Here is a 56,193-nt window from a genome sequence, read left to right as displayed (position 1 = left end):
GATGTCATCCCGCTGATGGCGGATGGAAAAATCCTTCCCTATCTGGACATCCCCTTCCAGCACGCCTCGCCGCAGGTGCTGAAGAACATGCGCCGTCCAGCCCATGGCGAAAAGACGCTGGAGCGCATTCGCGGCTGGCGCGAGGTGTGCCCGGATCTGGCGATACGCTCGACATTCATCGTCGGTTTCCCCGGCGAGACCGACGAGGATTTCGAGATGCTGCTCGACTGGCTGGACGAGGCCAGGATCGATCGCGCCGGCTGCTTTAAATACGAGCCGGTCCGCGGCGCCCGCTCCAACGATCTCGGCCTCGAACAGGTGCCGCAGGAGATCAAGGAAGCGCGCTGGCATCGCTTCATGCAGCGCCAGCAGAAGATCTCGGCGACGCAGCTGGCCAAGAAGGTCGGCAAGCGCCTGCCGGTGCTGATCGACGAGGCGCATGGCACGTCTGCCAAGGGCCGGACAAAATACGACGCGCCCGAGATCGACGGTTCGGTGCATATCCAGTCGCGCCGCCCGCTGCGCCAAGGCGACATCGTCACGGTCAAGATCTACCGCGCCGACGCCTACGACCTTTACGGCTCGGCGGTTTAGAAAATTACCAAAAAGGGCGCCTCCCGGCGCCCTCGGATTTTTGGCACAGCGCTCGGCGCGGTTTCGCAGTCGAGGCGTGCAGCCGCGAAATGAAAAAGGGCGCCGCGCGGCGCCCCTTCTCTTTTGCCTTTCCGATACTTACTGCGGCAACTTGTCGTCGACGCCCTTCACATAGAAATTCATGCCGAGCAGCGTGCCGTCGTCGGCGACTTCGCCGTCCTTGAGCCACGGCGTGCCGTCCTGCTTGGCGACCGGTCCGGTGAAGGGGTTCCAGCCATCTGCGATTTTCTTGGCGGTTGCCTCGGCCATCGCCTTCACATCGTCCGGCATGTTGGTGAAGGGCGCCAGCTTGACTGCGCCGTCCTTGATGCCGAGCCAGACATTGTCCGGCTTCCAGGTGCCGTCGAGCGCCGCCTGAACGCGGCTGATGTAGTACGGCGCCCATTCGTCCGTCAGCGAGGTGAGCTGCGCGTTCGGCGCGAACTTGATCATGTCGGAGGACTGGCCGAAGCCGTGCAGCTTGCGCTCTTCCGCCACCTGCAGTGCCGCAGTGGAATCCGTGTGCTGGACGATGATGTCGGCGCCCTGGTCGAACAGCGCCTTGGCCGCGTCGGCTTCCTTGCCCGGATCGAACCAGGAGTTCACCCAGACGATCTTGGCCTTGAAGTTCGGGTTGACCGACTGCGCGCCGAGCATGAAGGAGTTGATGCCCATCACCACTTCGGGGATCGGGAAAGAAACGATATAGCCGGCGACCCCTGCCTTCGATTCCTTGGCGGCGATCTGGCCGAGCACGTAGCGGCCTTCATAGAAGCGCGCATTGTAGATGCCGAGATTGTCAGCGGTCTTGTAGCCGGTGGCGTGCTCGAACATCACTTTGGGGAACTTCTTGGCGACCTTCACTTCCGGGTCCATGAAGCCGAAAGAGGTGCCGAAGATGATCTTGCAGCCTTCGCGCGCCAGACGCTCGAAAGCGCGGTCGGCATCGGGACCTTCCGAGACGTTCTCGAGATAGGCGGTTTCGACCTTGTCGCCGAGCGCCTTCTCCACCTCGACGCGGCCCTGGTCGTGCTGGTAGGAATAGCCGAAATCGCCGATCGGGCCGGTGTAGACCCAGCATGCCTTCAACTTGTCGGCGGCCTGCGCCGACGCCGCCAGTGACATGGCGGCGGTCGTGGTCATCAACGCGATAAGCAGTTTTTTCATTGTGTTACCTCTCTGAGTTTAGCCTTGGAGCTTCCCGTTTGTTTTTGTTGTCAACGATCCGGAACGAATGGCTGCCCCAAGGAAGCCGGCGTGTTCATCATCGTCAGACGCTTGTTGCGCGAGATTAGAACGAGAACCACCACGGTTGCCAGATAGGGCAGAGAAGAAAGCAGCTGCGAAGGCACCGGAATGCCAAATGCCTGTGCATGAAGCTGGCCGATCCACACCGCGCCGAAGATGTAGGCGCCGGCCAGCACGCGCCACGGACGCCAGGAGGCGAAGACGACCAGCGCCAGCGCGATCCAGCCGCGGCCCGCGCTCATGTTCTCTACCCATTGCGGCGTGTAGACCAGCGACAGGTGGCCGCCCGCAAGGCCGGCGCAGGCGCCGCCGAAGATGACCGCGAGATAGCGGTAGCGGATGACTTTGATGCCGAGCGCATGTGCCGATGTGTGGCTGTCTCCGATCGAGCGCAGGGTGAGGCCGGTGCGGGTCTTGAACAGGAACCACATGACGGCCGCCGTCAGCGCGATCGAGATGTAGAAGATTGGGTCCTGGCCGAACAACAGCCTGCCGACGACGGGAATGTCGGTGAGCACCGGAACGTAGAGGTTTGGCAGCCGCTCGCCCGGCTGGCCGACGAAGCTGGTCCCCATCATGCCGGACAGGCCGAGGCCAAGCAGCGTCAACGACAGGCCGGTCGCCACCTGGTTGGTGGCGAGCGACAGCGTCATCACCGCAAACAGCAGCGAGAACACGGCACCCATGGCGATTGCCGCCAACAGGCCGATCCAGGGCGATCCCGTGAGATAGCCGGCGCCGAAGCCGCCGACGGCGCCCATGATCATCATGCCTTCGACGCCGAGGTTGAGCACGCCGGAGCGCTCGACCACGAGTTCGCCGATTGCCGCTATTAAAAGCGGCGTTGCCGCCGTGGCGATGGTCAAAAGGATGTTGACGGCGATGTCCATCAGCGGGCTTCCTTCAACTTCGGCGCGGCTTCAAGCTTCGCCGCGCTTTTCGTCAGCGCCATGCCGACCAGGCGAATGCGGTAATGGATGAGCGTGTCGCAACCGAGCACGAAGAACAAAAGCATGCCCTGGAACACACGCGCCACCTTGTCGGAAATGCCGAGCGCGCTTTGCACCGCCTCGCCGCCGAGATAAGTCAGCGCCAGCACCAGGCCGGCGGCGACGATGCCGAGCGGATTGAGCCGGCCGAGGAACGCCACAATGATCGCTGTGAAGCCGTAGCCGGGCGAGATCACCGGTTGCAGCTGGCCGATGGCGCCGGAGACTTCCGAAATGCCGGCAAGCCCGGCCAGCGCGCCTGACAGCAGGAAGGCGAAGAAGACCATGCGGTTGAGGCCGAAGCCGGCGAAGCGCCCTGCCCTCGGGCTGGAGCCGAGCACGCGGACCTCAAAACCCTTGAGCAGGCGGCTCATCAGCACCCAGATCAGCACGGCTGCAACAAGCGCGAAGACAAAACCCCAATTGGCACGGCCGGCGTCCGGCATCAGTTCCGGCAGGACCGCCGAGTCGTTGAACTGGATCGTCTGCGGAAAACCATGGCCCTGCGGATCGCGCCAGGGGCCGCGCACCAGCCAGTCGAGGAAAAGCTGGGCGACGTAGACCAGCATCAGGCTGGTCAGGATTTCGTTGGTGCCGAAGCGCGTCTTTAGGAGAGCAGGGATTGCCGCATAGGCGGCGCCGCCGACCATGCCGAACAACAGCATCAGCGGCAGCACAAGCGGGCCTTCGAACCCGGGAAACAGCACCGGAATGGCCGAGCCGAAAATGCCGCCGAGGATGAACTGTCCCTCAGCGCCGATGTTCCAGATGTTGGCCTTGTAACAGACCGACAGGCCGACCGCGATCAGGATCAAAGGTGCGGCCTTGATCGCCAGTTCATGCAACTGCCAGACCTGGCTGATCGGCTCGATGAAATAGATCTCGAATGCGCTCAGCGGGTTGACGCCGAGCAACGCGAACAGAACCGCGCCGGCGATGATCGTCAGGGCGAAGGCGATGAAGGGCGACAGCGCGGAAAACAGCATCGAGCGCTGCGGGCGTTTGACGAGTTCGAGGCGCATCATGCCGTCTCCAGACCATGTTCGGCGTGGCCGGGCTCGGCGCCGCCCATCAACAGGCCGATCTTTTCGAAAGTTGCCTCGGCGATCGGCAGCGGTTTCGACAATTCGCCATTGTGCATGACCGCGATCGCGTCCGAAATCTCGAACAGCTCATCGAGGTCCTGGCTGATGACCAGAACCGCCGAGCCGCTGCGCGCCAGTTCGATCAGCGCCTGGCGGATGTGGGCGGCGGCACCGGCGTCGACGCCCCAGGTCGGCTGGTTGACGACCATGACGGCAGGGCTGCGGTCGAGTTCGCGGCCGACGATGAATTTCTGCAGATTGCCGCCCGACAGGGCCGCGGCTTCCGGATCGGGCGCGCTCTTGCGCACGTCCATCGCCACGATGATGCGCTGGGAGGCGGCATAGACCGCACCGCTTTTGACCGTGCCGCCGGCGCCGACAAAAACCTTGCCGTCGGTGGCGTGCCGCGACAGAAGCAGATTTTCCGAAAGCTTCATGCGTGGCGCCGCGCCATGGCCGAGGCGTTCTTCCGGCACGAAGGCAGCGCCCATCAGCCGCCGGCCTGTGATCGAGAGCGAGCCGGCATCCTTGCCGCGGATGCGCACGGATGCGGCGTCCTGCTGCAGCACCTCGCCGGAGACGGATTCGAAGAACTCGCCCTGGCCGTTGCCGGCGACACCGGCAATGCCGATCACCTCGCCGGCGCGCACAGTGAGGTTGATATTCTTCAGCGGGATCGAAAACGGGGTTGCCGGCTTGCGGCTGAGGGCGCGGATTTCGAGCAGCGGCTGCGCGGCCTCGATGCCTTCGGCCGGTGCGCGCACCACGGCCTTCACCTCGTTGCCGACCATCATGCGGGCCAGCGACGAAGCCGTTTCCTCGCGCGGGTTGCAATGGCCGACGACCTTGCCGTGACGCAGCACGGTGGCGCGGTCGCAGATGCGTTTGACCTCTTCCAGCCGGTGCGAAATGTAGAGGATGGATTTGCCCTCCGAGCGCAGGCGCTCAAGCGTTTCGAACAGCTTGTCGGCTTCCTGCGGCGTCAGCACCGAGGTCGGCTCGTCGAGGATGATGAGCTGCGGCGTCTGCAACAGGCAGCGGATGATCTCGATGCGCTGGCGTTCGCCGACCGAGAGATCGCCGACCAGCGAGTCCGGATCGAGCGGCAGGCCATAGCTGAAGGAAAGCGCCCTCGCCTTGGCCGCGATCGAGCTGATCGGTGAGCCGTCATCCAGAGACAGAGCGATATTCTCGGCCGCGGTCAGCGCCTCGAACAGCGAAAAGTGCTGAAACACCATGCCGATGCCGAGCTTCTTCGCCATGCCCGGACTGGTGATCCGCACCGCTTCGCCGTTCCAGAATATCTCGCCGGAATTGGGCTCCAGCGAACCGAACAGCATCTTGACCAGCGTCGACTTGCCGGCGCCGTTTTCGCCAAGCAGCGCGTGGATCTCGCCCTTGGCGATGTTGAGGTCGATATGATCGCACGCAGTCAGCGTGCCGAATATCTTGGTCAGGCCACGAACCTCAAGCAGGTTCGCTCCATCATGATCTGCACTCACAGTGCCTCCCATCCGGTTTCCGGATATGTTCTGTGTTCCCGCCAACATCGTATGCGCTGGCCGCTCTCGTGCGAAAGCAGCACCCACCTTGAAAGAGCTTCAAGAATTTCAGCGGAAACTCAAGGGGTAAAGATAGGCCCGTTTCGCACAACAAACCGACCGACCGGTTTTTCGTGCAAACAGTGCCTGGGCGCCGCGGCAAAGCACTGAAAGGAAGGCAAACCTCCGTCAGGGGATCAGTATTGTCGTACCCGTGGTCTTGCGCCCTTCGAGATCGGCTTGCGCCTTGCCGGCGTCCTTCAGCGCATAGCGCTGGTTGATCTTGATCTCGACCGCACCGCTCAACACCACATCGAACAATGCCGCGGCGGAGATTTCGAGGTCTTCACGCTTGGCGTTGTAGACGAACAGCGTCGGCCTGGTAGCGAACAGCGAGCCCTTCTGCGCCAGCAGCGACATCGAAAATGACGGGATCGGTCCAGAGGACTGACCGAAAGAGACGAACATGCCGAGCGGCTTCAGACAGTCGAGCGAGGCCGGGAATGTGTCGTTGCCGACCGAATCGTAGACGACGTCACATTTCTTGCCGCCGGTGATGGCGGCGACGCCGGCGACGAAATCCTGCTCCTTGTAGTTGATGACATGGTCGAAGCCATGCGCCTTGGCGAGCTCGATCTTGTCGGTTGAGCTTGCCGTGCCGATGACGGTGCCGCCGAGATGTTTTGCCCATTGTCCCAGGATCAGCCCGACGCCGCCGGCGGCGGCATGAAACAGGATGGTGTCGCCTGCCTTCACCTTGAAGGTCCGGCGCAACAGATACTCCGCCGTCATGCCTTTAAGCATCATGCCGGCGGCCTGTTCGTCGCTGATGCGGTCCGGTACCTTGACCACGCGGTCGGCGGCGACAATGCGCTGTTCGGCATAGGCACCGACATTGACGGCATAGGCGATGCGGTCGCCCGGCTTCAGCCAGTCGATGCCTGCGCCGACCTCGAGAACCACACCTGCCGCCTCGCCGCCCGGGATCAGCGGGAAGCCGCCGGGCGGCGGATAGAGGCCGATGCGGTGATAGACATCGATGAAATTGAGGCCGATCGCGGTGTGCCTGACCAGGATCTGCCCGGCGCCGGGTTGTCCCGGATCGGCGTCTTCATAGGTCAGGACTTCCGGACCGCCATGGGCGTGGATACGGATTGCTTTGGACATTTGTGGGCTTTCCTGCGGTCAGGCTTTCTTAGTGTCCGGCTTGGCGCCGAGTTTGGGGAAGAACTGCATGATACCGCCGATGCAGGCGAGGTAAAGTCCGGTGATGGTGATGCCGACCTTGGTAAAGACGCCGACCTGTTCGCCCAAAACGCCGATCTGGTCGTAGAAGGCGGCAAGGGCCGCCTGCGCCAGCGCCAGCGCACCGAAAGCACACCAGAGCAGCGTCATGCCAAGATTAATTGGCCGCAGCCGCACCACCCGCACGGGATGAATGAAGTTGATCGGCACGAAGGTGAGGATGCCGGCCGCCACGACGACGCCGAAGGACACCCACTGTCCCGGCTCGATGACGAACAGCGTGAACACGACCATGTTCCAGACCACCGGAAAGCCTTTGAAGAAGTTCTCCTTCGTCTTCATTCCGGTGTCGGCATAATAGATGGCGCTGGACACCACGATGATGGCCGCCGACAGGAAAGACAGCCCTTCGCCCATGAAGCCGCGCTGGTAGAGCGCGAAGGCGGGGATCAGCACATAGGTGACATAGTCGATGATGTTGTCGAGGAGTTCGCCCGACCAGGTCGGCAGGATCTCCTTGACCTCAAGCTTGCGCGCGATCGGCCCGTCTATGCCGTCGACGAACAGCGCCAGCCCCAGCCACCAGAACATCGCCGTCCAGCGTTGCTCGCTTGCCGCCACCAGAGACAGGAAGGCCAGGAACGAGCCAGACGCGGTCAACAGATGCACCGAGAATGCCCGCGCCTGCGGCCAGGTGACCTTTTTCTTCGGCCTGGGTATCCGGTCGGTGATCTTTTTGGCGGCATTCCTGGCGGTTGTGTTCTTGCTCACGGGCCCCGCCAATCCAGTTTGCAGATTTCGGCCGAGCGGCCGGCAAAGTTCCAGTTGTGGCCGAACGCCCGCATCTTGCTTTTGTCGGACCTGGCCACGATGATCTCCGGCGCGATCCAGTATTCCGAGTTGCCGATCACGGTATCCTTCTCGCGATCCTTGCCGGGAATCGGTGTGACCGCCCCGTCGATGATCTTCGGTATCTGGAAAATACGGGTCTTGTCACGCGTCTCGTAGGTGATCGGCACCTGCTCGACACCGAGGAACTTGCCGACAAGGATCGACAACAGCGAGGTTGTTCCGCCGGCCTTCCCGGTGAAGATCCTGGTCAGCGCTTTCACCGCGTAGACGGAGGCGCGCTTGTCGATGAACAGGCCTGCGGTCCAGTTGCCGCGGCTCATAAAGCCGGGGATTTCCATGACCAGACCGAGATTGAGGCCGGACAGGTCGACCTCGCCGAAATGGCCTGCGTCGATGCGGAAGCCCGCCCAGGTCTGACAATAACCCTCCGTCGGCGGATGGCTGCCAAGCGACAGCACGCAAGGACAAAAAACCGTGCAATTGCAGGAGAGTACGAGCTCTCCTTTCATTGCCCAGCCTTGCTCTGCCATGGAATTCTCCCCCGTCATGCCGAGACTACTAGCAGGGCGACTACCCAGACAAGCAGTATCGCACCGGCCACTCGGGTTGGAAGGCTGCCGGTGGTCTGTTTTTCGATCAAGGTGAACAGGCCGATCAGCGCCATCCAGAACACGTTCATCGCGCCGACGGCAAACATCACCAGCATCAGCGCCCAGCAGCAGCCGAGGCACCACAGGCCCTGCTTCAGCCCTAGCCGGAAGATGCCACCCGGCTCCGCGCTCCAGTTGGAAAACAGTGTCGAGAACGGGTTCCGGCATTTTGTCAGGCAGGCCTGCTTGAGGCTGCTGAACTGGTAGAGGCCGGCAACCAGCAGCGCGGCCGCCGCGGCAAGGCCGCTCACCGGATCGAGCAATCGAGCGGAGGACGTAAATGCGTGGACGAGCAACGTCAGCACCGCGAAGCCGATAGAGGCGACAAGCCATGTCGAGAGGTAGCCGGCAGCCAGGACCAGCGGATGGGCCACCGGCTCGCCCTTGATGCGGGCGGTGTCGGCGATTTCACAATAGGTACGGATCATCGGCGCCGCCGACGGCAGCATCGTCGCCACGGCCATCAAAAACCACATCACGATCAGCGCCAGAACCGGTGCGCCGCCGGCATCAAGTGGTGCGGGCGTCAGGCACATGCCGAAGAAGCGGTCGAGGACATCCGGCAGCGGCAGTTGCGGCAGATATCGCAGGACCACATCGCCTGGTACGCCGGGGAGCCGGGCTTCGGCGCCGCGGATCGCCATGGCGCCGAGAATGAACCAGGCGAGCAGAATGCCGCCGGCGATGGCGATGTTGACCGTCAGGCGGGGGCTGCGGGCCAGGCTTGCCGTGGCGCGGCCGGCGCGGTCGAGATGGCTGAAATCGTCCTGCTGGCCGGTCATGACAACCGAATGAGCCTAATCGCCGCGTTGATCAAGCCGCATGGTCTGACCTATATCCATGGGTAGACACCTGCATCGCAAACTGGAAGTCCAATTTGGATCATCGCGAGACAGCACGGATACTGGTAGCCGGCAGCGGCCCTGCCGGACTGATCGCGGCGCTCGGTTTCGCCGAGGCGGGCTTTCCGGTAACCCTGGTCGGACCCGAAGCAGGCGGGCCCGATGGCCGGACCACGGCGCTGATGAACCCTGCTCTCAAGGTTCTCGATCGGCTGGGCGTGCTGGCCGAACTTGCGCCGAAGGCCGCGCCGCTGAAGGTCATGCGCATCGTTGATGCGACCAGCCGGCTGATCCGCAGCCCGGTGGTGACTTTTCGCGCCATGGAGATCGGCGAGGAGCAGTTCGGGCTCAACCTGCCCAATAGTGCGCTGAACCCGACGCTGGCCAAGTCCGTCGCGGCCCATCCCGGCATCGAATGGCTGACGTCGATGGTCGAGAGTTGGCGTCTGGACGCCGATCAGGCGCATGCCGTCTTGACTGATGGTCGCGAAGTCTCGGCCGCGCTTGCGGTCGCTGCCGATGGGCGCCTGTCGCCGGCGCGCGAGGCGGCAGGCATAGTGGCCTCGGTGCGATCCTACCGCCAAGCGGCGCTGGTGCTGAATTTTGGCCATCGCAGCGAACACGGCTTCACCTCGACCGAGTTCCACACAGAGACCGGGCCGTTCACCCAGGTGCCGCTGCCCGGCAACCGCTCCAGCCTCGTCTGGGTGGTGAAACCGGAGGCGGCGAAGGACCTCGCCGCACTCGATGACGCGACGCTTTCCGAGCGTGTCGAGCAGCAGATGCAGTCGATGCTGGGCCGGGTGTCGGTCGAGCCCGGCCGACAAATTTACCCGCTTTCAGCGGCATCACCGGGGCGCTTCGCGCAAAACCGTGTGGCGCTGGTCGGCGAGGCTGCACATGTGTTCCCGCCGATCGGGGCCCAAGGTCTAAACCTCGGCATCAGGGACGTCGAGGATCTGATTGGAATCGCACGCGAAAATCGCGGCGACCCTGGCGCCGCAAGGGCTTTGGCCGTCTATGATTCCAGGCGCCGTCCCGACATTCTGGCGCGTTCGGGCGCGGTCAACCTGCTTAACATGTCGTTGCTGTCGGACATGTTGCCGGCGCAGATGGCACGCAGCGCCGGCCTCAATGTGCTCGGCAGTTTCGCGCCGCTGCGCGCCTTTTTCATGCGCGAAGGCTTGAGGCCGGGCAGCGGCTTTGCGGCGCTTACCGGCGGTTCAGGGAAACAGGTCCGGCGGTAAGATGCCGTGGCGGATCATGTAGAGCAGCCCGGTCACCGTCAGCACCGAGAGGCAGGTGGTGATCAGCACGCTGGCCGACGCGCGTTGCACCCAGACGCCATATTGCTGGGCGATGACGAAGACGTTGGTTGCGGTCGGTAATGCCGCCAAAAGCACGGCTGAAAAAACCCAGATTTCGGAAAAGTTCCCGATCCAGCTCAGCACGACGTAGCAGAGCGATGGATGCAGGATCAGCTTCAGCGCCGCGATCGACGCCAACTCATGCGGCACGCGGTTGAGGGGCCGGAGCGCAAGCGTCACGCCCATGGCAAACAGGGCGCAAGGGGCGGCCGCCCGAGACAGATATTCGAGCAGGCGATCGACCGGCTGCGGTGGGTGAAAGCCGAGATAGGCGGCGCCGACGCCAAGCGCGGTCGCGATGATGAACGGGTGCAGGACGATTTTCCTGACTACGCCGAGGATGAGCCGCCACGGCGATGTCTTGTCGTCGCCCGACAGCGCCATCATCATCGGCGCGATGGCGAAATGCATGATATTTTCGAAGCAGAAGATCAGCGCAACGGGGACCGCCGCTTGTTCGCCGAAGGCGAGCAGCGCCAGCCCCGGCCCCATATAGCCGATATTGCCGTAGGCCGCGGCCAGCGCCTTGATCGTCGACTGGGCGATCTCGCCGCGCGACGCCGTCACCGACCATACGAACATGATCGAGAAGATCGTGTAGGTGGAAAATACCGAGCCGAAGATGAAGCGCCATTCGGTCAACTGTTCGAACGGCGTGCGGGCCAGCAATTGGAAGAACAGGGCAGGAAGCGCGACATAGACGATGAAGGTGTTCATCCAGCCAAGCGCTTCCAGCGGCTGCCTGGTTATGCGCGCGACCAGAAAGCCGATGAAAATCAGCCCGAAGAACGGAATAACAAGACCGACAATGTCAGACATTTTTGCCCTGGCCCGAAACCCCGGGACCGGGCTAGCCCGTAGCTTCATCGGGCGTCAAGCGCTTCGGCATTGAACTGACACGCCATCTGCGCCAAATAAAGCCTGATCCCAGACCTAAGTCGGGCTCGATTTTTGGCCACGGTGTGTGTAAATTCAAAGTCTTAGAGCGCTCTTCGCACATTCGAGGGGACGCCGGGCGCTCTAGAGGCTTAGTGGTGAGTATGATGAAAACGGCCAAATTTTCGATCGGACAGGTGGTTCGTCATCGGCTGTTTCCGTTCCGCGGCATCATTTTCGATGTCGATCCGCAATTTGCCAACACCGACGAATGGTACGAAGCCATCCCGGCCGACGTGCGGCCGCGCAAGGACCAGCCGTTCTACCATCTGCTCGCCGAGAATTCGGAAACCGAATACATCGCCTATGTCTCCGAGCAGAACCTGCTCGAGGATCAATCGGGCGAACCGGTCCGGCATCCACAGATCGGCGAGATGTTCGACAAGCGGCCCGACGGACGCTATGAGCCAAAACGCCAGTCGAGACACTGACATCACCTTGCATCGACGTGACGGCAACAAAAAAGCGGGGCATGACCCCTCTTTTTGTCGCTCCGGTATCTGTCCCGGCGATTAGTTGGCGGCTTTGGCCTTGGCCTGCTCGTCCTTGAGCTTCTTGGCGAAGTCCTGGTTGTTCTTGACGACGAAATCCTGAAGTTTTTTCTGCCGATCCTCGATGTCCGACTGCTGCAGCGGCGCGCCGTCAAAGGCGCCGCTGAAGCCGGTCAAGGCAACCTTGATTGGATTTGGCTGACTCTGGAAGTTGATCGAGGTCAGCGTGATCGCCTGTCCCTTCTTGAAGGACGCGACGAGCGCGTCGGTCAGCGGCACTTCGGCAACGCAACGGTCGGCGAAGCAAATGACATAATCCAGCTTCGTCGCCTTGCCGGCGTCTATTTGCAGGGCGATGCCGGGGGGCACCAGGCGACCTGGGGGAACCGTGACCTGGAAGACCTTGCGGTTTACCTTGCCCTTCAGCTCGATCAGGCTGACCCCGGTGACGAACTGGCCGTTGCCGGCAGTGATGATGTTCTGGACATTGCAGATGTCGACATCTTCCTGCTTGGTGCAGGCCTTGAACCAACCCTGCGGAATCTGTTGCTGTGCCGAAGCGGTGGGAAGTCCGGCGCCCAGAAAGCCGACCACGCCCGCGGCCAGGACCGAAAGGCGGTATGCGTTGCTGTTCAGGCTCGTCATGTCGTGCATTTCCTCTCAAATGATCCCGGGACCGGCTTCTTCGCGCCGTGTGGTCCTGCTACCTGTTGCCGAATTGAGGCAACAGAATGACTTCGGAGCGCGTGTTACACTGCATGAGCAGCCGAATCCAGCCCGCCGCCTGCAATTCTTGGCCTCGCAATTTGGGTCGTGCGATTTGGGTTGATGTATCTGGCCGGAGCGCCGCGGCGCCATGTTAGGGTGCACTCCGAATCATCAAGCCGCCCAGTAAGGAGACGGTCATGGGCCGCATTCTTGTTTGGCTGATCGCCGCAATTTCGTTCTTCGCCTTTGCACCCGGCGTGGCGATGTCGGAACCGAAACATGCCATCGCCATGCAGGGCGAGCCGGCGCTGCCAGCCGACTACCAGCATTTCGACTACGTCAATCCCGATGCGCCCAAGGGCGGCAACATCACTTACTGCGTCGTCGGCAGCTTCGACAATCTGAACCCGTTCATCCTGAAGAGCCTGCGCACCACGGCGCGCGGCATGCAGGACCTCATTTTCGGCAATCTCGTCTTCGAGCCGTTGATGATGCGCAACTACGACGAGGCCTTCAGCCTCTATGGCCTGCTCGCAGACACGGCCGATATGGATCCCGAGCGCAAGTGGATCGAGTTCCATCTCAACCCAAATGCAAAGTGGTCCGATGGCGAGCCGGTGACGCCGGATGACGTGCTTTTCACCTACGATGTCTTCACCGACAAGGGCCGCCCGCCCTACAGGGACCGCATGAGCCTGATCGCCAAGCTCGAAAAGACCGGCGATCACAGCGTGCGCTTCACCTTCAACGACAAGGCCAATCGCGAGACCCCCTTGATCATCGCGCTGACGCCGATCATCCCAAAGCACGCCTTCAACAAGGATACCTTCGACAAGACGACGTTGAAGCCGGTGATCGGCAGCGGTCCCTATACCATCGACAAGGTGCAGCCGGGACAGCGCATCGTCTTCAAGCGCAATCCAAATTACTGGGGCAAGGACATCCCTTCCAAGCGCGGCTTCGACAATTACGATCAGATCACCATCGAGTACTTCCTCAACGCCAACGCCAAGACGGAAGCGTTCAAGAAAGGCATCTGCGCCATTTACGATGAGGGCGATCCGGTCAAGCGCGAGCGCGATATCGATTTTCCCGCCTTCCATCGCGGCGAGGTGATCGCCGAGACCTTCGACACCGGCATACCGCCCGTGGTGACCGGGTTCCTGTTCAACACGCGGCTGGAGAAGTTTTCCAATCCGGAGGTGCGGCGCGCGCTCGGCATGCTCTACGACTTCGAATGGGCCAACAAGAACCTGTTCGGCGGCAAGTACACGCGCACGATGAGCTACTGGCAGAATTCCGAACTTTCCGCGCTCGGCCATCCCGCCAGCGACAGGGAAAAGGCGCTGCTGGCGCCCTACCCCGGCCGCGTGCCGGCCGATGTCATGGACGGCAGCTGGCGCCCGCCGGTGAATGACGGCACCGGCCAGGACCGCAAGGTACTGAAGCTGGCGTTCGACCTGCTGAAGAGCCAGGGCTACGCCGTTAGGGACGGCGTCCTGCTGGATCCCAAGGGAAACCCGTTCGGTTTCGAGATCCTGACGGCGTCGCAGGACGAGGAACGCTTTGCCGCCATCTATCAGCGCTCGCTGGAAAAGATCGGCATCGCGGTGACCATCCGCAGCCTCGAGGCCGACCAGATCCAGTCGCGCAAGCAGCGTTTCGACTTTGAGGTTCTTGTCGGGTCGAGCGGGTTCAGCAACTCGCTGTCTCCCGGTATGGAGCAGAACCTTCGCTGGGGTTCTTCAGAGGCCAAAAGAGAAGGTTCATTCAATCTGGCCGGCGTCGCCGATCCGGCGGTCGACGCGGCGATCGACGCGATGCTGAGAGCACGGACCAAGGAAGACTATGTCGCCGCCGTGCGCGTGCTCGACCGATTGCTGATCTCCGGCAATTACATGGTGCCGATGCAGTACAACGCGCAGCAATGGCTCGCTTACTGGAATTACCTGGACCATCCCAAAAAGACGCCCATATTCGGTTATCAATGGCCGACCTGGTGGCGCAAGCCGAACTGAGCGTGGCCGAGATCGGTCTCGCTGAAACGTTCGGCTGCAGGAGATCAAGATGAGCGATGACAATTCCATTACCGTCGACGTGGTTTCCGACGTCGTCTGCCCCTGGTGCTTCGTCGGCCAGAAGCGGCTGGATAAAGCGATTGCCGCTGCCGGCGACGTTGAGGTTCATGTGCGCTGGCGGCCGTTCCAGCTCGACCCGACCATCCCGCCCGAGGGCAAGGACCGGCGCGAATACATGCTGGCCAAATTCGGCAGCGACGAGCGCATCCGTCAGATGCATGCCCGCGTAGAGCCGCTCGGCGAAGCCGAAGGCATCGATTTCGCTTTCGACGCCATCAAGGTCGCCGCCAACACGCTGGACGCGCATCGTGTCATCCGCTGGGCCGGTGCCGCCGGTGAAGCCGTGCAGAACCGGCTCGTGCGCCGGCTGTTCCAACTGTATTTCGAGAAAGGCGGCAATATTGGCGACCACGCCGTGCTGATCGATGCCGCCCGCGAGGCCGGCATGGACGCTGCCGTGGTCGAAACGCTCCTGCCGACCGATGCCGACGTCGAGGAGGTGCGCACAGAAATCGCCACGGCATCGCGGATGGGGATCACTGGCGTGCCGTGCTTCCTGCTCGAAGGCAAATACGCCGTCATGGGCGCGCAGGACGCCGACACGCTGACTGATGCCATCCGCCAAGTCGCGGCCGCAAAGGCCAAGGGCGAGCTGGAAAAGGCCGGCTGACCGAAGTTATTTCACCGTCACCTTGGCTTTGCTGAGGAAGAAGCCATGCCCGTTGCTGCCCGTGCAGGTCAGTCCCTTGGTTGACGACTGGCAGGTAAACGGCCCTTTGCTCCAGCTGTTGCCATAGGCCAGCTTCGCGACATCGCTGCAGCAGCCCTGCTCTCCCGGATTCTTGATCAATGTCGCCGGGCCGTTCGGCCCAAGGATCACGGTGACGTAGCTGGGCTCGACGCGCGAACAGCTCAGTTCCGGACCGCCATCCTGTGGTTCGTAGGTGCTGGTGCCGCCCTTCGGCGTGTAGATGCAGCCGATGTTGCCGGACGGAGCATTGAACTCGATTTGCCCTTCGGCGCTTGCCGGAATGGTCTGGCTGACGGCATGCGCAAGAGGCAGCCAGGCAAAGAGCGTCACCATTGCGGGAACGGCTGCGCGTGCAAGCATTGGGGAGCTTCCTTGTTGGGGACCGGACATGCATCGGTGCCGACAGTGCCCGGCAAGGTTCATTCCAGTGCGCTTGATTGTCAAACGGTGTTGAGCTGCAGCTAAAAAGCGCGTGCCCCCTCATGAACAGTCGCTTTACAGGAGCGACGATCTTGCGTGCCCAACCGTGATGGCCGGTGAAATGATTCGGGCGACCTGGGGCGATCACGGACGGCAATTTTTCGGGCGATCCGGTTAGCGCGCGGTGGGAAAACCGGCCGACGGGCAGGCCTTTTGGTCACAAAGCCGTGTATGAGCCTTCCCTCAGGGAATATTTTCGCACATCTGAGCGTTCTCGCAACACATTGAAACAAAGGACAAATTCGGCCCAAAGACGGCGGTCTCGCAGCACCAACTGTTGCCTCATGGCAACGGGGGTGGGCTGCCTCACATTCGCCGGCATAAAATTCATAGAAAATGATCAATTGGTGTTACTATCCGTAACAAAACTAAAAAAGGTTTGGGCGGGATTGTGATTCGGGTCGACAGACCGCGACGTTCAATATCGGCACTTTGGAACCGCGACGCCCCCGCCGGGCCGTCGCCCCTGACGCCAGTATCATCGATGCGGACCTTCTGGGGACTGATGCGGGCCTACTGGTTCTCGGACCGGTGGAGAGAGGCCTGGGCTCTTACCGTCGTCCTCGCACTCATCATAGCCCTGTCGAGCAAGGCCGACGTCTGGTTTACCGTGTTGGCGGGCGAACTGGCAGCCTCAATCGCTTTTTTTCACGACGCCGCGAATACCACGCCCCTTGAATCGGTGCTTACCAATGCCGGCCTGCTTGTGCTGCTGGTCGTGTTCAAGGACATGGGAATCATAGGCGCCTGCAAATTTGTATCGGCGACATTGCATCGCAAATGGCGCGCCTGGTTGAACGCGCGTTTCAATGCGGCGCTGCTCGATACCAACCATACGCACTACCACGCTCAGAATGGCTCGCCAGATGTGGCTGCGCCCGACAACATCGATCAGCGCTTGCAGGAATCGATCAAAGACATGGCGGGCGGCGCCATCGGGCTTGCCCAAGGTGTCTTCGGCGTCTTCACCTCACTTTATTTTGTCGGCGGCGCTTTGCTGGCGAATTCCGTGGAGGTAAAAGGCCTGGATGCCCTCGGCAGCTATGGCAGCGCCGTCCTCGCTCTGCTGGCGGTTGCCATCTATGTGCCCGTCAATACCTGGATCGCGATCAAACTCGGCGGAATGCTGGAGTGGCTCAATGTCAGGATGCAGAAGGCCGAAGGCACCTATCGCAGCGAGCTGATCACCTTGTTGCGCCGCAGTTTCCATGTGTCGGCGTCGCAAGGCGAAGACGTGCAAAAGACGATACATGGACGGCTCTATCTGGATATCGATACCACCTGGTCGAAGCTCAACATCGTCAACACCCTCTATGCGGGATTCGAATCGGTCTATAATTTCGTCGGGGCCAAAGTTGTCGCCTACGGACCTGGTCTGGTGCCGTTCATCCACAACGGCGTCGACCTCAAGGGCTACATAACCGGTTCCGAGCAGGTCAACGCGCTGATCAGCAAATGTTCCTGGTTCATCCATGTCATGCCGAGTCTCGCCACCTTGCGGGCCAACAGCCAGCGCGTCATTGAATTGGCGCACGCCATTGAAAACGTCCAACAGCCGCAGGAATTCTACAGCCAGACCGGCCGTTCCGATTTCCACTATGCCAGCCAGAACCCGGTCTTCGGCCTGACCATCCAGAAGCTTGAACTGGCGCATCAGGGTGAAGACGCCACGCCGTTCCTGAGCGCAGCCAATCTGCGCTTTCGGCGCGGCGAGTGGGCATTCCTCAAGGGCGAATCCGGCTGCGGCAAGACTTCGCTGATCAAGGCGATCAACGGCTTGTGGCCTTATGGCCGCGGCACCATCGTCTTCCCTGACGGTGTGAGGAGCTTCTATGCCGCCCAGGAGGTCAAGCTGCAGCAGGTGTCGCTGAAGCAGCTGGTGTGCCTGCCCGGCTCCGAGGACGACTATGGCGATGCGCAGGTCGCGGCAGCCCTGCACAAGGCCGGCCTTGGCGATTTCATCGAACACATGGCCGATGAAAGCCGCGAGGGAAAGATCTGGGACCAGCTGCTGTCCGGCGGCCAGAAGCAGAAGCTGGTGGTGGCCCGCATCGTGCTGCAGCAACCGGGACTGCTGTTCCTCGACGAAGCGACCGGCGCGCTCGATCCGGATGGCAAGATCGCCTTCCACCAGGCCATCAAGGACAACTGTCCCGATGTCACGGTGATCAGCATCATGCATGAGGCGGTGGCGCCACGCTCGGCCTCGGGCGAGGAATTCTACCACAGCGTGGTCGCGATCGCCGACGGCGTCGCCACCAAGAGGCCGCTTGTTCCGAACCTTCCGCGCGAGCTCACCACCATCCTTACGCAGCCGCGGCCGGTCGAGGACAAATGGATGCGTTTTTCACGCCGGCTGAAGCAGAAATAGCAGCCACGCCGAAGCGCGTTCCGCCACTGGCGGCGGGGCACTCGCTCCCTCCCCCTTCAATAATCATCACAGTCTCGCGATTGGGCGGCTCCCGGCTGTTTTCCGCCACCCCCGCGATTGACTCGCCAAGATGCGCTCCTATGTTGCGCCCGCTCGCTGAATTCCAACTCGAACCCGCGAGCAGAAAGGTCACCGCGCCATGCCTGGCGACAGTAGTCGAACGCAACCGCCGTCCGCCTCGATGTGACCTCTAACGGCTCACGTCCCGCCGGACGGCAAGGAGTGAGCCATGAACGAATTTACCCCCGTCGTAGCAAGCGACGATGCCGTCGCTATCGCGCGTATCCTTGCCAATGATTACGTCGCCGATGTCGTCGAGGCCCTGAACCGGGAATCTCGCGATACCGCGATAGAACTGCTTTGCGAAATGCCGTTCGAGCGGCTGGTCGAGATCTTCGACCAGCCTGAACTCGACGGCGCCTCCGATCTGGCCGAGGCGCTGCCGCGCGCCAAAGCGTGCAAGCTCCTGACCGCCATGTCGGTCGACCGCGCCGCCGATATCCTGCGCGAACTGGACGAACCGGCGAGCTCCGAGCTGCTCGGCGGGTTGGTCCCGCCGCTGCGGGCAACGCTGCTTTCCATTCTCGGCTATCCCGAAGGCAGCGCCGCCTCGATCATGACGACCGAATTCGTCAGCGTGCCGTCGGACTGGTCCGTCGGGCGCACGCTCGACTACATCCGCAAGGTGGAGCGGACGCGGGAGACCGTCTACGCCATCTACATCGTCGATCCAGACACGCATGTGCTGGTGCGCTCGACCGGCCTGCGCCGGCTGATCACCGGCGAGCCGGACGATCCGATCCTGTCGGTGGCGCCGGATCGCGCCCCGGTGACGGTGACGCCGCTGACCGATCGCGAGACACTGGCGCAGACGATCTCCAAATATGACCTGCTCGCGGTTCCCGTCGTCGACGACGGCAAGATCCTCGGCATCGTCACCATCGACGACATCATCGACATCATGATCGAGGAGACGACCGAGGACGCGCACCGTTTCGGCGGCATGGAGGCGCTCGACGAGCCCTACATGAAGATGAGCTTTCTCGCGATGATCAAGAAGCGCGGCGGCTGGCTGTGCGCGCTGTTCATCTCGGAGATGCTGACCGCCAACGCCATGCAAAGCTATGAAGGCGAACTGGAGAAGGCGATCGTGCTCACTCTGTTCATTCCGCTGATCATGAGCTCGGGCGGCAATTCCGGTTCGCAGGCGACCTCGCTCGTCATTCGCGCGCTGGCGCTGCGCGAGATCGGCCTTCGTGACTGGTGGCGGGTGGCGTTGCGCGAATTGCCAACCGGCCTGGTACTCGGCGCCATGCTTGGCGTGGTCGGCATCTGCCGCATCGCGCTCTGGCAGTATATGGGCTTCTACGATTATGGGCCGCATTGGCCGCTGATCGCGGCGACCGTGGGGGCAGCCCTTGTCGGTATCGTCACCTTCGGCTCGCTGTCGGGGTCGATGCTGCCGTTCGCGCTGAAACGGATCGGCTTCGATCCGGCGAGCGCCTCGGCGCCGTTCGTCGCCACGCTGGTCGATGTCACCGGCCTGGTGATCTATTTCTCGGTGGCGCTGGTCATCCTGCGCGGCACTTTGTTGTAATAAGCTTCAGGCCTCCCATCGCGGTGGCACAGCGGCTGCCATGGGGGGTTCTTCAAGATCGAGCGCGCGGGCGTCAATCGACCCGCACGCCGTTCTTCACGCGGTAGGTGGGCTTGTACATGGTGACCAGTTCCTCCGCTGCCGTCGGGTGGACGGCCATGGTGCGGTCGAAATCATCCTTGGTGACGCCGGCCTTCAGCGGAATGCCGAGCAACTGCGCCATCTCGCCGGCGTCCGGCCCGAGGATGTGCGCGCCGAGCACTTTTCGCGTGGCGCCATCGACCACCAGCTTCGTCAGCATCCTTTCGTCGCGGCCCGACAGCGTGTGCCGCATCGGCCGGAATGTGGCGCGGTAGATTTCGATATCGGCGTAGCGCTTGACGGCATCGTCCTCGGACAGCCCGACGGTGCCGATCTCCGGCTGTGAGAAGACGGCGGTCGGAATGGTGTCGTGGTCGGGCGCGGTCGGATTGCCCTTGAATGCGGTCTCGATGAAACACATGGCCTCGTGGATCGCCACCGGCGTCAACTGCACGCGGTTGGTGACGTCGCCGATCGCCCAGATGTTGTCGATGTTGGTGCGGGAATATTCGTCGACAACGATGGCGCCGGTTATGCCGAGCTCGATACCGACGCCTTCCAGGCCCATATTCTCAGTGTTTGGGAGGCGGCCGATGGCGAGCATGACCTGGTCGATCGTCAGTACCTTGCCGCCGGTGACCAACGCATCCAGCCTGCCGTCCGGCCGTTTGCGGACCCATTCCGACACGGCGTGGCAGAGGATCTTGATCCCCTTCTTTTCCATGGTTTCGTGCAGCATGTGCCGCAGGTCCATGTCGAAGCGTGACAGTATCTCCTTGCCGCGATAGACCAGCGTGGTGTCGACGCCCAAGCCATGGAAGATATTGGCGAATTCGACGGCGATGTAGCCTCCGCCCTCGATCATGATCGCCTTCGGCAGTTGCTTGAGGTCGAAAACCTCATTGGAAAAGATGCAATGCTCGTGACCGGGCAGCGCCGGGTGCGGCGCCGGCCGGCCGCCGGTGGCGATCAGGATCTGGTCGGCGGTGACGGTGCGGTCATCGCCCAGGAGATGCACGACATGCGGGTCGACCAGCATGGCGCGCGAGTGGAACGTCTCGCCGCCGGCGCCTTTCACGTTCTTTTCGTAGATCGCTTCCAGACGGGCAATCTCGCGGTCCTTGTTGGCGACCAGCGTCGGCCAGTCGAAGCTCGCCTCCGGCACCGTCCAGCCATAGCCGGCGGCGTCGGCAAAATGCTCGGGAAATTGCGAGGCATAGACATAGAGTTTTTTCGGCACGCAGCCACGGATGACGCAGGTGCCGCCATAGCGGTATTCCTCCGCGATGCCGACACGCTTGCCGAGCGCTGCCGCCACGCGCGCCGCTCTCACCCCGCCGGAGCCGCCGCCGATCACGAAGAGATCGTAGTCGTAACCGCCCATGCTGCTGTTCCTTGCCTCAAGAAATGTTTGAGACAGGTAGGCCGCATGAAGCCAAAAGAAAAGCCCGGTTTCCACCGGGCTTTCTGGTCCAGCGGCAAGGATGCCGGTGGCGAAATCAGACGTCTTAGTTCTTCGGCGCTTCCGGCTGGTCACCGTCTGCGGGCGCATCGCCGTCGGCAGGTGCAGCGCCATCGGCAGGTGCAGCGCCATCGGCGGGGGCAGTTGCGTTATCCGGCGCAGGCGCGGCCGGAGCAGCGGCCTTCGCGGCGGCTGCCAGCGTTTCGCCGACCTGCTGGGCGAGATCGCGCGCCAGACCGTTCTGCCAGATGTCGGCGGCCTTGACCAGTTCGCGCGTCACGTTGGGGCCGTTGTCGAGAAGCTTCTTGCCGGCATCGGAATTGTAGAAGGCGGCGATGTCGGTGAGATCCTTCTCGGAGAACACCTTGGCATAGGCGAGCGCTGCTTCCTTCTCCAGATCGGCACGGCGCGAGGCCAGCGCCAGTGCCTTCTCGCTGACGGTCTTGCCGATCAGCTCCTGCATATCAGGGTTCTTCTGGATGAGCTGCTGCTCGAGCGAGGCCGCCGCTTGCGGCAGGATGTTGTCGAACGAGTCGGTCGCGTGGATTGCCGTGACCGCCGCCCGTGCCGCCTTCAGATGCGATTCCGTGATCTCCTGCGAGAACGCCGGGGAAGAGAAGGCGAAAACGGCCGAAGCCGCCAGAACGGCGCAAAGATTGCGAACCCGGTTATGCAACATCATGATCGGTAGAACTCCCTGGTTTTCGGGCGGCATGGACGGTTTGGATGCCGTCGCCGCCGGCGATGATGGCCGCTGACGCCAGCCCGATGAAAAGACCATGCTCGACCACACCAGGAATGGCATGGAGAGCATTCGAAAGCGCTCTTGTATCCGGAATGCGGCCAAAAGATGCATCGAGGATAAAATGGCCGCCGTCTGTAACAAAAGGCTGGCCCCCCGTCATCCTCAATGTAACCGGGCCGGAAAGGCCGAGACTTTTGGCCGTTGCCGCGACCGCGATTTCGGTGGCGCGCAGGCCAAATTGGTTGACTTCGATCGGCAAGGGAAACCGGCCAAGGGTGTCGACCATCTTCGAGCGATCGGCAATGACGATCATGCGCTGAGATGCCGCTGCGACGATCTTCTCGCGCAGCAGCGCGCCGCCGCCGCCCTTGATCAGCGTCAGCGCCGCGTCGATCTCGTCGGCGCCGTCGACGGTAAGGTCGAGCTCGGGCGTTTCCTCAAGCGTCGACAGCGGCACGCCAAGTTCGCGGCAAAGGGCTGCAGTGCGCTCCGACGTCGGCACGCCGATGACGGTCAAGCCCGTGGCGATCTTTTCGGCCAGCAGCCGCACGAATTCGTCGGCCGTGGTCCCGGTGCCGATGCCGAGCCGCATGCCGTCGCTGACATGGGCAAGGGCAGCCCGCGCGGCCTCGACTTTCAACTGCCTCGCATCCATGCTCGCCCCAGGGGTTTGGCTTGGTTCTGATTTTTCTGGATGCGCGCTCCTAGCACTTTTGCCCGCAGGGTCAAAGACTTTGGCTCGCACCGGCTTGCCTGAAAGAAGCGCAGCCGCTATCGCCTGCCTGCAATGCATCAGCCACAGGACAGGCCATGACCCAACCGATCATCGTGTTCGACCTCGACGGGACGCTGATCGACACGGCGCCGGACCTGCTCGACAGCCTCAACCACAGCCTTGCCGCCAGCGAGCTTGCCGCTGTCGACGAGGCCGGCTTCCGGCGTTTTGTCGGCCAGGGCGGACGGGTGATGATCGAGCGCGCGCATACCGCGCAGCAGAAGTCGCTGGCGGTGGAGGAGCACGACCGGCTGCTCAAGCTGTTCCTAGACCACTACACGCTCAACATCCCCGGCAAGTCCCGCCCCTACCCCGGCGTGGTCGAGGCGATCGCCCGCTTCGAGAAGGCCGGCTACCTGCTTGCCATCTGCACCAACAAATATGAGGCGAATTCGAAAGCGCTGATCGGGGCGCTCGGCCTGACAAAGCATTTCGCCGCGATCGCCGGCCAGGACACGTTCGCCTTCCGCAAGCCCGACCCGCGCCATCTGACCGAGACCATCCGGCTCGCCGGCGGTGACCCGCACCATGCGCTGATGGTCGGCGATTCGCAGACCGACATCGACACGGCCAAGGCCGCCGGCATTCCCGTGGTTGCCGTCGATTTCGGCTACACCGACCGCCATGTCAGGGAATTCGAGCCGTCGGCGGTGATTTCGCATTTCGACGCGCTGACTCTCGACCTGGCGGAACGGCTGATTGCAGCGGCGGCCGGCTGAGCGAAACGGGGATTCCGCGGCAGCGCCTGTCCTCGGCTATTTCAGGCACAGAAGGCCGGCGCATCGCCTTGACTTCACAACCCTGCCTCCCTTATATCGCGGCTCGCTTGGCCTTCGGGCAACGAGCGGGCGATTAGCTCAGCGGGAGAGCACACCCTTCACACGGGTGGGGTCGCAGGTTCAATCCCTGCATCGCCCACCATCTACCTTCCTGAATTGCTATCTAATCAGGATTTTGACACCTTGGCTATTTTGGGCGACTGGCGCGCAAAATGTCGCTTGTCGCTAATGACCTGCCGTCCGACGGTTTTCAACCTCAGAGGTTTGTATGGGCCGCGTCAAAGAAATGTGGATGGAGGAACAGCAAGCCGCTGACGACTCTGACTACGAGTATTGGCACTACCTTAGAAACTATGTTCCGAACGAACCAGCGCAGCGGTACACGCATTCCGGTCAGCAACTTGATGAACTCGCGGAAGATGCGCGTCATCTCGATAGCTACCCTGCATTCCACAGGATGATGCTCGTGCAGCGCGTCGCCATGGTTGAAGCATACCTTGCCGACCGCCTCATTACCCTGGTGACGAACTTTCCGGATGTGGCGAAGAAGCTGGTACTTGGTCACCACCCGCTCAAGGGGCAATCATTCCCGCTTGAGGCGATTGTCGCCAATCCAGGACTAGTGACGGAGAAAATAACGTCGTACCTCAAAAGCCTAATGTACCACGAATTGGGACTCGTTGCGAAGCTCTACAGGGTCGCCTTGGACGTTGAGATTTTCCCTGACCCTATCTCCGAAAGAGTGATGAAAGACGCCATGGTGAACCGCCACCACTGTGTCCACCGCGATGGAAAGGACAATAGCGGGAACGTTCTGACCGCGATCGACGCCGCTTACGTCGCACAGGCTCGTGAAAGCTTCATCTTAATGGTTGAGCACATTGAACAACAATGTGACCCGTTGATCAGGAAGCTACCCCGTTACCGTTCGGCTTAGCGCGGAATCTTGGCCAGATGAACTCGACGCTCCCAGGCTCTCCGGTCGCACCATTCGGAAGGAGCGGTTGGGGGGGTGCTGTAGGCACGAGTGTAAAGGGGGCGCATTGCGTATCGAGGCGCTGCGCACCTTCATCTTCATCGTGTCGCCAGCCAAGGGGAGTAAACTAGGGCGCCTTCCGGGCATCCAGCCTGCGCATAAGCACCGACGCCAACGATAGGTGGTCAAGGCACAGGTCAATCGGGTCCACCAGGATATCGTGGGCGCGCGGGTTGCGGATGCCTGACATGGACCCCGCGAACATGTGCCGGAAACCGAGTTGTTCATCCTTGTCGCTGGCCGTAACAAGGTCGGTGAGTTGGATTCTCGGATTCCTCTCAGTGAACGCAGCCATCATCAGGTTGAAGCCGCTGTCTTGGACGCCGGACAGGGTTTTGACCTTGTTATCCAGGAATTTGAGAGCCTCGAAGGTAGCTTGTGAAAAGTGTCCGTCGTCGAAGAGCTTTTTCGATGCCGTCGCTACCTCTGGGTGAATATTGCGCTCATCAAAGGGATGGCCGCTTCGACTTTCCGCAGCCTGAGTCTGGCTAACGTTCTTGGTCGCGCGAGCAACCCGCTCAAAAATCTCAAGCGCAATGCTCATGGAAACAGGTTGGCCCGAATGCTCTTGAAGATGGCGTCATAGGTCTCCTGCGTGCCTTCGGCGGGTAGGTTAATCTCGATACGCACAGTCAGCGCCACGTCGCCCTTCTGTCCCTTCAGGACCGTGGCAACTGGCGGGTCCTGCACAATCTCTTCAGATTTACCGGTAGCAGCCTTCGCTGGCCTCTTAGGAGCCTGGATTCTTCTAGGAGATGCGGGTTTCGGTTTCCCAGGCGGCGCTTCCTCGATGTGATGACCGGATAGCTCCCGCAATGCTGCGAACACACCGGCCTGCCGACTTCCGATGATGTCGCTGGTCTTGTCAGCGCTGCGGAAGTAGCCAATCAGGGCGTCACGGCTCATGGTCCAAGCATCATCGCCGCGTATTGAGAAAAGGTCGGAATATGCCGCCTTTACCATCTCGCCGAAAGCCGCATGAAATTCTTCTTCATTATGCTTCGTCAGCGCTTCATGCCCAGCGTCGGTACGTTTGCCCTCACTGTCTATCAGACCAAGAAACTGAAGCACGTTGATGACGTAGCTCTCATTGTTTGAGGCGAGACCGAGCTTCTTCACGGTGTCTGCGGTGACGGTGGCCGGAAAATTCTTGCGCAAAAACCCAATCATCTGGGTAACGTTGCCTGCGCCGGATATATACGGATGGTTCGCCATCTTAACCCCTCAAGTAAATATCGGCGCCAAACTCTGCCGACTCTGGCGTGCGGTCAATGTTGGGAGGGGGTTATTCGTCTGAAAACTCTCAGTATTCACAAGTCTTCGCCGCGGAAGTCCTGCAATGAAGCCTGGCGAAGGCCTTCTTCGCCGCTTATGTGCTTGATCGCCCCGACCCAAGCCCGGCTGCGCCCTGGGTCGCTGATCGCTTCATGCCCTTCGGCGCGGTGCCCACGTGACCCTTCCTTAACAAGCGGCGCGAATCACCCACCATTTTTCCCAAGGATATCACGCTCCAAGCGTGAAACGGCTTAGCAGCTACAACTCGCCCCCTCACCCCCAAAATTCTTCTGCGCGAAGTTCAGCGCGCTTGAGTAGCTCGTATAGCTCTGGAACTGGCAGACATCGGAGCCGTTGCGCACCTTCATCTGCTCGAGATCCCAGAACGAAACCTCGATGTGATCGTTGGCGCAATAGACCGTGTATTTTTCAGGCTCCAGGGCGCTGGCTTTCTGCAGCGGCATGGAGACGGCGGGAATGGAAAGTGCTGCAAGTGCAAGCATGACGGCGTGGCGCGTGCGCATGTAAACCCCTTGAGTGAAACCGGCCCGTATTATCGCCGCTATTTTGAAGCGCTGCATCACGGCTTTTTGACGAACGACTTCTTTCCGGTGCCCGGCTCGCCGTCAGCTATGTGCTGATCCAGATCTCCGCTGTGTTGGCGCTAATTGGTACCGCTCGGGGGCGCGTGGCCGGCAGCAGGGAGGTCGGCTTGGATTGCGTCCATTCGGTCATGGTGTTCCCTGCAAGGCATCGCAGCGCCGCGCGAGCCTAAGCCTTCTTCTTTCGTCTCCGTGATCCCGCCCGCATTGCAATTTCGCCGCCACGAACCGTTTCGTACTGGTCGGCGTCGATCAGCGACTGGTCGAAGCTGACGCCGGTCATTTCGGAGATTTCGGTCAGCGGGTACATGGCGCCGATGAACTCGTCGGAGACGGCAAACTCCAACTCCGTGTCCGACAGATCCTGTTCGAGCACGAAGCCGTAGCTGGCGATGCCGTCACTGACGCGGGCGACCACCACCTTCCAGAAGCGGCGCGGCACCGGCGCGCGAAGGCTGGTGCCTTTGGGACCCTTGCCGGCAAAGGTCCGGTCGTCTTTGGCGAGGACCGGCCCGGCGAAGACGCAAAGCCGCTCGCTCGCCGCCTCCGACAGGACGTGGTTCTCAAGATCGCCCCAGTTCTTCTCGCCGCTGTCGGAGCGGTTGTAGCCTTCGACCTGGGGCGAGCAGTTGGTGACATGGAAGGAACAGACATTGCCCCTGAGCAGCAACTCGAAGGTGCTGCCCCAGGCCACGTCATCGCGCCTGACGATATGGCCCTTGTCGAAGGCGCCCTGATCCTGGGTGTAGAAGACGTCGGGGATCTGATACTTGTCGTCGAGCCGCAGATCCGGGAACCAGCGCTCGCTGAACAGGCCGCCGCGCGAATAGTTGCGGCCCTTTTCCGGCTCGCGCAGATTGCTCTCCTCGGTGACGTTGGAGGCGGTGAACAGCGCCAGCCGCCGCTTGGCGTGCATCTTGAGCGAAAAATTCTGGTAGTCGAGTTGCGTGCCGCCGGCCTTGAGCGGCGCCAGCACGGAGAGGTCGGTGGCCTCAGGCATCGGCACAACGACCGGCGCGAGTTTAGTGCCGCCAGAGAGAAATTTCTCGTCGTAGCCCTTATAGCCGGCATAGTCCGCGACCGTTTTGGGAACGAATGCGCCGCCTGGAGGGGTCGGCTTGGCCGCTTCGAGATCGACCGATTCCGTGACCGCTTCATGGCCAGGAGTTGCGCCGAGCGAGACGGTGATGCGCAACGGCACTTCGAAGGTGACGCTGCCGCCTGGCGAAACGACGACGCCTCCCGATGAAGGCGTCTGGGTGGCGACGCCTGGGATCTGCTTGACGCCGCCGACTTCAACCAGGTTTACGCCCTCGGCCGGCGACCCACTATCCGCCTTGTTCCACCATGCGCCCCAATCGTTGGGGCCGCCGCTGGCGGCGCCGGCGAAATTGAGGCCGAGGTCGACGACACGCTGGTCATTGGCCAGCGCGCCGGTGGGCACGGCGTAGTTGCGCTCGAGATAGCGGCCGGCGAAATGCAGCGCCACGACCTCGCCGGTGGCGAGGTTGATCATGGCGGTGCCGGAGTTGCCGCCAGTGGTCGAGCAATCATGTGTCGCCGCGCTGACGATCTTGCCGAAACTCTCCGTATCGAAGCCGCCCTGCAGCATGCCCGGTTGCAGGCGCTTGACCTGGAAACGATTGCGCATGAGCTCGTTCTGGACATCGACCGCGTTGCGATTGTCGAACGCGGGATAGCCGATGGCGACGACTTCCTGGCGCAGCATATCGCGCGCGTCGGCGACCGCGAGCGACAGCGGCGTGATGTTGTCGGGCAGGCCTTCGACTTCGAGGATCGCCATGTCCCAATAGGGATGGATCATCCGGACATTGCGGATCTTGAAGACGTTTCCTGCCGCCGAATCGCGCTTGAAGTCGATGCCGGCGGCGCGGCCGTTGATGAATTGCAGATTGCGGTCGCCAAGGCCGTCCGCAAATATCTGCGCCACATGACGGTTGGTCATCAGCAGGTTGCGGCCGACAACGAAGCCCGTGCCGCCGTAAGGGATATTGGTGTTCCACAACAGTTCGATGCGCCCGATCGCCGGCAGGGCGGCTTCGATGCGCTGCTTCAATGCGGCCTCGCTGGTAAGCTTCGTCCACAGCGAATGGCCAGGTGTCGGAGCGCCGTCGAAAGTCAGCGTCGTAAAGGTGCCATCCTTGATGTCATAGACCGGCCGCAACTCCGGGATGATTATGGCTTCCAGATCGGAAAGCTGCTCGGGCGCGACTTCGGCGCCCCGCGCGAGGCTCTCCATGCCAGCGCGCGCCGATTCAAACGCCGCCTCCGTCTTGCCGGCTTCCGCAGGCGCAAGGGATTCCAGGGCGCCGCCTGCCATCGTCTCCATGTTGCCGAGGACTGATTCAGTCCCCTCGCCCCCGGTGACGAGATCGAGATATTGACGGATTCGCTGCTCTCTGCTGACCGGCATAGTCGCCCCCCAAAGGTTCTGTCGAAGTAAAGAAGTGTATTGCCCCATTTTAGACTGGTGCAATTCTGACCGGCAGGCAAGGAAACAAATCAACTCGCGTCGAAGATGACCGAAGCGCAACGTCGGCATGTCTCTTTGCCGCAGTCGCTCGCGCGATGTATGACGCTCGCATTATTTCAGCGATGCCGTATGTGATCTCCGTCACAGACGCTCACGCTGTTTGCGCCCACCTATCGCAACGGTGGAAGGGCCATTGCGGCCGCTCGGTTTTACAGAAATTTTATCACCTATCCATTTTTATCAGTTGGCGCCTGCACGCGCGGCTCCTCTCGCCGCGCGTGCAGGCGGCTTTCCGCCCGGCACGAGCCAGGCACTGGGCGCGACCACTGCGCCAAGCCTTTACAAGGCGTAATCGCAAGGGATGAACGCCGGCCTTTGACGCGGTGCACTCTTGCCTTAGACTTCGGCCCTTAAACTTCGCCGATTGCGGCAATTGGGAATTTGGAACATGGCTTTTGGCGGCCCAAACGACAGAAACGATCTGCCGCGCTTGGCACGCATCGATCCAAAGCTGTTCGATATCCTGTTCAGCGGCTGCAAGGTCGAGCGCTACGCCGCCGGCCAGCATCTGTTCGTCCAGGAAGATGCCGCCGACCGGATCTACGGGGTGATGAGCGGCACGGTGGAAATCTCGATCTATTCGCCTGGCGGGCAGAAGCTGGTGGCCAATATCGAGCTGTCGCGCAGCCTCGTCGGCGAGATCGGCGCGCTTGACGGGCGGCCACGCACCGCCACCGCCATCTGCCTGACCGCTTGCGAGCTGGTTTCGCTCAGCAGGACACAACTCTTTGATCGCATTGAGAGAAATCCACCGCTGGCACGCGCGATGATCGAACTTCTGTGCGCCCGGCTGCGCTGGGTCAGCGGCGAACTCGGCGACCAGGCCTTCTTCGGCATCGAGGCGAGGCTCGCCAAACGCCTGGTCTTCCTGGCCAAGGTGATGGCCGACAGCGCCGGCTGGATCCCGATCTCGCAATCGGAACTCGGAGAGTTCCTCGGCGCCACGCGCGAGTCCGTCAACAAGACGCTCAACGACTGGCGCAACCGCTCGTTCATTGCCATCAAACGCGGCGGCCTGCGCATCACCGACACCGGGGCGCTGCGCCATATCGCCGAATCGCAGGACGACGACTGACGCCGATCCCGAATAGCCCCGGCTAAGACTCAGAGCCGCGAAATCAGGTAGCGCAGCGCCGAGCGGCTGGGCATGAAGAAGTATCCACCACCTTTGGTGGTGACGAATTGCGGCATGTCACGGAGCGTCGTGACCTTTTCCCATGACGGAATGGTGAACCTGCCATCACCGCTGCGCGAACCAATCGTCGGGTCCTTTTCAGCGACGAGGCCCTGGAACGTGGCCGACGAAACCCAGGTCTGCTGAATGAATTCGTACTGGCGCTCTATGTCGGCGTTGAGGCACATGAACAGCAGCCCTTTTTCGACCTTGCCATTCTTGCCGTCCTGCTTCTCATAGGTACGGCCGACCCGCAGGATACGATGGCGCTTGCCGATATTGATCTGCGTATCGCGGTCCTCACCCAGCGAGTCGCGTGGGTTGGAACGGCGAATGTGGGCACCAAGCGGGCAGCGATGGCCTTGCGGATCCTCGGCGCCAGCGGCGAAGTTGTTGTCGATGACGCGTCCCGGATGATCGGGGTTGCGCACCAGCGAGCTACCGTTCTGCCAGCGGCCGAGCATCTTGGCGGCAATCCAGTCTTGCGTGATGGCTTGGTTGCCGAGTTGGCTCGCGACCAAGGCTGCAGCCTTTTTGCAGTAGTTGTTGAAGACGTCGACGTGCTGCTCGAACTGGCGAATAACCAGGAATGAACCGTTGCGCCCGAAATCGCGCGGCGGTGGCGGCAGGCCCGGAATCAGCCGGCTACGGCGCACCTGCGAAAGGATTCCAGTCCGATCGCGTGATGCGCTTACCGAGGGCGAGGCTGGATAGAACCCATGCTCATCACGATAGCCGAACAGGAACTCGCCGGGCGCGACCAGATGCATGGGCGCGGCGCCCCTGCTGGCGCGGGTCGTGCCCCGGACAATCGGCTGCGAAATCCCGTCCGCGAAACCGAAATGCTCGTAGGCTGGCCCACGTTCCGACCGATCGTCACGCTTTGCCCCGTCGGACGATTTCGTCTTCGTGTCGGTCGGACCCCGGTTTACGGCGAGCGGCAGTTCGGCAACGACCTTCATGCCTGCACCGGTCGTCTTTCGTCTCACGGTGGCAATCTCGGTCTTCAACCGTCCCGGGTCTTCAGCATAGCAGACGATGACCAGGTCCACAGGGTTCTCCAGCGACCCCCACTCCCATTCGTCCGGGCCGTCGCGGCCTCGGTCGTCCAGTATGCGCCCACGCTCGGGGTTGCCCATGCCATGGCGAAAGGCGATCGGAAATGTTTCCAGTGGATCGCCCTCCACACCCTCGTCGAGCCCAAACTGCCGCAGGCCACCGGGACCAAAGGCGACTATCATAGCGCGCCCGGCGGGCCTGCCTTCGCCGAAACTCGTCTGCTCGACAACGAAATCGAGCCAGGCTCTGCGCTTGGGCGCCGGCAACTTGTCCGGCACCCGGATCGCAAGCATATGCGAATAAGCGAGCGGGCCGAGCGGGCCGAAGAAGATGGACTGGATCTCGCCGGTTTCCAGCTGCTGTTCGAGAGGCGCCGGAAAGGCAGAGCTGATATTGGCCAGCAGCGAAGTGGTCTTTTGAACGGTGGTTGTTTCGCTCGCCGGGCGCCGTAGCGAACCGAACAAGCTCAGCCAGTCGCGCGCCTCGTTGCCGACGGCGGAAGCAATGCCGCGCCTGACCCGGGAATTGATCCGGATGCGCTCTGTGTTGATTTGCGGATAGGCGGAGTACCAGAACAGGGCCGGCACCTGCTGGCGCCGCGCCCAGCGCTTGAAACGATCGCCGTCGCGCGCGCCGTCCAGGAACAGCCATCGTGTGCGTGGATAGCCCACGGTGTTGCTCCACACGCCGGTCAGGCCAGCGGACGCCTTGGCGATGAAGTCCTCAAGATAGCTTTCCCAGCTGCCGCCGTAGTTGGAGAAGAACATCAATCGGTTGGAGCCGGGCAGCAGTATCCAGCGGGCGAAATGGATGGTGTTGATGGTGTTGAGGAAGCCTGGCTTGAATACCTTCTGGGCAGCTATCGAGATCAGGTAGAAAGAAAACCTGAGCGCCAGCCGCCGCAGAATGCCGGCCTTCATCGTCGAAATCGCAGTCAGATGGTTTTGTGCCGCGTGGCCCTCCTTGACGAGTATCGCGTTCAATTCAGATATGCCGATTGATGTGCTTTCCGGCCGATCCCTGTCCTCGCGGCGTCGCAGCGCCAGCAAGCACGAAAACGCCAGCAGCGCCGCTGCCACCAACACTCCAAGTCCCGACAACAGAAGTGAGGTGATTGCTACGGCTATGGCGGTGAAGGAGATTTCCTGGGAACTGATGTCGATAGATCTGCCGAACACCACACCGTAGGTCATGTACCAGCAAGCAGCCCAGATGATCGCCACCGTGACGAAGACCGGTGGTACCAGCAACGTCGTCATCAGGGCACGGCCCCAATGACCCGGCGGCTTTTCCAGCAGGCTCTCGGCCGGCTCGAACGCCCAGGCAAACGTCCCTAATGACTGGACATGCTGGCGAACTTCAGCGAGCACGGCGGGAGCGTTGCCGGCGCCTTTGCGTGGCCGCTCGACGATGTCGCGCACGGCTTCGAAAAGCTGCTGCTCGGCCTTGATACGCTGGACCGAGTGCCCCGGCGTGCCCGAAAACACCAGTCCGGCATTGCTGCCGAAGGACGGCGATATGTCGACATTGTGCTTGCGCAGGAAATCGTTCAATGCGCCGCCATCGCGCAGATCGCAGACATCCTTGAAGATCGGCCGCAGCCGGTGCCCGATGGCGTGCGTGACCGCATCGATGACATCGTCGATGCTGCCGTCACCGGAAATCTCGAGAACCAGAGCTCCTTTTTCCTGACCGGAATCAGCGCCGATCTCGCCGGTGCCGACCACGGTCAGGCTGGTGAAGTGGACGGTGCCGGCAATGTCGAGCGCGGTGCGGATATCTTCGACGGCCGGGTTGCCGAGGCTGGCAACCTTGTCGCGGACAGCATCCAGCGACGCGGATCGGGTGACCGGGCAGACCACCGTCACCATGGACTGCGTTACGGTGCGGCAGAGTTCTGCCCGTTCGAAATCGACCTTGAGGGTTTCGGGATAGGCGCCGATGCGGGTCATCCGCCCGGCCTTGCCGGGCATGCGGCGCACGCCCTGCTTCTGGAACAGGGCGCGCAGGCTTTCGCCGATCTGGATCCTGGCAATCTCGGCGCCGATGCACTGATGAATGCCGTGGCCGAACACCATGTAGTCGCGATGCGGGCGCGATGTGTCGAACTGGTCCGGGTTCTGCACGGCGTCGGCATCGAACATCGCCGACAGCGTCGCCGGCATCACCACCGTGCCGGCCTTCACCAGGCGCTCGCGGCGCGTACCCTTGCCGATGATCGCGTCGCGGGCCGTGTAGCGCCAGGGGCCGACCCAGATCGGCTTGAAGCGCATGGCTTCAAGGACGGCCCTGTCGAGCTTGGCGGTATCGTTTTCGGCCAATGCGGCATCGATAGCCTGCCGTGCGTCGGGCCGCGACAGGATCACGTCGAGGCAATTTCCGGCGGCCAGCACATTGGTCGGGACGAAGCCGGCGATCATGCCCAGCATGATCGAATTGAGGTCGTCCCGCGACAGGCGGCCCTGATCCATCTGGACAACCAGCCTCGCCAGCGGTTGCTCGGCCTTCAAGCCCCGGTCCCTGGCCGACTGGATGGAGCGATCGATGACTTTGAGAAGACGGTCGCCCGCCACCACCGCGAGTTCGCGCATGACGGGGCTCGCCGTCGGGTCCGAAAAGAACAGCGCACTCAGCGCGATCGCCCAGTCGGCGAATTCGGATTCATCGTCGATCTCGACGCCGAAATAATCTCGACAGATGTGCACCGGGACGATCTTCATCAACCTGGAGATCGCATCGAAGCCGGGGCTGGCGCGCGTCATGATCTCTTGCGAATGACGCGCCGCGATCGGCCTGACGGCGGCTTCGACCTCGGCCGGCGGGAATGCACTCAGCACCGACGATTTCATGCGCCGGTAGTCGGCGCCGTCCTGCATGCCGAGGATGAAGTTCGATCCGCGGGCAAGCTCGGTCATTTCCGGGCCGTATGGGGTCTGGAATTCGTCGCCGCGCTCCAATATGTCGCGGACATCGGCGTTCTTGGTGACCACCAGAACACCGAAGAGCTTGCCGGTCGGGCGGATGCGCCGCAACAGGGAAAGCGCCCAGCGGGGGTCTTCGGCCAGAGACCCGACGATGCGCGCAATCAGCCCTGTCTTGCGGATCCGGCCGAGATCGAACGGCGGAATTTCCGACAGCGGGCGCTGGTTTTTCTGGGCCGCGCGAATAGCGTCGAAATACTTCAGTTCGGTCATGCGCGTTCAAGCCCCCCGGCTATCCACGTTATTGCGATGCCGGCCGTTCAACGCCTAGGTTTGCATCGGTTGCACGTATGTGAATCTTTTCACAGTTGGTCCATGTTCCAGCCAGCATTGACGCCATGTTCATTTGGCCAGTCGGAAATTGGCGACGAGGATCTCGTTCGCGGCCTTGTCGGTGAACGGTATCCAGCGCACACGCTGTTCTGAAAAATCGGGATGCCGGGTGGTGAAAATGGTCATCTCGCGCCGCGCCTGTTCCGGCCGGCCGCTTCGCATCAGCGCGCCGATCTTCAGGAACCTGGAATAAAAATAGCCGGGAGACAGGTTGAGCGAGCGGTCGGCAGCAGCGATCGCCGCAGGCCAGTTCTCGACCAGACAATAGGCCGCCGTCAGTTCCCCCAGATTGTGGAAGCGGTAGAGGTCGAACGGGCTCAATCGCTCGGTATCGAGAAAGAACGGTATCGCTGACGCGGCATTGCCGAGCAGCAGCTGGGCGCTGCCCATGGCCGAGCGCGCGAAGGCAAAGCTCGGATTGATGTGGATCGCTTCCTCGAGATGGTCGACGGCCGACCGCGGTTCGCCGCGCATGATGTCGACGGCGCCGAGATGGGCGTGCGGGCGCGCATCCAGGCTGTCCACCAGCAACGCCTTGCGGGCAAACTGCTCGACCTTGTTCAAATCGTCGCTGTCGCCGAAACGCAGCCATGCCCGCCAGAAATACCACCACGCCAGTTCGTTGAGCACGGCGCTCGAGTTGGCGTCCTCGCGGTAGGCCTTCTGGAAGAACTCGAGTGCGGTTTCGGTGTCGCCGCGGGTGCGCCGGTTCATGTGCCAGCGGCCCCGTCGCACCAGTTGCCAGGTCTCCAGGCTTTCCCAGGGAACCTGGAAGGTGCGTGCCTGTTCCGCCCGGTCGACCTCCTTGTCGAGGATCGAAACGATCTCAGCGCCGATCTGGTCGCGCAGGTTAAAGATGTCGACCAGATCGCGATCGAAGCGCTGCGACCACACCAGCCGCCCGTTGGACGCGTCGGCCAGCGAGGTGTTGAGGCGGATCTGGCCACCATTGCGCATCAGCGTGCCGCTGACGATGTAGCGCGCGCCGAGCGCGTTGCCGATCACCCGCGTGCCCAGCGTGTCGTCGCGGAACTGGAAGCTGGAGCCCTTGGCGATGACCGAGAGCCATCTGGTGTTGGAAAGACCATAGATGATGTCCTCGGCGATGCCGTCGGCCATGTAGCCGATGTCATGCTCGCCGCCATCGGCGTGGAAGGGCAGGACTGCGATCGCCGGCGGCCCCTTGGACGACAGCTTCTGCTGCGCATTGGCCTGGGGAATGGCGGCGAACGACGCCGCCGGCGAGGATCCGTTGCCACTGCGGCCGGCGATCAGAACGCGCACCGGCAAGGCGATGTTCTTCAGCATGAATTCGCCGAGATCGGTGAATTCGGCCGCCGTCTTGTCCTTCACATGGTGCCAGGTCGTCTCCGAAACGGCGAGACCGTCGCCCGGCGCGAATTCCTGGAGTCTCGCGGCGATGTTGACGTCGTCGCCGTAGAGGCGTCCACCACGCACGATGACGTCGCCGGTGTTGATGCCGGCCCGAAACGGCATGCGCATGTCGTCGGCAACCTCGGCGTTGAGGGCGACGATGCGGCCCTGGAAATCAAAGGCCGCGCGCAACGCCTCGATCGGATTGCCGAACTCGGCCATGATGCTGTCGCCGGCGTCGCCGAACGTGCGGCCGCCAAATGTGCCACAGCTGTCGGCGATGATGTCGCGCCGTTCCTCGAATGCCGCGACAGCAGACTCGTCGTCGATGCCCATCAGCCGGGAGAACCCGACGGCATCGATAGAAATGATTGTCGCCAGCTGACGGGTGTAGTTCCGTACAGCCATGTTCGAGCCCCCGCTCCCTTTCTGGTTCTGGTCCAGCACAGGCGACGACCCGTTCCTGAAACACTTCGCCGCGCGCTGAGAGATGAAGATTCCGGCGGGGTTGGCGCGCCATGCCACCCCGCCAGGACCAGAAGTCTAGCAGGGTCTTGGGCAAAGCTCTACCACCATCGGGTTGTCCAGCGCGGGCCGTGGCAGCACTCATGGTTGGCCGGCGGTTGGCGCAAATATTGGCGTGCCGTCGCTCTGAGCGCGGAGATCTAGGGCTTCACGGAAGCTGCGCGATGTCAGCTCTCGGAACAAACTGTGCTGCCTGCGAGTTTCCGGTGCGGTTCATACCAACGTGAAATGAGGGTAATCATGCGAAATCTTGTTCTGGCGACCGGTGTCGTCGTTCTTCTGGCCGGCTCGACGGCCTTTGCCGCGGATGACAGCCCACTGCCGCCGACGAATGCCCAGAAACTGTCGGCAATCATCGCCAAGGTCGAGCAGCGCGACGGCTTTCGCTATGTGAAGGAGGTCGACTGGGACAAGGACGGCTACACCGTGACCTATTACACCGCCGACAAGGCGAAAGTCGAAATCACCTTCGATCCCGTGACCGCCGAACCGAAATAGCGCCGATACCGACACCGCTTCGGCAATTCCGTCCGCTGCGTTTTTTGCCTAGAATGGTGGCAGTTGTCGGACAACGGGGCGACCATGCTTTCTTCCAATCGAATTGCCAACTCGTTTGCGCTTGTCGTCGCACTTGCTGGCGGGGCGGTCTGCCTTGGTCCAGCGCGTGCCGACGGGCCGTCCTTCGACTGCCGCAAAGCCAGCCTGCCGGTGGAAAAGGCGATCTGTGCCGACCCGCGACTGTCGGCAATTGATGCCTTGGTGGCCGAGGCCTTTACGGGTTTCGAGCCAGCCTTTGGCGGCGACAAGCGCAAGATCGCCCGTGCGCTCATCGCCGACAGGAACGCCTGTGGGCAGGATGCCGCCTGCATCGTCAGCGCCCAGAACAATGCGCTGCAGACCTACGGCAATGCGCCGTCCTGGGTGCAGGACTACAACATCGCCCTGATCGGCAAGAAGGCGCTCGACACCGCGGCCCGCCATCCGGGCAGCCTCGACCAGCCCCTGCCCTCGTCGATCGGCCAATGCGCCTTGACCCACATCACCGCGCTGACGACGCGGCTCGGCGACGACCCGCTGGAAACCGCCGGCCCTGAAGCCGGCAGCCTGGCGCGGTTCAGCAATGGCGGCGCCGGGGTTTCCTACGAGCGGGAGCCTGGCCTTGCCAGTTCGAAAGCCGGCGATCCTGTCGTCATGTGCCTGATATCGATCTCGAGGGATTGTCCGCAGGGCGACGAGCGCGGGCGGGTCTATTACGGCGTCGACCTCACGATAAAAGGCACATGGGTTTTGCCGGATTCACAACATCTATGCGGCGGCGCCTGAAGATTTGCCGCAAAGCACTGCTGGATGCACTCTTGCGCCGATCCGCCTTTGATGGCTGAGTGCGCGTAACAGTTGCAGGGCACGGGGGTGCATGGCCATGGTTAAGCATGTTTTGAAGCGCATCCTGATGATGCTTGCCGGCTATTTCGTTTCGGTGCTGATCGGATTGTTCGCGGTCGTGGCGATATATTGCGCACTCGCCGTATTGCCCAACGCGCCGGACTATTTCGGCGCCATGCAATTTTCGCCCATTGTCGTGCTGCTGTGGCCGCCGCTCGGCATGGTCGTCTATTTCCTGACGATCGTGCTGACCGGCCTGCAGACGCTGATCTTCGCGCTGCTCGCCGAATTCTTTGCCCTGCGCAATTTCCTGGTGCACATGCTGTTTGGCGCCGCTGCCGCTGCAGCCGGCTTCTTCCTGGTCTGGCCGGCCGCGGAAGAGGATGCCGGACGCTGGGCCGATATCGGCATCATCGCCGCCGCCGGCCTCGTAGCCGGCCTGGTCTATTGGCTGATCGCGGGCCGCGACGCCGGCTTCCGGCGTCCGCTCATCCAGCGCTGATCGCAGGAAACGGGCGACCGTCTATCGGCCAAAAATCTAATAAAACCAGAGAGACAAAGTGAGTTCCTCGTTTCGTTGAACGAGGAACTCCGCTGGTTCAGCTCGTCGGCGAACGCACCGCTTCGGTCGCGTCCAGCGCCTGCATCAGCCGCGTGTCGCGGTCGTAGACGTCGTTGAAATATTCGACTTTGCCGGACAGGTCCGGCCAGGCAGTGAAGTAGGAGACATAGACGGGAATCGTGCGTGTCACGTCTTCGCTGGCATGGCCGTGCTTGAGCTTTTCGGCGATGTCGTCGACCGAGACGCCGAGCACCGCCGCCGCCATCCCACGTGGATCCTGAAGGCGAATACAGCCATGGCTGAGCGCCCGCATATCGCGCTGGAAGAAGGATTTTTGCGGCGTGTCGTGCATGTAGATGGCGTGCTTGTTGGGGAACAGGATCTTCAGTTCGCCCAGCGCATTGGCTTCGCTCGGCTGCTGGCGCACGCTGTAGGGAATGTTGGCGCCGTAGGCGCCCCAATTGACCGAGGAAGAGGGAACCCGCCTGCCGCGCGAATCGGTCACCTCGTAGCCGGCACGGTCGAGATAGCCCGGATCGCTACGCAGCCTTGGCAGCATCTCGTTGACGATGATCGACTGCGGCACGCCCCAATAGGGATGGAAATCGACCTGCTTGATCTCCTTGAAGAAGAAGGCGGTCTGGTTGGTGGTCCGGCCTATGACGACGCGGGTCTTCAGCTTCTCCTCGCCATTGTCGATATAGCTGGCGGTGAAGGCGGGCTGGTTGATGAACACCCGCGGGCTGCCGAGATCGGACGGCAGCCAGCGCAATTCTTCCAGCGCGACCTGCACCTTCTGCAGCCTGTCTGCCTTGGATGCGCCGGCGAGCGAGGCGACGGTGCGCGGGCCGATGACCCCATCGCCCTTCATGCCGGCCTTCACCTGCACGGCCTTGATGATCGGAACCAGTTCGGGAACATAGACATCGCTGGTGCCGAGACGAGACAGGATCTCGCCATAGGCGCCGCCCATCTCGTCGTCGAGATTGCGCGCGATCAGCGTCAGCAGCTTCGGCAGTTCGGCGCTGGTCTCGCCGGGCTTCAGCAACAGCTTGGGATCGACGACGATTTCGTTTTCGGCGCTCGCCTGCAGCGATTCAAGTTCGACGCGCAGCGCCTGATATTCCGCGTTCTGCGGGTGCCGCGATTCGAGGTAGGTGCGCACTTCCTGGGTGTGAGCCAGCGTCTTGAGCGCGCCTTCCATGTCGACCGGCTTCGGCGGAAATTCATAGTAGCCGGTGATGCGATTGGGATCGACGCGCCCGCTCTGGGCGTCACGGGCATAGCGCAGTACGCGCGCCGACAGCGCCATCTCGAAGCGGACGAGTTCCTTCAGATGGGCGTCGGCATCGACTGCCGATGCGTTGGCTGCCGGCACCTCGACCGTGTAGTCGGCCGACGTGAGACCATAGCTTGCGGCTTCGCCAAGCACCCGCACCGCATCCTGGGCGCGGGCATTGGGATTGCCCTCGTTCACCCAGATGAAATCAGGATTGGCAGAGTAATAGGCAATCAGTGCCTTGGCGATATCGGGCTCGGCATAGAGTTCATAGTCACTAAGGCCTGCAACGGCTTCGCGGAAGGCAGTGCTGGTCGCCGACGGCACAAAGGCGGCGTCTTCAGCTGTTGCCACCTGGGGAGGTGCTGCCACCAACGCGGCAAAGTCGACGCGCACCAGCCGGTCGGCCTTGTAGGTGTAGTAGGACGGGCTGCTGATCCTGGTGCCGCCGCCGCCCGATACGGCGGGCTTCGGCTTGCGCTTTGGCGGCGGCGGGAATTCGCCTTGCGGCCTGTGCTTGACGCCACCGCCGAACAGCATGTCGAACAGGCCTTGCGCGCTTGCCTGCGGCACACCGAAGGCCAGTGCTGCCGCCACTGCAAGCGGCATCACGGTGGCTTTATTTCCGAGGAATTTCATTAATCACCCGCTCCGGCTGCAAGCCGGCTCCCGTTCCGCGCCGCTAGACGATCTTGCCAACCGCATGGCGGATGTAAGGCGCTACTATACCGATTCATACCGATTTCGTTAAGCTTCCATAAATTTCCGCAGGCCTGTTGCAGAACGGTTTCACAACATCGTGACGTCTGGAGCGGCGTTGCCGCTCCAGACCGGTCAAAGCGGCTGCTGCTTCAGGCGTTGGCGCCACCGTCGATGGTGAGCGCGGCGCCGGTGACGAAGCGCCCTTCCGGACCGGCGAGCCAGGCAACCATGCCGGCGATCTCGTCAGCCTTGCCGAAGCGGGGCGTCGCCATCTTCCGCCGCTGGTGTTCGGCATGCGGGCCTTCGGCCGGGTTCATGTCGGTGTCGGTCGAACCGGGATGAACGACGTTGGCGGTGATGCCGCGCGGACCCAGGTCTCGCGCCAGCGCCTTGGTCAGGCCGACCAGCGCAGCCTTGCTGGTCGAATAGGCGCTGAGGCTGGTGTCGGTGACGCGCTCGGCCAGATTGCTGCCGATCGAAATGATGCGGCCGCCCTCGCCCATGTGAGCCGCTGCCGCCTTCGAGGCCACGAACGGCGCTCTCAGATTGACCTCAATGGTCTCGTCAAAGTCGGCCAGCGACATCTGTTCGATGGGCGCCGCGCGCCAGATGCCGGCGCTGTTGACCAGGATGTCGAGCTGGCCGAAGGCATTCACCGCCTCGGCGACCGAGCCTTCGATGGCGGCGGCGTCGCGATTGTCGGCTTGGATGGCGATCGCGCGACCACCTGCCGCTATAATCTCGGCGACGACAGCTTGGGCCGGCGCCGAGCTGTTGACGTAGGTGATGGCGACGTCGGCGCCATCGGCCGCAAGCCGTTTTGCTATCGCAGCACCTATGCCGCGGCTGCCGCCGGTGACCAGTGCTGCCTTGCCGTTCAATCCGTTCGCTGACATGTCATTCTCCGTTATGTAACGATCGATACATAAATATCTGGCAACCTTGCCTGGCGACGTCAAGTGAATTATGTATCGATCAACACAGAAAAGATCGTCATGCCGGAAAGAGGCCGTCCCCGCACCTTCGATCGAACCGCCGCCTTGCGGCAGGCGATGGAGCTGTTCTGGGCCAAAGGCTATGAGGGCACCTCGATCGCCGAACTGACCGCGGCGATGGGGATCAGCTCGCCCAGCCTCTATGCCGCCTTCGGCAGCAAGGAGGCGCTGTTTCTGGAAGCGACCGAGTATTACACCCGCAACGAAGGCACCGAGATCTGGAGCGCGCTGGACGAAGCGCCGACGGCATGCCAGGCGATCGAGAATTTCCTGCGCCAGACGGCAAAAGCGTACTCTCAGGACGACCGCCCGCAGGGCTGTCTCATCGCGCTGGGCGCACTGCACCAGGATTCAAGCAGCGGCGCGATCTGCGATGATTTGCGCCGCCGCCGCGCCGAAAACCACACCCTCTTGCTGAGACGGCTGGAACGCGGTGTGGCGGAAGGCGAATTGCCGGCGGGCTTCGACAGCAACGCGGCGGCGACCTTCTATGCGACGGTCCAGCACGGCATGTCGATCCAGGCCCGCGACGGCGCCTCGTGCGAAGCGCTGATGGCCACAGTGGCCGGAGCGATGGCGGCGTGGCAGGGGCTGGTCGGAACAGCGTGACAAAGCGCGGAGCTTGTGCTGGAAATCCAGTCGGCGGCGAAATGCGCCGGGAGGGATCATCCGTGAAAAAAGGGTATCGCGAGTTGCTCGACGAGGCCAATGCCGAGATCGAGGTGGTCTCGCCCGAGGAAGCGGCCGGGCTGCTCGACGACGAGGACACCATCTTCGTCGACCTGCGCGATCCACGCGAGATCGAGCGGGACGGCCAGATCCCCGGCGCCAAACATGTCACTCGCGGCATGCTGGAATTCTGGATCGATCCCGAAAGCCCTTACCACAAGCCGTTCTTTGCCTCGGGCAAAAGCTTCGTCTTCTTTTGCGCCGGCGGCTGGCGCTCGGCGCTGGCCACCAAGACGGCGCAGGATATGGGGCTGTCGCCGGTCAAGCACATCCTTGGCGGCTATACCGCCTGGAAGGCGGCCGGATTGCCCGTCGAGCCGGGCGGCAAGAAGAACGGTTAGCTCACCGCTCCGGCGTTGTCGGAGTCGACAATACACCCATTGGAATCAATGCAGTATCGGCTCGCGCTCGTTTTTGACAAAAGTCACAGCGCGTTCGACAACACCTTTGTCGGCGAGAATGCGACGGTGGCCGAGCCCATCGGCCCAGTGCAGCCGCACATGGCTGCCGGCGCCGGCATAACGTGTGGCATGATCGGCGGGGACTTCGCGGTCGTCCGGCGCGTGGATGACCAGCGTCGGCACCGGCGCCTCAGCCAACTGGCGGTCGCCGGTGAATTCATGCAGCGGCCGGCCCGACAGCCTTTTCACCTGATCGGCCATGGAAACCTGCGAACGCGGACCGACATTGAGCATGCGGCTGAAGTCGGCGAAGATCGCCGGCAGGGAACTTGGCGCGGCGACCAGCACCAGCCGCTCGGCCGCGACGGGCTGGATACCCTTGATCGAACCGGCAATGGCATTGGCGGCGACGGCGCCACCGAAGGAATGGCCGACGATCGCCTTGAACGGACCGAACCATTCGCCGGCGACCCTGACCGCCTCGACCGCATTGACCATATTGAGATGACGGCCCAGCGACTGGCCATGGCCCGGCAGGTCGAGCGAGGCGACCCGGTAGCCCGCATCGCGAAAGCCTTCGATCAGCGCCCGCATATATTCCGTGCGCGAACGCCAGCCATGGACCACCAGCACCGTGCCGGCGGACGCCCTGCCCGGCTCGGGCCGGAATTCGTGCACCATGACGCAGCCGGCCTTGGTCGTCAGCCGATGATGGCGCGCCTCGGCCATGAAGCCGGCGGCGCGGTCGACCGCACGCCGCTCGCCGTCGCTGAGCGCCTTGACGCTGGGCGTGCGGCAGAACAGTTCGAAGGCGGCGCGCCCGCTCAGGCGGGGCGCCACATGCTCGGCGGCGCGGAACACGCCCCGGATGACCTTCAGTCCAAATGATGCCATAGTGGCGGTCCATCCATTCCGTTCAAGCATGAACATAATAGTTCAAACATGAACATTAAACAAGAGCTGCCCTGGGACAACCCGCGCTTTCGCAACTGGGTCGCGGTGGCGCGCGCCTGCCATGTGCTGGAGCGTGCGCTGGCGGTAAAGCTGGCGCCGCTGGATCTCAAGCCGGCGCAGCTCGACGTGCTGATGAACCTCTATCGCCATCCCGGCATGTCGCAGCACGATCTCGCCCGCAAACTGCTGGTCGGCCGCTCCAACATCACCATGCTGTTGCCGCAGCTCGAGGCGCGCGGCCTGCTGCGCCGCGAAGGCGACGAGAAGGACAAGCGCGTGCTGCGGCTGACGCTTACCGAGGCCGGCACGGAGCTTTTGATGAAGGCGCTGAAGGTGCATATGGCGCTGATCGAAAAGGCGATGAGCCAGTCGACAGCGGAACAGTGCGACATGATCGGCGAACAGATGCGCAAGATCTATGACGTGCTGAAGGATACCTGAGCCGTTCGATCCACGCGCCTCCCACCTCACCACATCGTCTTCTTCGCCCGCTCCGGCCATTCCTTGTCGTAAGTACCGGCATCGATATTCTTGCGGCTGGTGACTTCCAGGATTGTTCCGGGTGTCGGCAGCGATTTCGGGTCGACGTGCTTTGCCGGGTTCCACAGCTCCGAGCGAACGATGGCGCGGGCACACTGGAAATAGACCGAATCGACATCGACCACGGTGACCGAGCGCGCCGGCTTGCCTTCGACGGCGAAGGAGGCGCAAAGCGCGGCGTCGGTGGCGATGCGGGCGCGGCCGTTGACGCGCAGCGTCGTGCCCGAACCCGGCACAAGAAACAGCAGCCCGACGCGAGGATCGCGGATGATGTTCTTAAGCGAATCGGCGCGGTTGTTGCCGCGCCTGTCCGGCATCATCAGCGTCTTCGGGTCATGCATGCGCACAAAGCCGGCGAGATCGCCGCGCGGCGAGCAGTCCAGCCCTTCCGGCCCGCTCGTCGCCAAAGCGACAAAAGGCGAGGCTTCGATGAAGGCGGCATATTCGGGAATGACGTGGTCGAGTTCCTTGACCGTCGACGCTTCGCCGGGCAGGCCGTAGAGGGCTTCGAGCTGTTCGACCGTGGTGATGTCAGACATTTTCCCGTCTCCGAACTGTTGCCAGCGTTACCCCCAGTCAATGACGTTTTGCCGACAGTGCCGAACTAGCGGTCGCGGCTCAGTCCCTTCTCCTGGAGCTCGGCGAGATAGGCATTCCAGCGCGCGTCCTTTTCGTGGCCAAGCGTGTGCAGGTAATTCCAGGTGAAGATGCCGGTGTCGTGAAAATCGTCGAAGGTGATGCGCACGGCGTAGTTGCCGACCGGCTCGATCTTCAGGATAGCAACGTTACGCTTGCCGGGAACCGTCACCCGCTGGTCCGGCGAATGGCCCTGCACCTCGGCCGAGGGCGAAGCGACGCGCAGCAATTCGGCCGGCAGTTCGAACGGCCGATGATCGGGAAAGGTGACGGACAGCAGTTTTCTGTCCTTCGAGACCCTGAGTTCCTTCGGCGCCGTCATTGTTCTGCATCCCGCATCAATCCGCCCTTCCCTACGCTGCTTCGCGCGAGCGGAAAAGGCCATTTGGACCCGGCCGACATCGGATGTCGGCCAGGGAATGTCACCAAAGATCGAGAGCGGCTATCTTGAATGGCGGGTTGGATCGTATCACATAGCCGTATATAACGGCACCACTCGTAGCATTGGAAACGCTTGAACGTATGGACATGATCGATCCCTTCGGTCGCACGATCAGCTACTTGCGCGTGTCGGTCACCGACCGCTGCGATTTCCGCTGCACCTATTGCATGGCCGAGGACATGGCGTTCCTGCCCAAGAAGGACCTGCTGTCGCTCGAGGAACTCGACCGGCTCTGCACCGTCTTCATCGAAAAGGGCGTGCGCAAACTGCGCCTCACCGGCGGCGAGCCGCTGGTGCGCAAGAACATCATGCATCTGGTGCGCCAGCTGTCGCGGCACCTGAAGAGCGGCGCGCTGGAAGAGTTGACGCTGACCACCAATGGCTCGCAGCTGTCGCGCTTTGCCGCCGAGCTTGCCGATTGCGGTGTCGAGCGCATCAATGTCTCGCTGGATACGCTCGATGCCGACAAGTTCCACGCCATCACCCGCTGGGGCCATCTCGGCAAGGTCATGCAAGGCATCGATGCCGCGCAGGCGGCGGGGCTGAAGGTGAAGCTCAACGCCGTTGCGCTGAAGGACTTCAACGACGTCGAGCTGCCGGAGATGATGCGCTGGGCGCATGGCCGCGGCATGGACTTGACCGTCATCGAAACCATGCCGATGGGCGAGATCGACGCCGACCGGACCGACCAGTATCTGCCGCTATCGCTGCTGCGCGCTTCGCTCGAGCGCCAGTTCACGCTGAGCGACATCCCCTACAAGACCGGCGGTCCGGCCCGCTACGTCCATGTCGCAGAGACCGGCGGCAGGCTGGGCTTCATCACGCCGATGACGCATAATTTCTGCGAAAGCTGCAACCGCGTGCGGCTGACCTGCACCGGCACGCTCTATATGTGCCTGGGCCAGGAGGATGCCGCCGACCTGCGCGCCCCGCTGCGTGCGTCCGAAGGCAACGAACTGGTCGCTGCTGCCATCGACGAAGCGATCGGCCGCAAGCCGAAAGGCCATGATTTCATCATCGACCGCCGCACCAGCCGCCCGTCGGTGTCGAGACATATGAGCGTCACCGGCGGCTGATTTTCTCCGCGATTGGTGCAGAATGCTTCCGTTGGAAGCGAGGGGGATTTCCATGCAGCGTGTTTGCCAAACCGGGCTGTCAGCGCTGGTCGTGGCCCTATCATTGGCGACCACAGTGGCGCTCGCAAAGCCGTTCACCTACATCAATGCGCGCTATGGCACGGTGTGCACGTTCCCGAGCCAGATTTTCAGCAAGCCGATGCCTGAGTCCCTCAATGGCGACGGTCGAAAATGGCTTAGCCCCGATGGTGCGAGCTTGTCCTGTTACGGCGGATACAAGCTGACGGAAGATACGCCAGACAGTCTGGTTGAAAAGGAAAAAGCCGACCCTGACTCTGGGGAAAAGGTCACTTACAGCAAAACCGGTAAGAACTGGGCAGTGGTCTCAAGCACCAAAGGCGACAAGATCTTCTATACCCGAATCGTCTTCGAAAAAGAGGATGCAATCCATACAGTCTGGATCGAATATCCCGCCTCGCTCAAGGCCAAGTACGACCCACTGGTCGGCGCTATCGGCGACAGCCTGCATGGGGCTGAGCAACACTGGGAATAAATCGCTCTCGACGCTGCAAACCCGATTTACCGCCATCGCGTTCCGCCCTAAATTTCGGCCTATAGCGGCTCGTCGCTGGGTTTGGGGGAATACGACATGCGCACATTCTTACTTTCTCTTGCACTGCTTGGGTTTGCCGCCGCGCCGGCAGCAGCACAGTCCATCGGTGGCAGCTACACCGTCGCGGGCACCAATTTCGACGGCTCGAAATATGGAGGCGAAGCCACCATCACGCTGACCAGCGAGACCACCTGTACCATCCATTGGGAGACGGGCGGATCATCGTCGGACGGCATCTGCATGCGCAACGACGATGCCTTCTCCGCCGGCTATGTCATGGGCAAGGAAATCGGTCTCGTCGTCTATAAGGTAGAAGATGACGGCTCGCTGCACGGCCTGTGGACCATCGCCGGCAAGAACGGCAGCGGCACCGAGGTGCTGACCCCGAAATGAGCCTGCCGNTCATCCGGCCAGCCCTCTCAGGGAATTTCTATGGGCCACTGGTGAAAATCCGTGGCCTATTTCTTTGACGTTGCTGTCTTGCCGCCGGCTGCTACAGGCTTGAGCGGTTCACCGTTCCGCCGAAACGTCGAACCGCTTTATTCTTTGTTTTCACGCAATTCCGGACGGAAAACCGTTTCACACTTTTCCTGGAATTGCTCTTGCAAAACCGGTAACGCCCTTGCCTCTTTCCCCAAACATTCGCGGCGCGCTGTGCATGATGGTGGCCATGATCGGCTTCACCCTCAACGACGCCATCACCAAGTTCTCGTCGGAATCGATGAACATGGCGCAGGTCATGCTGGTGCGCGGCGCCTTTGCGTCGCTACTCGTCGGCCTGCTCGCCTGGCAGCAAGGTGCGCTCGCACGGCCGGGCTCGATGCTGCAGCCGCTGGTGGCGCTTCGCGTGGTCGCCGAGGCCGGCGCCACCGTCGCCTTCCTTGTCGCATTGGCGCATCTGCCGATCGCCAATGTCTCCGCGGTGCTGCAGGCGCTGCCGCTGGCGGTGACGATGGGGGCGGCACTCGTATTCAGCGAAGGTGTCGGCTGGCGGCGCTGGCTGGCGATCGCGGTCGGCTTTGGCGGCGTGCTGATCATCGTGCGGCCAGGCTTCGAAGGCTTCAGCGTCTATTCGTTGTGCGCACTCGTCAGCGTCGCCTGTTGCGCAGTACGTGACCTCGCCACCAAGCGCATCCCGAGGGCCATCCCGACCTTGCTGGTGTCGACGGCGACGGCAATCGCCATGACCATCGTTGGCGCCGTGCTGCTGTCGCCGATGGGCGGCTGGACGCCGATGTCCGGCAAAGGCACGGCACTTCTGGCATTGGCGGCGGTGCTGGTGCTGATCGGCTACCAGTTCATCATCATGGCAATGCGGGCCGGCGACATCTCCTTCATTGCTCCATTCCGCTACACCGCCCTCTTTTGGTCGATGCTGCTTGGCCTCATCATCTTCGGCGATGTCCCCGACCTGCCGATGATCTTCGGCTCCGCCATCATCATCGGCTCCGGCCTCTACGCGCTCTATCGCGAGCGGGTCGCCGGCCGGCAAAAACCCGCAGCCGAAAGCGCTGGACCCGACATGGCGCCGGACGGCATATAGGTTGGCCATGAGCCAAGACATTGCAGGAATTATCCTGGCCGGAGGCCTGTCACGGCGCATGGGCGGCGGCGACAAGACTTTGCTGGCGCTTGGCGGGCGTCCGCTTCTCGACCATGTCGTTGCCCGCCTGGCGCCGCAGGTCGGATCGCTGGCGCTCAGCGCCAATGGTGACCCGGCGCGCTTCGAGGCGGCCGGTCTTCCGGTTCTCGCCGATGCGGTCGAAGGCTATGCCGGACCGCTTGCCGGAATCCTCACCGGCCTCGAATGGGCGGCAGCGAACACCGCTTGCACGGCATTGGCGACGGCCGCCGGCGACACGCCGTTCCTGCCGGTGGACCTGGTCGAGAGGCTGGCTGCGGCTGTTGACGAGCGACCAGGCTCCATCGCTGTTGCCAGTTCCGGCGGCAGGCGGCATCCGACCTTTGCGCTGTGGCCGCTCGGGCTGCGTGAGGCCTTGCGCCATTTCCTGATCGACGAGGACAACAGGCGCGTCTCCGCCTTCATCGAGCGGCACGACTGTGTCGAAGTGGAATTTCCGTTGCTGACCCACGGCAGTGACGAGATCGACCCGTTCTTCAACATCAACACACCGCACGACCTTGCGGTGGCCGAGCGTCTGTTGCAGAGCATCGGCCCATGAACATCTTCGGCATCACCGGCTGGAAGAATTCCGGCAAGACCACACTGACCGAGAAGCTGGTCACAGAGCTCGTCCGGCGCGGCTGGACGGTGTCGACGGTCAAACACGCCCATCATGAGTTCGACATCGACAAGCCTGGCGCCGACAGCTTTCGCCACCGCCAGGCGGGCGCCACCGAGGTCGCGGTGGTGTCGGGCAAACGCTGGGCGCTGATGCATGAATTGCGCGGTGAGGACGAGCCGACGCTGGAGACGGTCCTGTCGCGGTTGGCCCCGTGCGACATCGTGCTGGTCGAAGGCTACAAGCGCGAGGCGCACAAAAAGATCGAGACCCGGCGGCGGGAGGCCAAGGACCGCTCGCCGCTGTCGGCGAACGACGGACATATCGTGGCGATTGCCGCCGACTTCGCGGTTACCGGCGAAAGCCTGCCTGTGTTCGATCTCGACGACACGGGAGGGATAGCCGACTTCATCGAGCGCATGACCGGCCTCAAACCTTGAGGCCCCTGCCCTCGCCCGGGTCAGCCGCCCTCTTCAGCCGTTGCATTGTCTAAGCGCGTCGCGCCTGAACGGCCTCATGCGACGCGCTTCAGGTTGTTTTATTTATGCATGTCGTCGTCCCAAAACCGCTGCGCACTTTTCGGCGACATGCATTAACCCGGCGTCGGCATTGGCTGGACCCGCAAATCCCGCAAGCAACGGTTTTACAGTTGCTTTTCTCCCGAAAACAGTGGGAGTATCGCGCCAGCGGGCGGTCAAAAGCACCGCCCCACAGAGCCGTTCCGGAACGACGGCCGGGAGCCATAAAGAGAGGACTATCATGCGTATTGCACTGCGTATCGCGCTCGCCGCATCGGCTGCGCTGCTGACGCTCGGCGTCGCCCAGGCTCAGGAAACGACCCTGAGAATCGGCACCGAAGGCGCCTACCCCCCATTCAACAACCTGACCTCCGACGGCCAGCTCGTGGGCTTCGACATCGACATCGCCAAGGCGCTCTGCGACGAGATGAAGGTCAAGTGCACCTTCGTCGCCCAGGATTGGGACGGCATCATTCCGGCCCTGCAGGCCGGCAAGTTCGACGCCATCGTCGCCTCGATGTCGATCACGCCGGAGCGCGCCGAGAAGGTCGACTTCACCCACAAATACTACAACACGCCGTCGGCGATCGCGGTACCCAAGGATTCGACCCTCAAGGGCGTGACCAAGGAAGACCTGGCCGGCAAGACCATCGGCGTCGCAACCACCACGACGCATTTCAATTATGCCTCGAAAACCTACACGGACAGCACGGTCAAGGGCTATCCGAGCAGCCCCGAAGAGCAGGCCGATCTCGCCAATGGCCGTCTCGACGCGATCGAGGACGATATCGTCGTGTTGCAACAGTTCCTGGATTCGCCTGATGGCGCCTGCTGCAAGATTCTCGGCCAGCCTTCGCCGCAGCCGGTCGATATCTTTGGACCCGGCGCCGGCATCGCCGTGCGCAAGGGCGAGACGGATCTGGTCAACAAGTTGAACAGCGCTATCGACGCAATCCGCGCCAACGGAAAGTACAAGGAAATCAACGACAAGTACTTCAAGTTCGACGTCTTCGGCGCCGAGTCCTGATCGTCTGAAACAAGGCGGCAGGGGAAGTTTCCTGCTGCCGCCTTAGCCTGACAGAAGTGGAGACAAGACCCGTCAATGCCAAGCCAGAACATATGGATACTTCTCACTTGGGGACCCGATGGCTGGATTGACGATATTGCCTATGGCGCACTGGTCACCATTGCGCTCGCGCTGGCGACACTGCCGATCGGCCTGACGATCGGCTTTTTCGTCGCCTGGGCAAAACAATCCGAAGAGCCGTCGCTTCGCGTGGCTGCCAACATCTACACCACGGTGTTTCGCGGACTGCCGGAACTGGTGACGCTTTTCCTGTTCTTCTTCGGCATGCCGATCCTCTTGCAGTATGTCATCCGTCTGTTCAGGCCGGAAGCGACGGTCGATGTCGACAGCTTCCTCGCCGGCATGATCGTGCTGTCGCTGATCTTTTCGTCGTATTCCAGCGAAGTCTTCCTGTCGGCCTTTCGCGCCATTCCGAAGGGCCAGTATGAGGGCGGCTATGCGATCGGGCTGTCGAAATGGCAGACGATGCGCAAGGTGATCCTGCCGCAGCTGCTGCGCATCGCCTTCCCCGGCCTTGAGAATTGCTGGCTGAGCCTGCTCAAGGACACGGCCCTGGTGTCGGTCGTCAACCTGGCTGAAACCTTGCGCAACGCCGGCGTGGCGGCCCGTGTCACCAAACATTCCTTCCTGTTCTACAGCGTCGCGGCGATGGTGTTCCTTATCCTTGCCATCCTGTCGTCGATCGCCACCGGCTTCATCCTGCGTTCGCTCGGGAGGAGGGAGGCACGATGAGCGTCGTGACGCGCGCCGCCGTCGACATCGAGAAGCCACCACCACGGGCGCGAGGCTGGCCGCGGGCCCGTATCGTCGGCTACGCGCTGGTCGGCTTCTGGATCCTGTTCGGCATCGGCATCGCCGTCTATCTGGTTTACGCCTGGAATGGCGAATTCTTCGCCAGATACGCGCCTGCCTATCTGCAGGGCTTGGGAACCACGCTTGCGCTGGTGGCCATCTCGATGGTGCTCGGTGCGCTCTTTTCGCTGCCTGTCACCTATGCCCGCATGTCGAAGAACCGCTATTTGTCCGTCCTGGCTTATTGCTATGTCTATTTCTTCCGCGGCACGCCGCTGCTGGTCCAGGTCTATCTCGTCTATTACGGCCTGGGCTCATTCCGGGTGCAACTCGAATCCTTCGGACTGTGGTGGTTCTTCCGCGACGCCTTCAATTGCGGTGTGTTCGCCTTCGCGCTCAACACCGCCGCCTACCAGGCCGAAATCCTGCGCGGCGCCATAGAAAGTGTTCCGAGGGGCCAATGGGAGGGCGCTGCTTCGCTCGGCCTGCACAAATTGCAGACGCTGCGCAAGGTCATCCTGCCGCAGGCGTTTATCGTCGCGCTCCGGCCCTATGGCAACGAACTCGTCCTGATGATCAAGGCCTCCGCCATCGTTGCCATCATCACCGTCTATGATTTGATGGGCAACGCGAAGCTGGCCTACGCCAAGTCCTTCGACTTCCAGGCCTATGTCTGGGTCGCCATCGTCTATCTGGTGATGGTCGAGATCCTGCGCCACGGCGTCGAATGGATCGAGCGGCGGATCACCATTCATCTGATCCGCTGAGCGTTCGGCTGTACCAGTCGATCGGCTCATGCGCGTCTTGACGAATGGCGCGTAGAGCCTAGAGCTGTCCAAGACAATTCCGTTCCGTCTGAAGGGCAAACCCATGGCATCTGTGGCATTTCTCGGTCTTGGCGTGATGGGCTATCCCATGGCCGGGCACCTCAGGAACAAAGGCGGCCACGACGTCACCGTCTACAACCGCACCGCGGCGAAGGCGGAACAATGGGTGGCCCAGCATGGCGGCAAGCTTGCTTTGACGCCGGCGGACGCCGCAGAGGGCCAGGATTTCGTCTTCTCCTGCGTCGGCAATGACGACGATCTGCGCTCGGTGACGACCGGGGCCCATGGCGCCTTCGCCGCGATGAAAAAAGGCTCCGTCTTCATCGACAACACCACCGCTTCGGCCGAAGTCGCGCGCGAACTGGCCGACGCCGCTGAAAAGGCTGGCTTTTCCTTCCTCGACGCGCCGGTTTCCGGCGGCCAGGCGGGCGCCGAGAACGGCGTGCTGACGGTGATGGTCGGCGGCGAGCAGGCTGCCTTCGACAAAGCCAGGCCGGTCATCGACGCCTTTGCCCGCATGGTCGGGCTGATGGGTCCGTCGGGCGCCGGCCAGCTCACGAAGATGATCAATCAGATCACCATTGCCGGGCTGGTTCAGGGACTGGCCGAAGGCATCCACTTCGGCAAGAAGGCCGGGCTCGACATCGAGAAGGTCATCGAGGTGATTTCCAAGGGCGCTGCCGGGTCCTGGCAGATGGAGAACCGACACAAGACGATGAATGCCGGCAAATACGATTTCGGCTTTGCCGTCGACTGGATGCGCAAGGATCTCGGCATCTGCCTCGATGAAGCCGACCGCAATGGCGCGCGACTGCCGGTGACCGCCCTTGTCGACCAGTTCTACAAGGATGTGCAAGCGATGGGCGGCAAGCGCTGGGATACGTCGTCCCTGCTTGCGCGACTGGAGAAGTAGGCGTTCGCAATGGCCGAGCTTTCGCCCCAATCGAGCGCCGATGAGATCGTCGCCCATTTGCGCTCGATCGGCTTGGAGGACAATCGCCGCGGTATGCTGCGCTACGGCATCAAGATCGAGCGCGCGCTCGGCATCTCGCATGGCATGCAGCGGCAGATCGCCAAAAAGATCAAGCGCAACCACGAGCGTGCTTTCGAGCTTTGGCAGACCGGCATCATGGAGGCGCAGTTCATCGCTTCCGTCACGGCCGACCCGAAGCGCTTCTCAGCCGCGGATGCACGACAATGGGCCGCGTCCTTCGATTCCTGGGACATCGTCGACGGCGTCTCCGATCTCTTCGTCGACACGGACGCCTGGAAGGAGCTGATTGAAGAGTTCGCGGCGGACGAGCGCGAGTTCGTTCGACGCACGGCCTTCGCCATGATGGCGTGGTCCGTCGTGCACCGGAAGCAGGAGCCGGTGGCGACTTTCCTCGGCTTCCTGCCGATCATCGAAGCGCATGCCGCCGACAGCCGCAATTTCGTGAAGAAGGCGGCAAACTGGGCGCTTCGTTCGATCGGCAAGCGATCGTTGGAGATGCACGGCGCTGCCCTTGCCGTGGCCGAACGACTGGCCCAGTCGGCCGACAAGACGGCGCGCTGGATTGGCAAGGACGCCGTACGGGAACTCACCAATGCCAAGATCGTCGAGCGGATCGCCGCCAGAAAAGGCTGACCTAGCCAACGTCCGGTTCACCGAGGTGACGCGGCAGACGCGCGCCGATTTCGAAGGCCTCTTCGAAGCGCAAGGCGGTTCGAAGTATTGCTGGTGCATGGCCTGGCGGCCCCTGCCCGGCCGCCGCGAGCATGTCCAGCACGCCGAGTTGAAACGGGCCATGATGGCGCTTGTCGAGGCCGGTACGCCGGTGGGAATCTTGGCCCAGATTGACGGCAAGACCGTCGGCTGGTGCTCGGTCGCGCCGCGCCAGACCTGTCGGAAGCTGACGTCGCAACAGGACGATGACGAGACCGGCATCTGGTCGGTCGTCTGCTTCTATGTGCCAAGGGCGCTGCGCGGCGGCGGGCTGGTGGCAGCGCTGCTTGACGCTGCCATAGATCACGCCTTTGCCAAGGGCGCCGGCGTGATCGAGGCCTACCCGGTCGACGAGGCATCGCCGAGCTACCGTTTCATGGGGTTTCGCGGCGTGTTCATCGCTCGCGGGTTCCATGAGGTCGGCCTGGCCGGCTCTCGCAGACATGTGATGCGGCTCGAGCGTTGACGCGATCGGCCGCGGCGTCTTTACTCCTGCACAAAGGAAGCGGCCGATGAGCAGTCCTCTCAAATCGACCTTGGCGCTTGCAGCCGCGTTGTTGGTGTTCACCGCTACCAACGCCTCAGGCCAAACCGCGCACATCTTCTGGAAAGATCTGCGTCCTGCGACGCAGGCGGTGGCCGAAGATGCCGGCCTGCCGATGATTGCGGCAAAACTGCCCGATCGTGGCGAGACATTGTCGCTCAACCTGCAGGACAAGACGGTACAATTAGCCGGCTATGCATTGCCGGTCGACCGTGATGGCGATCTCGTCTACCAGTTCCTGCTGGTGCCGTGGACAGGCGCTTGCAGCCACATGCCGACGCCGCCGCCCAACCAGATCGTGCTGGTGACGCCGGCCCGTCCCTACAAGATGTCGCAGGCCTATGAGTCGGTTGCCGTAACCGGCGCCTTGCGGCCCGGCTTGGAGAAGAGCCAGTTGTTCATTCTCGACGGCGTCAGCATCATCCAGTCCGGCTACACCGTACGCAAAGCCGATGTGGTGGCAGTCGACACGGTGCCGGACACGATCACGCTGCCGGTCAACTCGCCCTGGAGTTTCCTCAACAAAAAGAAAAACTAAGCGCCGCCTGCTTGTGCAGCGTCACCGCCCAGTCACGGACAACCGCGCTCAGGCCGCGTTGGCGCCGGATTCCTTGTCCAGCAGCATGTAGTCGAGCGGCATTTCGGTCGTGTACTTGATCTGCTCCATGGCGAAGGACGACGACACGTCGCGGATCTCGATCTTGGCGATCAGCCGCTTGTAGAAGGCGTCATATGCGGCGATATCGGGCACCACGACGCGCAGGAGATAGTCGACGTCGCCGCTCATGCGGTAGAATTCGACAACTTCGGGAAATTCCTGGATGACTTCCGAGAAACGCCGCAGCCATTCATGGCTGTGCGAATTGGTGCGGATCGACACGAAGACGGTGACGCGCACATTGACCTTTTCGTGGTCGAGGATGGCGACCCGCCGCTTGATGACTCCCTCTTCCTCCAGCTTCTGGATGCGGCGCCAGCACGGCGTCGTCGACAGGCCGACTTTCTTGGCGACATCGGCAACCGCGAGCGTCGCGTCCTCCTGCAGGAGGCGGAGAATTTTTCTGTCGAGGCGATCCATTAAGGTGCTCCTGGTGCAGGCCGCGTTCCCTCGGGCGCGACGCGCTTTGGGAATAGATTGGCTATACTCCCTCTTATTTCGACCTTTCACAAGAAAGAAATTCTGCCGGATGGCACAAAAGCGAGTGATATCTTGCTTAAAGTCTAATCTATGCGATAGCGGATTTCCGATCTCAGAAACGGCAGCAAATCCATTTCAAACCATGGATTCTGCTTCAGCCATCCTGAGTTGCGCCATGACGGGTGTGGCAGCGGCAGCACTTTCGGGCTGGCCAGCGCATCCCAGATGGTGCGCCAGTCCTTCACGGTTTCGGTCAGCGACGGCCGGCGCGTGGCGCCCATATGCCAGGATTGCGCGTAGGAGCCGATTGTCAGAACGAGGTCGATCTGCGGCATCAGCGCCATCAGC

56 protein-coding genes and 1 tRNA gene (2 of these 57 only partly in view) are annotated in these 56,193 nt (G+C 62.2%); 30 read left to right on the top strand and 27 right to left on the bottom strand.

Features of this window, described 5'->3' with window-relative positions; genetic code table 11:
- On the top strand, positions 1-594 hold the 3' portion of the coding sequence (gene rimO, locus X730_RS160635; protein ID WP_023825568.1) for a 30S ribosomal protein S12 methylthiotransferase RimO. 720 nt of this gene lie to the left of the window's left edge; the window shows 594 of its 1,314 coding nt (coding positions 721-1,314); the start codon falls outside the window, past its left edge; the stop codon is at positions 592-594.
- A 138-nt stretch (positions 595-732) separates the two neighbouring features.
- Here the strand turns inward: rimO and X730_RS160640 are convergent, their stop codons facing one another.
- The 8 genes from X730_RS160640 to X730_RS160675 form a co-directional block, all read right to left on the bottom strand.
- Positions 733-1,800 carry a BMP family ABC transporter substrate-binding protein gene (locus X730_RS160640; RefSeq protein ID WP_023825567.1) on the bottom strand — a complete coding sequence of 356 codons (1,068 nt, stop codon included), beginning with the start codon at positions 1,798-1,800 and terminating at the stop codon, positions 733-735.
- A gap of 50 nt (positions 1,801-1,850) precedes the next feature.
- Positions 1,851-2,771 carry an ABC transporter permease gene (locus X730_RS160645; protein ID WP_023668962.1) on the bottom strand — a complete coding sequence of 307 codons (921 nt, stop codon included), beginning with the start codon at positions 2,769-2,771 and terminating at the stop codon, positions 1,851-1,853.
- Positions 2,771-3,895, bottom strand: coding sequence for an ABC transporter permease (locus X730_RS160650; protein ID WP_031193354.1), 1,125 nt, complete (start codon positions 3,893-3,895; stop codon positions 2,771-2,773). The genes X730_RS160645 and X730_RS160650 overlap by 1 nt, the downstream gene beginning before the upstream one ends.
- On the bottom strand, positions 3,892-5,469 hold the full coding sequence (locus tag X730_RS160655; RefSeq protein ID WP_023825566.1) for an ABC transporter ATP-binding protein: 1,578 nt from the start codon (positions 5,467-5,469) through the stop codon (positions 3,892-3,894). The genes X730_RS160650 and X730_RS160655 overlap by 4 nt, the downstream gene beginning before the upstream one ends.
- 216 nt (positions 5,470-5,685) lie before the next feature.
- Entirely contained in the window at positions 5,686-6,663 is a 978-nt protein-coding gene (locus X730_RS160660; RefSeq protein WP_023807406.1) for a quinone oxidoreductase, read from the bottom strand.
- A gap of 18 nt (positions 6,664-6,681) precedes the next feature.
- Complete coding sequence (pcsA, locus tag X730_RS160665) at positions 6,682-7,512, bottom strand: phosphatidylcholine synthase (RefSeq protein ID WP_023682522.1); 831 nt, start codon at positions 7,510-7,512, stop codon at positions 6,682-6,684.
- Positions 7,509-8,123, bottom strand: a complete 615-nt coding sequence (locus X730_RS160670; RefSeq protein WP_023691317.1) for a DUF1326 domain-containing protein — start codon at positions 8,121-8,123, stop codon at positions 7,509-7,511. Before X730_RS160670 ends, pcsA begins: the two co-directional genes overlap by 4 nt.
- A gap of 14 nt (positions 8,124-8,137) precedes the next feature.
- Entirely contained in the window at positions 8,138-9,025 is an 888-nt protein-coding gene (locus X730_RS160675) for a DUF2182 domain-containing protein (protein ID WP_023691318.1), read from the bottom strand.
- 95 nt (positions 9,026-9,120) lie between these two features.
- On the opposite strand from X730_RS160675, the gene X730_RS160680 reads away from it, so the two are divergent.
- Positions 9,121-10,332 carry a UbiH/UbiF family hydroxylase gene (locus tag X730_RS160680; protein ID WP_023825565.1) on the top strand — a complete coding sequence of 404 codons (1,212 nt, stop codon included), beginning with the start codon at positions 9,121-9,123 and terminating at the stop codon, positions 10,330-10,332.
- Here X730_RS160680 and X730_RS160685 read toward each other — a convergent pair.
- Positions 10,309-11,271, bottom strand: coding sequence for an AEC family transporter (locus tag X730_RS160685; RefSeq protein WP_023730586.1), 963 nt, complete (start codon positions 11,269-11,271; stop codon positions 10,309-10,311). The two genes, X730_RS160680 and X730_RS160685, sit on opposite strands and share 24 nt — an antisense overlap.
- 224 nt (positions 11,272-11,495) lie before the next feature.
- Here X730_RS160685 and hspQ point away from each other — a divergent pair, with 224 nt between their 5' ends.
- Positions 11,496-11,819, top strand: a complete 324-nt coding sequence (gene hspQ / locus X730_RS160690; protein WP_023668971.1) for a heat shock protein HspQ — start codon at positions 11,496-11,498, stop codon at positions 11,817-11,819.
- Between the two features lie 81 nt (positions 11,820-11,900).
- Here hspQ and X730_RS160695 read toward each other — a convergent pair whose 3' ends face one another.
- Positions 11,901-12,524, bottom strand: coding sequence for an invasion associated locus B family protein (locus tag X730_RS160695; RefSeq protein WP_023668972.1), 624 nt, complete (start codon positions 12,522-12,524; stop codon positions 11,901-11,903).
- Positions 12,525-12,784: 260 nt separating this feature from the next.
- On the opposite strand from X730_RS160695, the gene X730_RS160700 reads away from it, so the two are divergent.
- Positions 12,785-14,605 (top strand): extracellular solute-binding protein, encoded by a 1,821-nt coding sequence (locus X730_RS160700; RefSeq protein WP_023688488.1) that lies wholly within the window; start codon positions 12,785-12,787, stop codon positions 14,603-14,605.
- 49 nt (positions 14,606-14,654) lie between these two features.
- Complete coding sequence (locus X730_RS160705) at positions 14,655-15,335, top strand: DsbA family protein (protein ID WP_023688489.1); 681 nt, start codon at positions 14,655-14,657, stop codon at positions 15,333-15,335.
- Positions 15,336-15,341: 6 nt separating this feature from the next.
- Here X730_RS160705 and X730_RS160710 read toward each other — a convergent pair whose 3' ends face one another.
- Positions 15,342-15,776: a hypothetical protein gene (locus tag X730_RS160710; RefSeq protein ID WP_023682515.1), complete on the bottom strand. Its 435-nt coding sequence runs from the start codon at positions 15,774-15,776 to the stop codon at positions 15,342-15,344.
- 604 nt (positions 15,777-16,380) lie between these two features.
- Here X730_RS160710 and X730_RS160715 point away from each other — a divergent pair.
- On the top strand, positions 16,381-18,267 hold the full coding sequence (locus X730_RS160715; protein ID WP_023825564.1) for an ABC transporter ATP-binding protein/permease: 1,887 nt from the start codon (positions 16,381-16,383) through the stop codon (positions 18,265-18,267).
- A 289-nt stretch (positions 18,268-18,556) separates the two neighbouring features.
- The gene (mgtE, locus tag X730_RS160720; protein ID WP_023825563.1) at positions 18,557-19,924 is read left to right on the top strand and encodes a magnesium transporter; all 1,368 of its coding nucleotides are present in this window, start codon (positions 18,557-18,559) and stop codon (positions 19,922-19,924) included.
- A gap of 73 nt (positions 19,925-19,997) precedes the next feature.
- Here mgtE and gor read toward each other — a convergent pair whose 3' ends face one another.
- The 3 genes from gor to rpiA form a co-directional block, all read right to left on the bottom strand.
- Entirely contained in the window at positions 19,998-21,389 is a 1,392-nt protein-coding gene (gor, locus tag X730_RS160725) for a glutathione-disulfide reductase (RefSeq protein ID WP_023825562.1), read from the bottom strand.
- A gap of 124 nt (positions 21,390-21,513) precedes the next feature.
- The gene (locus X730_RS160730) at positions 21,514-22,149 is read right to left on the bottom strand and encodes a DUF2059 domain-containing protein (RefSeq protein ID WP_023820740.1); all 636 of its coding nucleotides are present in this window, start codon (positions 22,147-22,149) and stop codon (positions 21,514-21,516) included.
- The gene (rpiA, locus tag X730_RS160735; RefSeq protein WP_023825561.1) at positions 22,136-22,867 is read right to left on the bottom strand and encodes a ribose-5-phosphate isomerase RpiA; all 732 of its coding nucleotides are present in this window, start codon (positions 22,865-22,867) and stop codon (positions 22,136-22,138) included. The genes X730_RS160730 and rpiA overlap by 14 nt, the downstream gene beginning before the upstream one ends.
- Positions 22,868-23,022: 155 nt before the next feature.
- Between rpiA and X730_RS160740 the strand changes: the two genes are divergently transcribed.
- The 3 genes from X730_RS160740 to X730_RS160750 all read left to right on the top strand — a co-directional run bounded on the left by X730_RS160740 (position 23,023) and on the right by X730_RS160750 (position 24,703).
- Entirely contained in the window at positions 23,023-23,706 is a 684-nt protein-coding gene (locus tag X730_RS160740) for a phosphoglycolate phosphatase (RefSeq protein WP_023825560.1), read from the top strand.
- Positions 23,707-23,833: 127 nt separating this feature from the next.
- Positions 23,834-23,908 (top strand) — tRNA-Val (locus X730_RS160745).
- A gap of 126 nt (positions 23,909-24,034) precedes the next feature.
- Entirely contained in the window at positions 24,035-24,703 is a 669-nt protein-coding gene (locus tag X730_RS160750) for a hypothetical protein (protein ID WP_023825559.1), read from the top strand.
- A 166-nt stretch (positions 24,704-24,869) separates the two neighbouring features.
- On the opposite strand, the gene X730_RS160755 is transcribed toward X730_RS160750, so the two are convergent.
- The 4 genes from X730_RS160755 to X730_RS1000000165145 all read right to left on the bottom strand — a co-directional run bounded on the left by X730_RS160755 (position 24,870) and on the right by X730_RS1000000165145 (position 29,113).
- A complete protein-coding gene (locus X730_RS160755) occupies positions 24,870-25,346 on the bottom strand; it encodes a TIGR02391 family protein (RefSeq protein WP_023825558.1) in 477 nt (158 codons plus the stop codon).
- Complete coding sequence (locus tag X730_RS160760; RefSeq protein ID WP_023825557.1) at positions 25,343-26,017, bottom strand: DUF5343 domain-containing protein; 675 nt, start codon at positions 26,015-26,017, stop codon at positions 25,343-25,345. Before X730_RS160760 ends, X730_RS160755 begins: the two co-directional genes overlap by 4 nt.
- Positions 26,018-26,328: 311 nt before the next feature.
- Complete coding sequence (locus tag X730_RS1000000165150) at positions 26,329-26,601, bottom strand: hypothetical protein (protein WP_155922395.1); 273 nt, start codon at positions 26,599-26,601, stop codon at positions 26,329-26,331.
- Positions 26,602-26,848: 247 nt separating this feature from the next.
- Positions 26,849-29,113 carry a DNA/RNA non-specific endonuclease gene (locus tag X730_RS1000000165145; protein WP_023825555.1) on the bottom strand — a complete coding sequence of 755 codons (2,265 nt, stop codon included), beginning with the start codon at positions 29,111-29,113 and terminating at the stop codon, positions 26,849-26,851.
- Positions 29,114-29,621: 508 nt separating this feature from the next.
- Here X730_RS1000000165145 and X730_RS160765 point away from each other — a divergent pair.
- Positions 29,622-30,308, top strand: coding sequence for a Crp/Fnr family transcriptional regulator (locus X730_RS160765; protein ID WP_023668987.1), 687 nt, complete (start codon positions 29,622-29,624; stop codon positions 30,306-30,308).
- A gap of 29 nt (positions 30,309-30,337) precedes the next feature.
- Here X730_RS160765 and X730_RS160770 read toward each other — a convergent pair whose 3' ends face one another.
- Entirely contained in the window at positions 30,338-34,660 is a 4,323-nt protein-coding gene (locus X730_RS160770; RefSeq protein ID WP_023825554.1) for a cytochrome P450, read from the bottom strand.
- A gap of 129 nt (positions 34,661-34,789) precedes the next feature.
- Positions 34,790-36,562 (bottom strand): adenylate/guanylate cyclase domain-containing protein, encoded by a 1,773-nt coding sequence (locus tag X730_RS160775; RefSeq protein ID WP_023825553.1) that lies wholly within the window; start codon positions 36,560-36,562, stop codon positions 34,790-34,792.
- Positions 36,563-36,919: 357 nt separating this feature from the next.
- Here X730_RS160775 and X730_RS160780 point away from each other — a divergent pair, with 357 nt between their 5' ends.
- The 3 genes from X730_RS160780 (at position 36,920) to X730_RS160790 (ending at position 38,564) form a co-directional block, all read left to right on the top strand.
- The gene (locus tag X730_RS160780) at positions 36,920-37,177 is read left to right on the top strand and encodes a PepSY domain-containing protein (RefSeq protein WP_023668990.1); all 258 of its coding nucleotides are present in this window, start codon (positions 36,920-36,922) and stop codon (positions 37,175-37,177) included.
- Between the two features lie 84 nt (positions 37,178-37,261).
- Positions 37,262-38,002, top strand: coding sequence for a lysozyme inhibitor LprI family protein (locus tag X730_RS160785; protein ID WP_050588074.1), 741 nt, complete (start codon positions 37,262-37,264; stop codon positions 38,000-38,002).
- Positions 38,003-38,093: 91 nt separating this feature from the next.
- Positions 38,094-38,564 (top strand): hypothetical protein, encoded by a 471-nt coding sequence (locus X730_RS160790; protein ID WP_023668992.1) that lies wholly within the window; start codon positions 38,094-38,096, stop codon positions 38,562-38,564.
- 97 nt (positions 38,565-38,661) lie between these two features.
- On the opposite strand, the gene X730_RS160795 is transcribed toward X730_RS160790, so the two are convergent.
- Together X730_RS160795 and X730_RS160800 are read right to left on the bottom strand one after the other, a co-directional pair.
- A complete protein-coding gene (locus tag X730_RS160795) occupies positions 38,662-40,542 on the bottom strand; it encodes a murein L,D-transpeptidase (protein ID WP_023696140.1) in 1,881 nt (626 codons plus the stop codon).
- 212 nt (positions 40,543-40,754) lie between these two features.
- The gene (locus X730_RS160800; protein WP_023668994.1) at positions 40,755-41,501 is read right to left on the bottom strand and encodes a 3-oxoacyl-ACP reductase family protein; all 747 of its coding nucleotides are present in this window, start codon (positions 41,499-41,501) and stop codon (positions 40,755-40,757) included.
- Positions 41,502-41,600: 99 nt separating this feature from the next.
- Here X730_RS160800 and X730_RS160805 point away from each other — a divergent pair, with 99 nt between their 5' ends.
- Positions 41,601-42,209 carry a TetR/AcrR family transcriptional regulator gene (locus X730_RS160805; protein WP_023748790.1) on the top strand — a complete coding sequence of 203 codons (609 nt, stop codon included), beginning with the start codon at positions 41,601-41,603 and terminating at the stop codon, positions 42,207-42,209.
- A gap of 62 nt (positions 42,210-42,271) precedes the next feature.
- Positions 42,272-42,670 carry a rhodanese-like domain-containing protein gene (locus X730_RS160810; RefSeq protein WP_023688500.1) on the top strand — a complete coding sequence of 133 codons (399 nt, stop codon included), beginning with the start codon at positions 42,272-42,274 and terminating at the stop codon, positions 42,668-42,670.
- Between the two features lie 45 nt (positions 42,671-42,715).
- Here the strand turns inward: X730_RS160810 and X730_RS160815 are convergent, their stop codons facing one another.
- A complete protein-coding gene (locus X730_RS160815) occupies positions 42,716-43,624 on the bottom strand; it encodes an alpha/beta fold hydrolase (RefSeq protein ID WP_023668996.1) in 909 nt (302 codons plus the stop codon).
- A gap of 48 nt (positions 43,625-43,672) precedes the next feature.
- Here X730_RS160815 and X730_RS160820 point away from each other — a divergent pair, with 48 nt between their 5' ends.
- On the top strand, positions 43,673-44,125 hold the full coding sequence (locus X730_RS160820; protein ID WP_023668997.1) for a MarR family transcriptional regulator: 453 nt from the start codon (positions 43,673-43,675) through the stop codon (positions 44,123-44,125).
- Positions 44,126-44,151: 26 nt separating this feature from the next.
- On the opposite strand, the gene X730_RS160825 is transcribed toward X730_RS160820, so the two are convergent.
- Together X730_RS160825 and X730_RS160830 are read right to left on the bottom strand one after the other, a co-directional pair.
- Complete coding sequence (locus tag X730_RS160825) at positions 44,152-44,763, bottom strand: pyridoxamine 5'-phosphate oxidase family protein (RefSeq protein WP_023688503.1); 612 nt, start codon at positions 44,761-44,763, stop codon at positions 44,152-44,154.
- 65 nt (positions 44,764-44,828) lie between these two features.
- The gene (locus tag X730_RS160830) at positions 44,829-45,182 is read right to left on the bottom strand and encodes a DUF971 domain-containing protein (protein ID WP_023668999.1); all 354 of its coding nucleotides are present in this window, start codon (positions 45,180-45,182) and stop codon (positions 44,829-44,831) included.
- A 200-nt stretch (positions 45,183-45,382) separates the two neighbouring features.
- On the opposite strand from X730_RS160830, the gene moaA reads away from it, so the two are divergent.
- From moaA to X730_RS160895, 13 genes are all read left to right on the top strand, one after another.
- Positions 45,383-46,378: a GTP 3',8-cyclase MoaA gene (moaA, locus tag X730_RS160835; RefSeq protein ID WP_031193366.1), complete on the top strand. Its 996-nt coding sequence runs from the start codon at positions 45,383-45,385 to the stop codon at positions 46,376-46,378.
- A 52-nt stretch (positions 46,379-46,430) separates the two neighbouring features.
- Positions 46,431-46,931 (top strand): hypothetical protein, encoded by a 501-nt coding sequence (locus tag X730_RS160840; RefSeq protein ID WP_023714206.1) that lies wholly within the window; start codon positions 46,431-46,433, stop codon positions 46,929-46,931.
- A gap of 96 nt (positions 46,932-47,027) precedes the next feature.
- Positions 47,028-47,384 (top strand): hypothetical protein, encoded by a 357-nt coding sequence (locus X730_RS160845; RefSeq protein WP_023682496.1) that lies wholly within the window; start codon positions 47,028-47,030, stop codon positions 47,382-47,384.
- A 229-nt stretch (positions 47,385-47,613) separates the two neighbouring features.
- A complete protein-coding gene (locus X730_RS160850) occupies positions 47,614-48,534 on the top strand; it encodes a DMT family transporter (protein ID WP_023669003.1) in 921 nt (306 codons plus the stop codon).
- Between the two features lie 7 nt (positions 48,535-48,541).
- The gene (gene mobA / locus X730_RS160855) at positions 48,542-49,174 is read left to right on the top strand and encodes a molybdenum cofactor guanylyltransferase MobA (RefSeq protein WP_023820730.1); all 633 of its coding nucleotides are present in this window, start codon (positions 48,542-48,544) and stop codon (positions 49,172-49,174) included.
- Positions 49,171-49,674, top strand: coding sequence for a molybdopterin-guanine dinucleotide biosynthesis protein B (gene mobB / locus X730_RS160860; protein WP_023690740.1), 504 nt, complete (start codon positions 49,171-49,173; stop codon positions 49,672-49,674). The genes mobA and mobB overlap by 4 nt, the downstream gene beginning before the upstream one ends.
- A gap of 319 nt (positions 49,675-49,993) precedes the next feature.
- Positions 49,994-50,779: an ABC transporter substrate-binding protein gene (locus X730_RS160865; protein ID WP_023688509.1), complete on the top strand. Its 786-nt coding sequence runs from the start codon at positions 49,994-49,996 to the stop codon at positions 50,777-50,779.
- 75 nt (positions 50,780-50,854) lie between these two features.
- The gene (locus tag X730_RS160870) at positions 50,855-51,571 is read left to right on the top strand and encodes an ABC transporter permease (RefSeq protein WP_023669007.1); all 717 of its coding nucleotides are present in this window, start codon (positions 50,855-50,857) and stop codon (positions 51,569-51,571) included.
- Positions 51,568-52,398 (top strand): ABC transporter permease, encoded by an 831-nt coding sequence (locus tag X730_RS160875; protein ID WP_023820729.1) that lies wholly within the window; start codon positions 51,568-51,570, stop codon positions 52,396-52,398. The genes X730_RS160870 and X730_RS160875 overlap by 4 nt, the downstream gene beginning before the upstream one ends.
- Before the next feature lie 103 nt (positions 52,399-52,501).
- Entirely contained in the window at positions 52,502-53,371 is an 870-nt protein-coding gene (locus X730_RS160880; protein ID WP_023706848.1) for an NAD(P)-dependent oxidoreductase, read from the top strand.
- A gap of 9 nt (positions 53,372-53,380) precedes the next feature.
- Entirely contained in the window at positions 53,381-54,085 is a 705-nt protein-coding gene (locus X730_RS160885) for a DNA alkylation repair protein (protein ID WP_023825551.1), read from the top strand.
- Positions 54,045-54,629, top strand: coding sequence for a GNAT family N-acetyltransferase (locus X730_RS160890; protein WP_023825550.1), 585 nt, complete (start codon positions 54,045-54,047; stop codon positions 54,627-54,629). Before X730_RS160885 ends, X730_RS160890 begins: the two co-directional genes overlap by 41 nt.
- 46 nt (positions 54,630-54,675) lie before the next feature.
- Entirely contained in the window at positions 54,676-55,245 is a 570-nt protein-coding gene (locus X730_RS160895; protein ID WP_023690736.1) for a DUF3299 domain-containing protein, read from the top strand.
- A 48-nt stretch (positions 55,246-55,293) separates the two neighbouring features.
- On the opposite strand, the gene X730_RS160900 is transcribed toward X730_RS160895, so the two are convergent.
- Together X730_RS160900 and X730_RS160905 are read right to left on the bottom strand one after the other, a co-directional pair.
- The gene (locus X730_RS160900; protein ID WP_023669013.1) at positions 55,294-55,785 is read right to left on the bottom strand and encodes an Lrp/AsnC family transcriptional regulator; all 492 of its coding nucleotides are present in this window, start codon (positions 55,783-55,785) and stop codon (positions 55,294-55,296) included.
- A gap of 143 nt (positions 55,786-55,928) precedes the next feature.
- Positions 55,929-56,193, bottom strand: the 3' portion of a protein-coding gene (locus tag X730_RS160905; protein ID WP_023825549.1) for a uracil-DNA glycosylase family protein. Its footprint extends 353 nt past the window's final position; 265 of the gene's 618 nt are visible here — the last part of the coding sequence; its start codon lies beyond the right edge, outside the window; it ends in the stop codon at positions 55,929-55,931.

Origin of the sequence: Mesorhizobium sp. L103C131B0, assembly GCF_000502275.1 — a bacterium.
Classification (GTDB): Bacteria; Pseudomonadota; Alphaproteobacteria; order Rhizobiales; family Rhizobiaceae; genus Mesorhizobium.
The sequence above is the reverse complement of the archived record's forward strand: the minus strand, read 5'-3'. Positions and strand labels throughout refer to the sequence as shown.

Bases quoted from the DNA above. Each gene is read 5' to 3' on its own strand.
- mgtE (WP_023825563.1), top strand. From the start codon at position 18,557: ATGAACGAATTTACCCCCGTCGTAGCAAGCGACGATGCCGTCGCTATC.
- rpiA (WP_023825561.1), bottom strand. From the start codon at position 22,867: ATGGATGCGAGGCAGTTGAAAGTCGAGGCCGCGCGGGCTGCCCTTGCC.
- X730_RS160715 (WP_023825564.1), top strand. From the start codon at position 16,381: ATGCGGACCTTCTGGGGACTGATGCGGGCCTACTGGTTCTCGGACCGG.
- X730_RS1000000165145 (WP_023825555.1), bottom strand. From the start codon at position 29,113: ATGCCGGTCAGCAGAGAGCAGCGAATCCGTCAATATCTCGATCTCGTC.
- X730_RS160840 (WP_023714206.1), top strand. From the start codon at position 46,431: ATGCAGCGTGTTTGCCAAACCGGGCTGTCAGCGCTGGTCGTGGCCCTA.
- X730_RS160740 (WP_023825560.1), top strand. From the start codon at position 23,023: ATGACCCAACCGATCATCGTGTTCGACCTCGACGGGACGCTGATCGAC.
- X730_RS160825 (WP_023688503.1), bottom strand. From the start codon at position 44,763: ATGTCTGACATCACCACGGTCGAACAGCTCGAAGCCCTCTACGGCCTG.
- X730_RS160795 (WP_023696140.1), bottom strand. From the start codon at position 40,542: ATGAAATTCCTCGGAAATAAAGCCACCGTGATGCCGCTTGCAGTGGCG.
- X730_RS160880 (WP_023706848.1), top strand. From the start codon at position 52,502: ATGGCATCTGTGGCATTTCTCGGTCTTGGCGTGATGGGCTATCCCATG.
- X730_RS160870 (WP_023669007.1), top strand. From the start codon at position 50,855: ATGCCAAGCCAGAACATATGGATACTTCTCACTTGGGGACCCGATGGC.
- X730_RS160660 (WP_023807406.1), bottom strand. From the start codon at position 6,663: ATGTCCAAAGCAATCCGTATCCACGCCCATGGCGGTCCGGAAGTCCTG.
- X730_RS160645 (WP_023668962.1), bottom strand. From the start codon at position 2,771: ATGGACATCGCCGTCAACATCCTTTTGACCATCGCCACGGCGGCAACG.
- X730_RS160895 (WP_023690736.1), top strand. From the start codon at position 54,676: ATGAGCAGTCCTCTCAAATCGACCTTGGCGCTTGCAGCCGCGTTGTTG.
- X730_RS160800 (WP_023668994.1), bottom strand. From the start codon at position 41,501: ATGTCAGCGAACGGATTGAACGGCAAGGCAGCACTGGTCACCGGCGGC.
- hspQ (WP_023668971.1), top strand. From the start codon at position 11,496: ATGAAAACGGCCAAATTTTCGATCGGACAGGTGGTTCGTCATCGGCTG.
- X730_RS160785 (WP_050588074.1), top strand. From the start codon at position 37,262: ATGCTTTCTTCCAATCGAATTGCCAACTCGTTTGCGCTTGTCGTCGCA.
- X730_RS160730 (WP_023820740.1), bottom strand. From the start codon at position 22,149: ATGATGTTGCATAACCGGGTTCGCAATCTTTGCGCCGTTCTGGCGGCT.
- X730_RS160845 (WP_023682496.1), top strand. From the start codon at position 47,028: ATGCGCACATTCTTACTTTCTCTTGCACTGCTTGGGTTTGCCGCCGCG.
- X730_RS160890 (WP_023825550.1), top strand. From the start codon at position 54,045: ATGCCAAGATCGTCGAGCGGATCGCCGCCAGAAAAGGCTGACCTAGCC.
- X730_RS160760 (WP_023825557.1), bottom strand. From the start codon at position 26,017: ATGGCGAACCATCCGTATATATCCGGCGCAGGCAACGTTACCCAGATG.
- X730_RS160780 (WP_023668990.1), top strand. From the start codon at position 36,920: ATGCGAAATCTTGTTCTGGCGACCGGTGTCGTCGTTCTTCTGGCCGGC.
- X730_RS160695 (WP_023668972.1), bottom strand. From the start codon at position 12,524: ATGACGAGCCTGAACAGCAACGCATACCGCCTTTCGGTCCTGGCCGCG.
- X730_RS160675 (WP_023691318.1), bottom strand. From the start codon at position 9,025: ATGACCGGCCAGCAGGACGATTTCAGCCATCTCGACCGCGCCGGCCGC.
- mobB (WP_023690740.1), top strand. From the start codon at position 49,171: ATGAACATCTTCGGCATCACCGGCTGGAAGAATTCCGGCAAGACCACA.
- X730_RS160770 (WP_023825554.1), bottom strand. From the start codon at position 34,660: ATGACCGAACTGAAGTATTTCGACGCTATTCGCGCGGCCCAGAAAAAC.
- X730_RS160790 (WP_023668992.1), top strand. From the start codon at position 38,094: ATGGCCATGGTTAAGCATGTTTTGAAGCGCATCCTGATGATGCTTGCC.
- X730_RS160885 (WP_023825551.1), top strand. From the start codon at position 53,381: ATGGCCGAGCTTTCGCCCCAATCGAGCGCCGATGAGATCGTCGCCCAT.
- X730_RS160685 (WP_023730586.1), bottom strand. From the start codon at position 11,271: ATGTCTGACATTGTCGGTCTTGTTATTCCGTTCTTCGGGCTGATTTTC.
- X730_RS160640 (WP_023825567.1), bottom strand. From the start codon at position 1,800: ATGAAAAAACTGCTTATCGCGTTGATGACCACGACCGCCGCCATGTCA.
- X730_RS160650 (WP_031193354.1), bottom strand. From the start codon at position 3,895: ATGATGCGCCTCGAACTCGTCAAACGCCCGCAGCGCTCGATGCTGTTT.
- X730_RS160705 (WP_023688489.1), top strand. From the start codon at position 14,655: ATGAGCGATGACAATTCCATTACCGTCGACGTGGTTTCCGACGTCGTC.
- X730_RS160655 (WP_023825566.1), bottom strand. From the start codon at position 5,469: ATGGGAGGCACTGTGAGTGCAGATCATGATGGAGCGAACCTGCTTGAG.
- X730_RS160700 (WP_023688488.1), top strand. From the start codon at position 12,785: ATGGGCCGCATTCTTGTTTGGCTGATCGCCGCAATTTCGTTCTTCGCC.
- moaA (WP_031193366.1), top strand. From the start codon at position 45,383: ATGGACATGATCGATCCCTTCGGTCGCACGATCAGCTACTTGCGCGTG.
- X730_RS160875 (WP_023820729.1), top strand. From the start codon at position 51,568: ATGAGCGTCGTGACGCGCGCCGCCGTCGACATCGAGAAGCCACCACCA.
- X730_RS160820 (WP_023668997.1), top strand. From the start codon at position 43,673: ATGAACATTAAACAAGAGCTGCCCTGGGACAACCCGCGCTTTCGCAAC.
- X730_RS160815 (WP_023668996.1), bottom strand. From the start codon at position 43,624: ATGGCATCATTTGGACTGAAGGTCATCCGGGGCGTGTTCCGCGCCGCC.
- mobA (WP_023820730.1), top strand. From the start codon at position 48,542: ATGAGCCAAGACATTGCAGGAATTATCCTGGCCGGAGGCCTGTCACGG.
- X730_RS160670 (WP_023691317.1), bottom strand. From the start codon at position 8,123: ATGGCAGAGCAAGGCTGGGCAATGAAAGGAGAGCTCGTACTCTCCTGC.
- X730_RS160765 (WP_023668987.1), top strand. From the start codon at position 29,622: ATGGCTTTTGGCGGCCCAAACGACAGAAACGATCTGCCGCGCTTGGCA.
- X730_RS160750 (WP_023825559.1), top strand. From the start codon at position 24,035: ATGGGCCGCGTCAAAGAAATGTGGATGGAGGAACAGCAAGCCGCTGAC.
- X730_RS160865 (WP_023688509.1), top strand. From the start codon at position 49,994: ATGCGTATTGCACTGCGTATCGCGCTCGCCGCATCGGCTGCGCTGCTG.
- X730_RS160775 (WP_023825553.1), bottom strand. From the start codon at position 36,562: ATGGCTGTACGGAACTACACCCGTCAGCTGGCGACAATCATTTCTATC.
- X730_RS160755 (WP_023825558.1), bottom strand. From the start codon at position 25,346: ATGAGCATTGCGCTTGAGATTTTTGAGCGGGTTGCTCGCGCGACCAAG.
- X730_RS160830 (WP_023668999.1), bottom strand. From the start codon at position 45,182: ATGACGGCGCCGAAGGAACTCAGGGTCTCGAAGGACAGAAAACTGCTG.
- X730_RS1000000165150 (WP_155922395.1), bottom strand. From the start codon at position 26,601: ATGCGCACGCGCCACGCCGTCATGCTTGCACTTGCAGCACTTTCCATT.
- gor (WP_023825562.1), bottom strand. From the start codon at position 21,389: ATGGGCGGTTACGACTACGATCTCTTCGTGATCGGCGGCGGCTCCGGC.
- X730_RS160805 (WP_023748790.1), top strand. From the start codon at position 41,601: ATGCCGGAAAGAGGCCGTCCCCGCACCTTCGATCGAACCGCCGCCTTG.
- X730_RS160900 (WP_023669013.1), bottom strand. From the start codon at position 55,785: ATGGATCGCCTCGACAGAAAAATTCTCCGCCTCCTGCAGGAGGACGCG.
- X730_RS160710 (WP_023682515.1), bottom strand. From the start codon at position 15,776: ATGCTTGCACGCGCAGCCGTTCCCGCAATGGTGACGCTCTTTGCCTGG.